Annotated in this window: 52 protein-coding genes, 1 tRNA gene and 1 pseudogene; 10 read left to right on the plus strand and 44 right to left on the minus strand. The window is 39.6% G+C overall.

Annotation, left to right across the window (positions count from 1 at the left end; genetic code table 11):
- The first annotated feature begins 1 nt into the window (after window position 1).
- Both BLP50_RS12450 and BLP50_RS14360 read left to right on the plus strand, forming a co-directional pair.
- Window positions 2-86 (plus strand) — tRNA-Leu (locus BLP50_RS12450).
- A gap of 251 nt (window positions 87-337) precedes the next feature.
- A complete protein-coding gene (locus BLP50_RS14360; RefSeq protein WP_176753777.1) occupies window positions 338-487 on the plus strand; it encodes a hypothetical protein in 150 nt (49 codons plus the stop codon).
- Window positions 488-527: 40 nt separating this feature from the next.
- Here BLP50_RS14360 and BLP50_RS12455 read toward each other — a convergent pair whose 3' ends face one another.
- The 3 genes from BLP50_RS12455 to BLP50_RS12465 form a co-directional block, all read right to left on the minus strand.
- Window positions 528-2,123: a sensor histidine kinase gene (locus BLP50_RS12455; protein WP_090155252.1), complete on the minus strand. Its 1,596-nt coding sequence runs from the start codon at window positions 2,121-2,123 to the stop codon at window positions 528-530.
- On the minus strand, window positions 2,116-2,805 hold the full coding sequence (locus BLP50_RS12460) for a response regulator transcription factor (protein WP_090155254.1): 690 nt from the start codon (window positions 2,803-2,805) through the stop codon (window positions 2,116-2,118). Before BLP50_RS12460 ends, BLP50_RS12455 begins: the two co-directional genes overlap by 8 nt.
- Before the next feature lie 76 nt (window positions 2,806-2,881).
- Window positions 2,882-3,232, minus strand: a complete 351-nt coding sequence (locus BLP50_RS12465; protein ID WP_090155258.1) for a hypothetical protein — start codon at window positions 3,230-3,232, stop codon at window positions 2,882-2,884.
- A gap of 198 nt (window positions 3,233-3,430) precedes the next feature.
- On the opposite strand from BLP50_RS12465, the gene BLP50_RS12470 reads away from it, so the two are divergent.
- A complete protein-coding gene (locus BLP50_RS12470; protein WP_090155260.1) occupies window positions 3,431-3,811 on the plus strand; it encodes a response regulator in 381 nt (126 codons plus the stop codon).
- 3 nt (window positions 3,812-3,814) lie between these two features.
- Complete coding sequence (locus tag BLP50_RS12475; RefSeq protein WP_090155262.1) at window positions 3,815-4,696, plus strand: cyclic di-GMP-binding domain-containing protein, MshE-related; 882 nt, start codon at window positions 3,815-3,817, stop codon at window positions 4,694-4,696.
- 32 nt (window positions 4,697-4,728) lie between these two features.
- On the opposite strand, the gene thrC is transcribed toward BLP50_RS12475, so the two are convergent.
- From thrC to BLP50_RS12500, 5 genes are all read right to left on the minus strand, one after another.
- On the minus strand, window positions 4,729-6,219 hold the full coding sequence (gene thrC, locus BLP50_RS12480; RefSeq protein WP_090155264.1) for a threonine synthase: 1,491 nt from the start codon (window positions 6,217-6,219) through the stop codon (window positions 4,729-4,731).
- Window positions 6,220-6,371: 152 nt separating this feature from the next.
- On the minus strand, window positions 6,372-7,856 hold the full coding sequence (locus BLP50_RS12485; protein WP_090155266.1) for a DUF1846 domain-containing protein: 1,485 nt from the start codon (window positions 7,854-7,856) through the stop codon (window positions 6,372-6,374).
- Between the two features lie 254 nt (window positions 7,857-8,110).
- Window positions 8,111-9,157: a helix-turn-helix domain-containing protein gene (locus BLP50_RS12490; RefSeq protein WP_176753778.1), complete on the minus strand. Its 1,047-nt coding sequence runs from the start codon at window positions 9,155-9,157 to the stop codon at window positions 8,111-8,113.
- Window positions 9,158-9,354: 197 nt separating this feature from the next.
- On the minus strand, window positions 9,355-9,570 hold the full coding sequence (locus BLP50_RS12495; protein ID WP_090155271.1) for a hypothetical protein: 216 nt from the start codon (window positions 9,568-9,570) through the stop codon (window positions 9,355-9,357).
- Between the two features lie 12 nt (window positions 9,571-9,582).
- A complete protein-coding gene (locus BLP50_RS12500; protein ID WP_090155273.1) occupies window positions 9,583-9,783 on the minus strand; it encodes a PspC domain-containing protein in 201 nt (66 codons plus the stop codon).
- A gap of 163 nt (window positions 9,784-9,946) precedes the next feature.
- On the opposite strand from BLP50_RS12500, the gene BLP50_RS12505 reads away from it, so the two are divergent.
- The gene (locus BLP50_RS12505; protein ID WP_090155275.1) at window positions 9,947-10,447 is read left to right on the plus strand and encodes a helix-turn-helix domain-containing protein; all 501 of its coding nucleotides are present in this window, start codon (window positions 9,947-9,949) and stop codon (window positions 10,445-10,447) included.
- On the opposite strand, the gene BLP50_RS12510 is transcribed toward BLP50_RS12505, so the two are convergent.
- Window positions 10,433-12,052 carry a hypothetical protein gene (locus BLP50_RS12510; protein ID WP_090155277.1) on the minus strand — a complete coding sequence of 540 codons (1,620 nt, stop codon included), beginning with the start codon at window positions 12,050-12,052 and terminating at the stop codon, window positions 10,433-10,435. The two genes, BLP50_RS12505 and BLP50_RS12510, sit on opposite strands and share 15 nt — an antisense overlap.
- Window positions 12,053-12,222: 170 nt before the next feature.
- Here BLP50_RS12510 and BLP50_RS12515 point away from each other — a divergent pair, with 170 nt between their 5' ends.
- Entirely contained in the window at window positions 12,223-13,803 is a 1,581-nt protein-coding gene (locus BLP50_RS12515) for a GGDEF domain-containing protein (protein ID WP_176753779.1), read from the plus strand.
- A gap of 62 nt (window positions 13,804-13,865) precedes the next feature.
- Here the strand turns inward: BLP50_RS12515 and BLP50_RS12520 are convergent, their stop codons facing one another.
- From BLP50_RS12520 to BLP50_RS12535, 4 genes are all read right to left on the minus strand, one after another.
- Window positions 13,866-15,914 (minus strand): ABC transporter permease, encoded by a 2,049-nt coding sequence (locus BLP50_RS12520; protein WP_090155281.1) that lies wholly within the window; start codon window positions 15,912-15,914, stop codon window positions 13,866-13,868.
- Entirely contained in the window at window positions 15,914-16,675 is a 762-nt protein-coding gene (locus tag BLP50_RS12525) for an ABC transporter ATP-binding protein (RefSeq protein WP_090155283.1), read from the minus strand. Before BLP50_RS12525 ends, BLP50_RS12520 begins: the two co-directional genes overlap by 1 nt.
- 116 nt (window positions 16,676-16,791) lie before the next feature.
- Entirely contained in the window at window positions 16,792-17,781 is a 990-nt protein-coding gene (locus BLP50_RS12530; protein WP_090155285.1) for a sensor histidine kinase, read from the minus strand.
- 3 nt (window positions 17,782-17,784) lie between these two features.
- A complete protein-coding gene (locus BLP50_RS12535) occupies window positions 17,785-18,459 on the minus strand; it encodes a response regulator transcription factor (RefSeq protein ID WP_090155287.1) in 675 nt (224 codons plus the stop codon).
- Window positions 18,460-18,551: 92 nt separating this feature from the next.
- On the opposite strand from BLP50_RS12535, the gene BLP50_RS12540 reads away from it, so the two are divergent.
- On the plus strand, window positions 18,552-19,403 hold the full coding sequence (locus BLP50_RS12540; RefSeq protein WP_242869273.1) for a Cof-type HAD-IIB family hydrolase: 852 nt from the start codon (window positions 18,552-18,554) through the stop codon (window positions 19,401-19,403).
- Here BLP50_RS12540 and BLP50_RS12545 read toward each other — a convergent pair.
- The 7 genes from BLP50_RS12545 to BLP50_RS12575 form a co-directional block, all read right to left on the minus strand.
- Entirely contained in the window at window positions 19,395-19,916 is a 522-nt protein-coding gene (locus BLP50_RS12545; RefSeq protein WP_090155291.1) for a 2'-5' RNA ligase family protein, read from the minus strand. The two genes, BLP50_RS12540 and BLP50_RS12545, sit on opposite strands and share 9 nt — an antisense overlap.
- Before the next feature lie 26 nt (window positions 19,917-19,942).
- Entirely contained in the window at window positions 19,943-20,533 is a 591-nt protein-coding gene (locus BLP50_RS12550) for an HD domain-containing protein (RefSeq protein ID WP_242869274.1), read from the minus strand.
- A gap of 111 nt (window positions 20,534-20,644) precedes the next feature.
- A complete protein-coding gene (locus tag BLP50_RS12555; protein WP_090155293.1) occupies window positions 20,645-21,442 on the minus strand; it encodes an alpha/beta fold hydrolase in 798 nt (265 codons plus the stop codon).
- Window positions 21,443-21,466: 24 nt separating this feature from the next.
- Window positions 21,467-21,907, minus strand: a complete 441-nt coding sequence (locus BLP50_RS12560; RefSeq protein WP_090155295.1) for an ASCH domain-containing protein — start codon at window positions 21,905-21,907, stop codon at window positions 21,467-21,469.
- Window positions 21,908-22,048: 141 nt separating this feature from the next.
- Complete coding sequence (locus BLP50_RS12565; RefSeq protein ID WP_090155297.1) at window positions 22,049-22,807, minus strand: carboxymuconolactone decarboxylase family protein; 759 nt, start codon at window positions 22,805-22,807, stop codon at window positions 22,049-22,051.
- An 11-nt stretch (window positions 22,808-22,818) separates the two neighbouring features.
- On the minus strand, window positions 22,819-23,820 hold the full coding sequence (locus BLP50_RS12570) for an alpha/beta hydrolase (protein WP_090155299.1): 1,002 nt from the start codon (window positions 23,818-23,820) through the stop codon (window positions 22,819-22,821).
- Window positions 23,821-23,838: 18 nt separating this feature from the next.
- On the minus strand, window positions 23,839-24,060 hold the full coding sequence (locus tag BLP50_RS12575) for a hypothetical protein (protein WP_090155301.1): 222 nt from the start codon (window positions 24,058-24,060) through the stop codon (window positions 23,839-23,841).
- A gap of 159 nt (window positions 24,061-24,219) precedes the next feature.
- On the opposite strand from BLP50_RS12575, the gene BLP50_RS12580 reads away from it, so the two are divergent.
- On the plus strand, window positions 24,220-25,095 hold the full coding sequence (locus BLP50_RS12580) for a LysR family transcriptional regulator (protein ID WP_090155304.1): 876 nt from the start codon (window positions 24,220-24,222) through the stop codon (window positions 25,093-25,095).
- A 9-nt stretch (window positions 25,096-25,104) separates the two neighbouring features.
- Here BLP50_RS12580 and BLP50_RS12585 read toward each other — a convergent pair whose 3' ends face one another.
- The 6 genes and pseudogenes from BLP50_RS12585 to BLP50_RS12610 form a co-directional block, all read right to left on the minus strand.
- Window positions 25,105-25,833 (minus strand): DUF554 domain-containing protein, encoded by a 729-nt coding sequence (locus tag BLP50_RS12585; RefSeq protein ID WP_090155306.1) that lies wholly within the window; start codon window positions 25,831-25,833, stop codon window positions 25,105-25,107.
- 75 nt (window positions 25,834-25,908) lie between these two features.
- The gene (locus tag BLP50_RS12590) at window positions 25,909-26,229 is read right to left on the minus strand and encodes a putative quinol monooxygenase (protein ID WP_090155308.1); all 321 of its coding nucleotides are present in this window, start codon (window positions 26,227-26,229) and stop codon (window positions 25,909-25,911) included.
- A 51-nt stretch (window positions 26,230-26,280) separates the two neighbouring features.
- Window positions 26,281-26,715 (minus strand): annotated as a pseudogene (locus BLP50_RS12595) (FKBP-type peptidyl-prolyl cis-trans isomerase); the annotation flags it as partial.
- Between the two features lie 49 nt (window positions 26,716-26,764).
- On the minus strand, window positions 26,765-27,298 hold the full coding sequence (locus tag BLP50_RS12600; protein WP_090155312.1) for a cysteine hydrolase family protein: 534 nt from the start codon (window positions 27,296-27,298) through the stop codon (window positions 26,765-26,767).
- A 95-nt stretch (window positions 27,299-27,393) separates the two neighbouring features.
- Window positions 27,394-27,684 carry a DUF4298 domain-containing protein gene (locus BLP50_RS12605; RefSeq protein WP_090155314.1) on the minus strand — a complete coding sequence of 97 codons (291 nt, stop codon included), beginning with the start codon at window positions 27,682-27,684 and terminating at the stop codon, window positions 27,394-27,396.
- A gap of 15 nt (window positions 27,685-27,699) precedes the next feature.
- Window positions 27,700-28,224, minus strand: a complete 525-nt coding sequence (locus tag BLP50_RS12610) for a GNAT family N-acetyltransferase (RefSeq protein ID WP_090155316.1) — start codon at window positions 28,222-28,224, stop codon at window positions 27,700-27,702.
- 361 nt (window positions 28,225-28,585) lie between these two features.
- Here BLP50_RS12610 and BLP50_RS12615 point away from each other — a divergent pair, with 361 nt between their 5' ends.
- Window positions 28,586-29,311 (plus strand): MerR family transcriptional regulator, encoded by a 726-nt coding sequence (locus BLP50_RS12615; protein ID WP_090155318.1) that lies wholly within the window; start codon window positions 28,586-28,588, stop codon window positions 29,309-29,311.
- A gap of 62 nt (window positions 29,312-29,373) precedes the next feature.
- On the opposite strand, the gene BLP50_RS12620 is transcribed toward BLP50_RS12615, so the two are convergent.
- From BLP50_RS12620 to BLP50_RS14365, 18 genes are all read right to left on the minus strand, one after another.
- Window positions 29,374-29,652 (minus strand): hypothetical protein, encoded by a 279-nt coding sequence (locus tag BLP50_RS12620; RefSeq protein ID WP_090155320.1) that lies wholly within the window; start codon window positions 29,650-29,652, stop codon window positions 29,374-29,376.
- A 32-nt stretch (window positions 29,653-29,684) separates the two neighbouring features.
- The gene (locus tag BLP50_RS12625; RefSeq protein ID WP_090155323.1) at window positions 29,685-30,050 is read right to left on the minus strand and encodes an ACT domain-containing protein; all 366 of its coding nucleotides are present in this window, start codon (window positions 30,048-30,050) and stop codon (window positions 29,685-29,687) included.
- A 109-nt stretch (window positions 30,051-30,159) separates the two neighbouring features.
- The gene (ppdK, locus tag BLP50_RS12630; protein WP_090155324.1) at window positions 30,160-32,796 is read right to left on the minus strand and encodes a pyruvate, phosphate dikinase; all 2,637 of its coding nucleotides are present in this window, start codon (window positions 32,794-32,796) and stop codon (window positions 30,160-30,162) included.
- Window positions 32,797-32,987: 191 nt separating this feature from the next.
- Window positions 32,988-34,331, minus strand: a complete 1,344-nt coding sequence (gene gtfB / locus BLP50_RS12635; RefSeq protein ID WP_242869275.1) for an accessory Sec system glycosylation chaperone GtfB — start codon at window positions 34,329-34,331, stop codon at window positions 32,988-32,990.
- Window positions 34,304-35,800: an accessory Sec system glycosyltransferase GtfA gene (gtfA, locus tag BLP50_RS12640; protein ID WP_090155326.1), complete on the minus strand. Its 1,497-nt coding sequence runs from the start codon at window positions 35,798-35,800 to the stop codon at window positions 34,304-34,306. The genes gtfB and gtfA overlap by 28 nt, the downstream gene beginning before the upstream one ends.
- Window positions 35,801-35,811: 11 nt before the next feature.
- Entirely contained in the window at window positions 35,812-38,160 is a 2,349-nt protein-coding gene (secA2, locus tag BLP50_RS12645; protein ID WP_090155328.1) for an accessory Sec system translocase SecA2, read from the minus strand.
- Between the two features lies 1 nt (window position 38,161).
- Entirely contained in the window at window positions 38,162-38,593 is a 432-nt protein-coding gene (asp3, locus tag BLP50_RS12650) for an accessory Sec system protein Asp3 (protein WP_090155330.1), read from the minus strand.
- The gene (asp1, locus tag BLP50_RS12655; protein ID WP_090155332.1) at window positions 38,594-40,198 is read right to left on the minus strand and encodes an accessory Sec system protein Asp1; all 1,605 of its coding nucleotides are present in this window, start codon (window positions 40,196-40,198) and stop codon (window positions 38,594-38,596) included.
- Window positions 40,199-40,273: 75 nt separating this feature from the next.
- Entirely contained in the window at window positions 40,274-41,479 is a 1,206-nt protein-coding gene (locus BLP50_RS12660; protein WP_090155335.1) for a hypothetical protein, read from the minus strand.
- A gap of 196 nt (window positions 41,480-41,675) precedes the next feature.
- The gene (gdhA, locus tag BLP50_RS12665) at window positions 41,676-43,037 is read right to left on the minus strand and encodes an NADP-specific glutamate dehydrogenase (RefSeq protein ID WP_090155337.1); all 1,362 of its coding nucleotides are present in this window, start codon (window positions 43,035-43,037) and stop codon (window positions 41,676-41,678) included.
- A gap of 155 nt (window positions 43,038-43,192) precedes the next feature.
- Window positions 43,193-44,104, minus strand: coding sequence for a YitT family protein (locus BLP50_RS12670; protein ID WP_242869276.1), 912 nt, complete (start codon window positions 44,102-44,104; stop codon window positions 43,193-43,195).
- Between the two features lie 45 nt (window positions 44,105-44,149).
- Entirely contained in the window at window positions 44,150-44,617 is a 468-nt protein-coding gene (locus BLP50_RS12675; protein WP_090155342.1) for a hypothetical protein, read from the minus strand.
- 11 nt (window positions 44,618-44,628) lie between these two features.
- Window positions 44,629-45,357 (minus strand): hypothetical protein, encoded by a 729-nt coding sequence (locus tag BLP50_RS12680; protein WP_090155344.1) that lies wholly within the window; start codon window positions 45,355-45,357, stop codon window positions 44,629-44,631.
- A gap of 18 nt (window positions 45,358-45,375) precedes the next feature.
- On the minus strand, window positions 45,376-45,810 hold the full coding sequence (locus BLP50_RS12685; RefSeq protein ID WP_090155346.1) for a hypothetical protein: 435 nt from the start codon (window positions 45,808-45,810) through the stop codon (window positions 45,376-45,378).
- A gap of 240 nt (window positions 45,811-46,050) precedes the next feature.
- Window positions 46,051-48,345 carry a hypothetical protein gene (locus tag BLP50_RS12690; protein WP_090155348.1) on the minus strand — a complete coding sequence of 765 codons (2,295 nt, stop codon included), beginning with the start codon at window positions 48,343-48,345 and terminating at the stop codon, window positions 46,051-46,053.
- A 164-nt stretch (window positions 48,346-48,509) separates the two neighbouring features.
- The gene (gene asp2 / locus BLP50_RS12695) at window positions 48,510-50,006 is read right to left on the minus strand and encodes an accessory Sec system protein Asp2 (RefSeq protein ID WP_090155350.1); all 1,497 of its coding nucleotides are present in this window, start codon (window positions 50,004-50,006) and stop codon (window positions 48,510-48,512) included.
- 53 nt (window positions 50,007-50,059) lie between these two features.
- Window positions 50,060-51,082 (minus strand): hypothetical protein, encoded by a 1,023-nt coding sequence (locus tag BLP50_RS12700; protein ID WP_090155352.1) that lies wholly within the window; start codon window positions 51,080-51,082, stop codon window positions 50,060-50,062.
- A gap of 96 nt (window positions 51,083-51,178) precedes the next feature.
- A complete protein-coding gene (locus BLP50_RS14365) occupies window positions 51,179-51,901 on the minus strand; it encodes a hypothetical protein (protein WP_176753780.1) in 723 nt (240 codons plus the stop codon).
- On the opposite strand from BLP50_RS14365, the gene BLP50_RS14370 reads away from it, so the two are divergent.
- Window positions 51,900-52,267: hypothetical protein (locus BLP50_RS14370; RefSeq protein WP_207645745.1), on the plus strand; the 368-nt coding region annotated here is incomplete at its 3' end. The two genes, BLP50_RS14365 and BLP50_RS14370, sit on opposite strands and share 2 nt — an antisense overlap.

Here is a 52,267-nt window from a genome sequence, read left to right on the forward strand (position 1 = left end):
CGCGGAAGTGTCGGAACTGGCAGACGAGCAAGACTAAGGATCTTGTGCTCATTGCGAGCGTGCGGGTTCAAGTCCCGCCTTCCGCATCCTTTAAAAGAGAGTAACCAAGTAATTGGTTGCTCTTTTTTGTTATACCACCTCACCCCGTCTTCCGCAGGAAGCAAACCTCATTCAGTTCCATCTACATAAAAAAATCACAAAGGCCTCCAAATTGCTTCATAATTTAGACACAGGGTTTGATGTATAGTTTTAATTACACACCACTTAAGTTACTAGTTTCATTTAGGGGGATTAATGTTTTCACAGTTTCATAGTCTTAAAAGAGGAGGTAACTGCTATGAATGAAGAAAACATTAAGCGAATGGAATCACGACTTGCAAGAGCTTACAAAGAGGGACACTATAAAGAGGACTTGGAAAAGATGCTTGAAAAGAAGCATGGTATTTTACATAATATTGCAGAAGCAATATCTTCTATTTTTAGCTAAGCAAAAGCGCTAACCCAGTTATATGGGCTAGCGCTTATTTTTAATCAACTTGTACTATTGGAAGCTCAAACCAGAATGTTGCTCCTTTACCTCTAATAGAAGAAACTCCATATTTGGCTCCGTGAAGCTCTAAGACATTTTTAACAATCGAAAGACCAAGACCTGTGCCCTGAAGCGCTCTCTTATGAGTGGTCTTGTCCTTGTAGTATCTATCCCAAACATAAGGGATATCCTCTTGCTTTACTCCATTTCCTGTATCAATAACTTCGATTCGAAGGATGCCATCCGTCACTTTCTGATGGACCGTTACTTTTTTGTCCTCACCGGTGTAGTTGATAGCGTTGTTTACCAGATTGTAAATAACCTGATACATCTTCTGCTCGTCAGCCTCCACATATATCTCATCATCATAGATGAAATCAATAGTGTAACCATCCACCTCTCTAAGCTTGTTATATCTCTCAAGAACATGTTTAATGCTTTCAGTAATATTGTAAACTGCAGGTTTGATGGTGATAGTGCCTGCCTTTAGCTTTGAAATATCAAGCATATCATTAACGAGATCTGTCAGACGCTCCGTCTCTTCTATTATAGCCTGAACATTTTCTGGAGTATTTTCTCCTGGGATATCTCTCATAACCTCTGCATATCCCTTAATCATAGTAAGAGGCGTTCTAAGGTCATGGGACACATTTGCAATCAACTCTTTTTGAAGAGCATCTGCTTTACCTAATTCCTTGGCAGCGTAATTAAGGGTGTCTGATAACTCGGCCACCTCCATATAGTCACCGGAATCAAATGTAACAGAGTAATCTCCCTGAGCAAGTTTTTTAGCTCCATCATTAAGACTGATGATAGACCTAGACACACTTTTTGAATTAACCACAGCAAGAACAAAAGCAAACACAACCATGATAATTGAAATCATCTTCAGCTGTGCTTCGAGAGTGGTAACAGTGGCATCAATAGGAGTAAGCACTGAATTAATCATAACCACAGTCTGTCCATGGTCGTTTTCAACTATGCTGACATAGATAACAGACTCAGCTCTATCATCACCTATATTTTGCCTAAACTCAGATATAGTTGTAGTCTCTCGTCCAGAAATGGTGTACCCAACTCTGCCTTCACCTTGATTAATCTCACCATTTTCCGACTCCGGTGTGGCACCAGAAATAATCTCAACGCTTTCTTGGTTACCAATCAACTGCTGAATAAGGAAGCCCTCTTGGCTATCTTTTTGCATCTCGCTTCCCTTGTACTCAACAACAGCTTTGCCCCCATTAGCCACGGCTGTATCATAAAAAAGTCCAAAAATATATCTAGGCATGCCCGCTATATGAGAATTTGGAATGTAATCTGCATTGTACAAAGTGTTTCCAAATCTATCGGTAATAAATATGCCCAGGTTGTGACTGGCAGCAATTTCTTCTATGGTGTCGCTATCATCCTCATTGTTGCGGACCAACTCTTCAATCTGGCTGAGAACAGTCTCCGTCTCTCTTCTTTTAATTATTTTGTAGAAATCATTTAGATATACTATCTGAAAAAGCCACAGCACTCCTAAAAGTACTATGGCAAAAATTAAGAATATACAAAATGTCTTCCATCTAATACTAAAGCGACTATTATTCAAAGGAATCCTCCAATGTCTCAAAACGATATCCAATACCCCTAAGTGTCACCAGCAATTTTCTATATTCCCCCAAACTATTTCGCAATAGCTTAATATGAGTGTCTAGAGTCCTATCGTCTCCATAATAATCGTAGCCCCAGACGTGAGTAATGATTTGGTTTCTTTGAAGAGCAATATTTTTATTCTTCGCAAGATAGAAAAGTAATTCATATTCCTTAGGTGACATCTCAACTCGCTTGCCGTCAATAGATACCGTCCTTGCAGTGAAATTAATCTCAAGTCCCTCGTATTTTAATATGTCAGCCTGCCCCTCAGTTGTTCTGACACGACTAGTAACTACCTTCACTCGCATCATAAGTTCCCTAGGTGAAAATGGCTTGATTACATAATCATCTACTCCTGCCTCAAAACCGTGGATTCTATCGTACTCCTCGCCTCTGGCAGAAAGCATAATAACAGGAATATCCTTTATCTTTTTTATCTCTGTGCAGGCAGAAAAACCATCCAGTTCAGGCATCATAACATCCATAATAATGACATCATAATTGCTATTTTCTTTAACCTTTTGGATGGCATCCATTCCATCAGTAGCTTCTTCAATTAAATAGCCTTCAAACTCACCGTATTTACGGATAATTGAACGAATCTTTTCCTCATCGTCAACTACCAATATTTTTTTCATATACGCCTCCTATATGCTATCACATCAAGCATTTTCGCTCCTCAATGTGAATTCTAGGTGATGTAAAATAAATTTTTTAGTGAATATATGTCTTTTTAGCTTTGCGAATTACATAGGAGAAAATAATCCAAACAACTACAAAGGCAAGTAAGAATGCAGCATTGACAGCCTTTGGAAATACCACCTTCTGTGAATCGCTTAATACGCCCTGAATACCAAACACAACGCAAAATGCACCAAAAATTGCTGACTTTGGCATGAGATATTTTGACAATCCCTGAATATCTGAAACTCTAGCTCTCTCCTCTGCTGTAATAAGCATATTATCCACATCGCCCTTCTTGTAATATCTGATTCCAGAAAAAACAAGATAAGCTCCAAGAGCTAAAACCACGATATCAATAATCAACATAAAATTCATTCCCATAACACATAAAACCTCTCAATTATTTTTTAGTTAATTATAGCTTTTTTCCTATGCTAATTCTATAAAAAACAACTATCTAAATGTCTTTTGTAAATTTCCATTCAATTCATTAATTATTCACAAGTTATCAGCAAATTCGTTTGAATTAAACCTATTGTTATTGTATTATTAATTTATACTTTGTAGGAGGGTAGGCTTATGGACATCACCAATAAGAAAATATTAATTTGCGACGATTCAGTTCTTGCTAGAAAACAGCTTATGGATGCCGTAAAGGAAATTGCAGACGGCGCTATTTTCCTGGAAGGCAGGAATGGTACAGAAGCCATCGAACTTTACAAGAAAGAGAAACCCGACATTGTTTTTATGGATATAGTTATGCCGGAGAAAGATGGCAACGAAGCACTTTCAGAAATTAAGGCATTTGATCAAGATGCGGTAATCATCATCGTATCTTCTGTAGGTACACAAGATCAGCTAAAAAAGGCTATTCAACTAGGCGCGAAGGATTTCATCCAGAAGCCTTTTGAAAAAAACCAAATTAGCGAAATTATTGAACTGCGTCTTGGAGGAAAATAATTTATGTTTACACAATTCTTAGGGAATTATTTGCTACAAAAGGGCATAGTCACACGAGACCAGCTCTTTAATGCAATGGCTCGTCTTTCACAGTCACACATCAAGCTTGGTACGATTGCAATCCACGAAGGTCTGATGACTGCTAATGAAGTTGACGAGTGTCTCTATATTCAAACTCGTGAAGATAAACGATTTGGAGAAATTGCTGTAGCACGTGGATATTTATCCGAAGAAAATGTCTCAGATTTGCTATCTAAGCAAACTCCAGACTATATTCTATTGGGCCAGAATCTCGTAGAAGATGGAATTATCAGCTATGAGGATTTGGAACGAATAATTTTCGACTATAAAGCTGACAATGAATTATATGATTTGGAGCTTGATGTAGAAAATAGCGGACTAGTTCAATCCATAATTGAAAAGTTTTTCCTCATGGCAGAAATGCCTGCTAACGATTTAAACATAATGTACTTGGAGCTTATGTTTAACAGTTTGATTCGCTTTATTGGCGAGGATTTCTCTCCTCTTACACCAATGATTGTAGACGAGTATCCAATTACATTTGGAGTATCGCAAGCTGTAATCGGAGACAGAGATTACATCACACATATTGACTGTGATAGAGAAACTGCCATCGCTTTCGCATCAAGATATGCAAAAGAAGATTTCAGCGAATTCAATGAATATGTAGTTGCAGCCCTTGAGGATTTCCTAAATCTACACAACGGTCTGTATATTGTAAATGTATCAAACCAGCAATCTAAAAATATAGAACTGGCACCACCAGAGATTACCGAAGAAGGTGTACTAATGGGAGTTAACAAATGTGTGGACTTCCCTGTAGCGTATCCATTTGGAATCGTTCATTTAATTGTTTCGTACTAAAAAAGAGCCCTAAGGGCTCTTTTTTAATATTATTAAATTCCGAGGAATCTCTTAACCTCTGAGCACATATCAGCAACTTCTACTACTGTATCGTGAAGTACTGCAGCGCTTCTGATTTCTTCGATTGCATTAGGAACATCTACCTTAGCAAGCTCAGAAAGCTTGTCAACAAGTACAAAATCCTCTTCCTTCTCGTATGCAGAATCGATAGCTCCCATTACCGCACGTGTGAACTTGAATGGGCTAGCTGTTGAAGCAATGACTGTTGTCTTGCCATCTGAAGCTTCACTCTCGTACTTATTGTAAACACATGAAGCAACTGCTGTATGTGTATCGATAACATATCCTGTCTTGTCGTAAAGATTCTTGATAGTCTTGCCTGTCTCCTGCTCTGATGCATAGTTGCCATAGAAAGAATCAAGCTTTGCCTTCATGTCTGCTGTAATCTCGTACTTGCCTGTTGTCTTGAGGCTCTCCATAAGCTGTGCATTCTTAGCAGCGTCATCTCCTGCAATATGATAGATAAGTCTCTCTAAGTTGCTAGAAATGAGAATATCCATTGATGGAGAATTAGTAAGGATAAAGTCACGGTTCTTATCATACTCACCTGTAGTGAAGAAATCGTAAAGAACCTTGTTCTCGTTAGATGCGCAGATAAGCTTTGCAATTGGAAGACCCATATTCTTAGCATAGTATGCAGCAAGAATATTACCAAAGTTTCCAGTAGGAACAACTACATTAATCTGCTCGCCGTTCTTGATCTTCTCCTCACCAAGAAGCTTAGCATACGCATATACATAGTAAGCAATCTGAGGAACAAGACGACCGATGTTGATTGAGTTAGCAGATGAGAACTGGAATCCAGCTCCATCAAGCTCCTTAGCAAGTTCCTTGTCATTGAACATCTGCTTAACACCAGTCTGAGCCTGATCGAAGTTACCCTTGATACCAACTACATGAGTATTAGCACCCTTCTGTGTAACCATCTGACGCTCCTGAATAGCAGAAACACCATTCTTTGGATAGAAAACTACAATACGTGTACCCTCAACATCTGCAAAACCTGCAAGTGCAGCCTTACCTGTATCACCAGATGTAGCTGTAAGGATAACGATATCATTTTTAATATTATTTTTACGAGCGGAAGTAATCATAAGATGTGGCAAAATTGAAAGTGCCATATCCTTGAATGCAATTGTTGCACCGTGGAAAAGCTCAAGATAGTATGCGCCATCAGCATAAACAAGTGGAGCAATCTCCTCTGTGTCAAACTTGCTGTCGTATGCGCTATTGATACAATGCTTTAACTCATCCTCTGTGAAATCGCTTAAGAAAAGCTTTAATACTTCGTATGCTACCTGCTGATATGACATCTCAGCAAGCTTATCTAAAGAAACATCAAGCTGAGGGATAGATGTAGGAACAAATAATCCGCCATCATCTGCAAGACCCTTTAAAATAGCCTGTGATGCTGTAATCTCCTGCTTATTTACATCTCTTGTACTAACATATTTAACTGCCATGATTCTTCCTCTCCATGATTATTAATTTTCTCACAATACTTTAACATACTAAAGAATTAAAATCTACATTTATTCTTTGCAGGCCTTGATTTTCGTCCTATTCAGCATTTTTAGGATTGGAATGCAAGTTTTTTTGTAACATTTAGTGAAAATTAATTGTGATAAAGCTTGTTTCCTTCGTAGCGAGGCTCACATGTAAGCTGTACGCCAAGCTGCTTAAATACACCTACATCCACTGAAGAAAGAATAACTGAAGAATGAACCTCAGCACCATCTAATGCAGGAAGGCAATCGTAAGCCTTTTTAGCATTCTCACTGCTGATAGCTTCCATTGAAAGTGCAATAAGGAGCTCATTCAAATGAAGGTGTGGGTTGTTATCGCCTAAATAATTAGTCTTAAGGTTCATAATAGGTGTAAGGACTTCTGGTGAAATAAGCTTTACCTCATCAGGAATCTCTGCCACGTATTTAAGAGCATTTAAAATCATAGCTGATGAAGCGCCAAGCATTTCAGATGTCTTACCTGTGATAATTTTGCCGTCTGAAAGCTCCATAGCAGCACATGGTACACCTGTCTGATCTGCTTTGATATTGGCTGCTGCAACTACCGGTCTATCAGACACAGAAATGCCTGCCTTTTCCATAAGAAGCTCAAGCTTCTGAATTGCAGAATCGCTTCCATCGCCCTTTCTTCTAGCAACAGTGGCCTCGTAATAGCGGCGGATAATCTCCTGCTTTGAAGCATTCTGACATGCCTCATCGTCAATAATTGCATTGCCTGCCATATTAACGCCCATATCTGTAGGTGACTTGTAAGGTGACTCGCCAGAAATCTTCTCAAACATAGCCTTGAGAACTGGGAATACCTCTACATCACGGTTGTAATTAACAACAGTCTCACCATAAGCTTCCAAATGGAATGGGTCAATCATATTTACATCATTTAAGTCAGCTGTGGCAGCCTCGTAAGCCAAATTTACTGGATGGTTAAGTGGTAAATTCCAAATAGGGAATGTCTCGAACTTAGCATATCCAGCCTTAACGCCACGCTTAGATTCATGATAAAGCTGAGAAAGGCATGTAGCCATCTTTCCTGAACCAGGTCCTGGAGCTGTAACTACTACAAGTGGTCTGGTTGTTTCAATATAATCATTTTTACCAAAGCCCTCATCAGATACAATAAATGGAATATTTGATGGGTAGCCTGGAATAATATAGTGTCTGAATACCTTTAAGCCCAAAGCCTTGAGCTTCTTCTCGTATGCTACTGCTGAAGGCTGTTCAGCAAATTGAGTAAGAACTACAGAACCCACATAGAGCCCATAGCTTGTAAATGCATCAATAAGTCTAAGAAGATCCATATCGTATGTAATACCGATATCTCCACGGACCTTGTTTTTCTCAATATCACCAGCCTTGATAGCAATTACAATCTCAGTCTTGTCAGCAAGTTCCTTAAGCATTGTAATCTTTGCATCAGGCTTGAATCCTGGAAGAACTCTAGAAGCGTGATAATCATCAAAAAGCTTACCTCCGAATTCAAGATAAAGCTTACCTCCAAATTGATCGATGCGCTCCCTGATTCTCTTTGATTGCATCTCAGTATACTTTTCGTTACTAAATCCTATGTTTCTCATACACTCTTCTTTCTCAACTATTATTTTATTTATGGGTCAAAATGCTCAAAATATCTCATTAAGCAATTGACTTTATAATCTTACCATATAACTTTTTCGAATCAACTGCCAATTGCTTAAATTTCACATTATAACTCTTATATTTTAACGTAACCTTTTATCGGAAAAAAGACCCCAATTAAGCTGACACAAAAAACGAGTCTCCAAATCAATATCGGGGACTCGTTTATCTTTTACAATATTTACTTTTCTTCCTATGCCGTCATCCATTTTTTCTCAAATGCCTCCCAGCCTTCTGATTCTCTTACAAACTTATAAGTATCATCCTCGCTGAAATGCTTAAGGGTATTAACACGCAAAGTCTGAATTATAGTAGGATTAACTTCCTGGAATGTCATATGCTCAAATAGCTTTGACTTTGTATAATCCATAACAGTATTAGTGGTTGATAAAAGGCAATCCAGTAGTCTTAATGTCTCTTTTGAATCTTTTAAAGCAACGGCTAACTCTAATTTTCCTGCATTTTTATGGTACTCACCCATTTCAAAAAGCTCTGCTAAAGCACTTTCTTTTTCAATAATCACCTGAGCTTTTTCAAAGTTTTCAGTTTTCACTGCTACCATGAATATCTCAAGAAGCATAACCGACATAGTCTGATAGTTAGCTAGCACCTCGGCTTCCAGTGTTTTATATGCCTCTTCATATTGGCCTTTGCCATAGTAAATAGTCGCTAACTTTCTCTTTCTATCAGGGTCCTTGGCTGAAAAATATCTCAAACATCTCTCAGCATCCTCATACATTTCCTTTCTAATATATAAAGCATAGAGACCATCAGCTGCTCCTACTCGTATTTCTTCATCATGGCTAAATAATAGATTCTGATAGCTTCCCTGAATCCACTTATCATATTCTTCATTTTTATCCACGCCTAGAATGACACACCTACTATTAAAAATACCAATAAGAGAAAGCAACAGCGACTCAGCATTAGGATATTCCTTGGTAACTTCTAAGATTCTCTGATACACAGTCTCAATTGGCTCGGTATCAAACATCTCGTATATCTCTTTTATAATACTTGATACCTCAATTTCCGACAGCTCCTCTTTGAATGAAAGAAGCTCATCCAATGAGACATTCAGCAATCTGGCAATGGGGGCTAGTAGGGAAATATCCGGCATTGAAGCACCGCTCTCCCATTTATTTACTGCTGGAGCAGTAACTCCCAGCCTATTTGCCATCTCTTCCTGAGTCATATTCTTTTCTTTCCTGTGTTTTCGAATTACTTCATTTATTTTCATAAATACCTCCATTCGACTCCTCGTAATTAACAGTTACATACACATTATAGCCGTATCTGTTGCTAAACTGTAGTGAATAGCTTTTAGCTTTTGTTTTATTTTTTTAACCAATAGTTATATTTTGTTACATTATATCAAAAATGGTAGCAGCAAAAAGGCAGCGGACCATAAAGTCCACTGCCTTTCTAACTATCATCTTATTTCACTGCACTAGCTATCAAAGATATAATTCCTACGATAATCAGTATTGGGAATGCGATGTAGAGGAGACCTCCAAATACCATAGCCACTAACATCAAAGGGAGAAATACGATAAAAAGCCCTATTTTTAGAATTCCCCATGTAGCTCTAAATGCAAATCCAATCATCTTGCCAAATATCATGAAAAACAGGATAAAAAATAGAATACCCATCTCTGTACCTCCTTAATTAACAACGTCTATTGGGCTATCATCCATAATAAGCGCTGCGATTATGTAAATTATGATACCGCTTCCTCCAGCAAGTGTAAATGCTGCCCAAATTAATCTTACTATCGTTGGATCAATATTAAAATACTCTGCTACACCTGCACATACACCACAGATTTTCTTGTTATTGCTCTTGTATAATTTTTTACCATTCATAATGCTTACCTCACCTTTCTTTATAAACGGTTGTTTACGTTTTTCTTATGTAAATAATACAATCCTATGAACTATTAAAAAATCACTATTTAGGTGAATAAATATAGTCTATTTTTCTTTTTTAGCAAAATAGATATAATAATTTTAATAGGAGGATTTTACCATGGGAAGAAAATCAATTAAAGATGATAAAAGTGTATATTTCAAAGCTCGCGAAGAGGCCGGTCTTACTAGGGCTCAAGCCAGCGAATTAATTGGCTCTATAACAGAAAGCCGCCTTGAAAAAATTGAAACTGGCAAGGTATCCATTTATCCTGAAGATGTAGTTGATTTGGCTAACGCTTATAAACGTCAAGATTTATGTAACTACTACTGCACCCATGAGTGCCGTATTGGTCAGGAGACCGTCCCAGAGGTAAAGACATCCTCTCTTCCTGAGATCGTACTCGGCATGCTTTCTGCCCTGAATTCTCTCAACAATCAGAAGGATAGACTAATTGATATCACAGCCGATGGCATCATTTCCGATGATGAAATCGAAGACTTCGTCGCAATACAAAAACAGCTTGAGCAAATCGACCGAACTGTCGAATCACTCAAGCTATGGGTTTCTAATATGATTTCAGAGGGCAAAATAGATAAGAATAAATTATTGTCCAACTGAATGTAATTTTTTGCGGATAGCAAAGATATATACAATCTGAATCACTAGCACCACGATAAGTGCGATAACAAATATAATAAGCAGATTGAGCTCTTTCTTCTCAGTCTTTTCTATCTCTGCTGCAGCTTCGCTATCGTACATTACTACATAGATAGAAAACTGTCCTGTAGAAACAGTAATTGTATTTGGATCATCATCATTGTCGCTGAATAAAGTAGTCTGTCCATCGTGCAGACGAAGCAAATAGTAATTATCTGACAAGCCTCTCATGCTCTCTGGCACAGTGACAACCAATTCTACTGGCTTGTTTGTGTTGCTTACATAACTCCAGTCCTCATCGTCCATCTGGAGATAAATAGATATATCTAAATAACCTGCAATATTAAGACCAGGCTTATCTTTTTTATATTCTTCTACACCCTTTTGGATGCTATCAGAATCCTCAGCTGACAAATCTGAAGCTTTAACAATATTTGCAGAAATCTTTAAATTAACAGTAGCACCTTCTGCTACTCTCTTTAACTGCTCATCTGTGAGAATGTTTTTCAAAAGAGTCTCATCATCAGTGATTGTGGCAGTTACTTCCGAAGAATTATCATTTTGAATATTGATAACGGCCTTACCCTTACCTACAGAAATCTCTGATTTTGTCTCTGTCTTGCTAGTTACAGCTACAGGGATGTCATCAGTAGACTCCTCCTTTTCCGGGGCTGGTGTCTGCTCTACTACGATAGATGCCTCAGTTGTCTGCTCCTCTACCTTTGGTGTAGCAGATGCACTATGACTACTGCTGCTACTGCTACTATGACCAGTATTGATGCTAGCTGTCTGCTGTGTAGAACTCTCAGCTGCTGGTGTAGTAGTCTGGACTGGAGTAGTACTTGTAGCTGGTGTCTCAGTAGCTGGGTTTGTACTATTTGAACTATTATTAGATGAACCGCTACTAGTGTTGTTTGAACCATTATTAGATGAACCAGATGGCTGTTCTGCTGCTGGTGCTGGAGTAGGCTTCTCCTGCTGCTCAGGAGTAGTCTCTACTGGCGCCTCCACAGGAGTCTCTTCTGGCTTCCCTTCTGGAGCTGGCTGCTCTGGTGTATTAACCTCAGGCTCTTCCACTGCTGGATTTTCTTTCTCCTCTGGTACCTCCACTGGAATTGGCTCATTCAACTGAACATTTATAGTTGGATAAATGCTGTTTTCAACAATATATTTAGTAGAATCTGTAGTCTGTGCTTTGAATGTATATACTCCAGGTTCCTCAGAATCAAAATTTGAACATACCCAAGTCACTGGAACAGATACATCTACGTTATATTCCATACTAGTTGCAGGACCTGTAGCTACTCCGCCAGAGCTACTAGCGCTCCCTTCCTCAACAGTATATCTGTCTGCTTTTGCTGCCAAAGCACTAGGCAATCGACTAGCAATCTCCCCATCTGATGTGCCAACGTCAAATTCTGTCTGTCCAACCTTAAAACCCAAAAAAGATGTGACTGTGTAGGTGACAACTGTCTCTGCTGACGCCGACAAATCCAAGGATAAGAATAAAAGCACTGATGCTAGCATTATTGAAAATAATCGACACAATTTGTTATTAGATTTCATTTATACGCCCTCAATAATCTGTGAATTTATATCTGATTCTCAAATCGATTGATGTTAGCATATATTTTCAGATTATGCAACCTAAAGTTGGAATAATTATCCATAAAGGATATAATATGCTTATGACAAAATCGACTATTCAAAAAATTTTAATAATAACATTTATTATAGTGACAGCATTAATCCTTGCTCAGTCTATATATTACGCCAAAAATTTCTTTGACAGACAGACTAATCATGAAAAAGTAACAGAGGTGCTTGCCAACAATAATCGCCTCTCTGGTGTTTCACTTGAGGACGAAGTCGAAAATATCAATGACATGATTACAAAGGGCGTATATGATGACACTGATTTAGGTCTGTTATATGAACAGGCTGGTCTCATCTACAATCAGATGGGAGAGGAAATGACCTATTACCGTTACTTAGGTTATGCCCTATACTACCTAGAGCAGTCTGATGAGAAGGATTACACGGTCAACATTTACCTGGATTTGGCAGCTCTTCATATTAGCAATCATGCTTATCCAGCTGCAGAGGAAATGCTCAGCCGCGCCAGAGACATTGAGCCTTTTGAGGAAATTTCCAATGTTTCCATAAAAAGCTATGCTTATCGAGTACTTGCTTTGCTAGACGCGGATAAAAAGAATTTTACTCAGGCCATTGAATACCTTAACAAATCTCAAGGATACGTGGATAGCATCATCGGCTCAGACCCAAACGTCGATGACTACACTAGAAATAATCAGATTACTCTTGCCAATATATATGTTCGCCAAGGGTTATTAGACGAATGTGCTGCTATATTAGATCAATATAGCGATTCGGATATTACAGCAGCCAAAAAAGAACCTATTTATCTTCGCAATTTTGTAATTCCTTATTATCAGACCCGCTGTCTTTTAGCGCTAGCACAGCATCCCGACTCAGCTTCAGTTGATACAAAAACATTGGTGGATGATTTTGTTAAACTATGTCAAAACAGTGGCTATGACAAGGTTGCTCTAGACACCCTTTTATTAATGCAGGAGTCCTGCCAACCTGATAATATTGAGATGCAGAAATTTCTCACTATTCGCATCCAAAATCTCAGTACGCTAATCATTGAAAACCAGAGTCAGACTTACTCTAATATTCTTAATAGTCAGGTAAATGATTCTCGACTTTCAATTGCCAAGGCCGCAGAGATTGCCCAAAATACAAAGAGCCGTACAGCGCTTACAGTTTTATCCATCATCATAACCTGCTTAATTATTTTGTTCTTTATTATTATCATTTTAAATAGTAGACGTGATGGATTGACTTTCCTCTATAACAGAAGGTCATTTAACTACGATATTGAGCGTATCAAGCGTTCCATGCTGCCATACTCTGTAATTATGCTTGATATTGATAACTTCAAAAATATCAACGACACCTATGGTCATCCAGAGGGAGACAAAGTACTACAAAAGGTGGGCCAATTCATCAACGCTGAGGTCAAGGCCAACTCTGATGTGCGAGGTTACCGTTACGGTGGTGAGGAGTTTGCTCTTATCATCAGCAAGAACTCCTACCCTCATACCATGGAGATAGCCGAAACTTTACGCCGCAACATGGCCGCCACAACCTGGTCTTTTGCTCCTGATCTAGTTATCACAGTCAGCCTAGGTGTGGCCTCCGGAAGCTTCTCAGAGGATGTTGTTAAAAAGGCTGACGACAATCTATACTTCTCTAAGCAGCACGGCAAAAATCAAATATACACAGATTAAAAAAGAGCTCCGAGTTTTATCCCGGAGCTCTTGATTTATGTCTTACATACAATCTCTATTTATTATTTAGCATCAGTTACTATGTTGTAGTATACATTTGATGTTACCTTGTAAACTACAGCGTAGAATATTGCAAATGCAATGAAACAAATTACAGTTGTCATCATAAATAATCCTGTATTAAAAAGTCCAAATAAATTCAAAATCTTTGAAATCATAGGGAAGGCAAATGCAAGGTGTAACCCCGCGAAAACCAATGGTATAAAGAACACCACAAGTAACTGTGAATTAATGCTTCTCTTGATTTCTTTTTTACTCATTCCCACCTTTTTCATAACCTCAAAGCGACCGGCATCCTCGTAACCTTCAGAAATCTGCTTGTAATAAATGATAAGTACAGCAGCTAAAATAAATACTATACTTAAAACTATTCCGATAAAGAACACGCTTCCATTTAATGCTACATATTCCAATGCCTCATACTCTCGCTCTTCATAATAATACCAGCAATTCTCACTAAGCTCAGACTTTTCCTCTAAAGCATTCGAAACTGCTTCCTTAAGACCTTTGGCATACTCCGCTGCAGTCATGGAAGAATCATTTAAATCAAAACTATACTTCCATGTAAACATATTATACCAACGGTCATTCGCTGATGCCTCAAAAAACTTCATAGTATCACTATAGTCACTGACAACAACACTAATCATAGGAATAATGTTTCCAAGGTAATAATCTGAAAAAATCTCTTCTGTTCCTGGGTTTACACACTTATAAGTTCTAGATTTTCCATCCACAGTCAAGTTAATTGTATCGTATTCTTTTGCTCCCTTAGATGAAAAAACAAGTGCCTCACCATCATCTAATGCTATATTCTGATTAGTCACTTCATTATATGTTTGCAGAGGGATAAAACAAACCTCTCGCATACTGCTCACATTAAAAGCATCAATATCAGACTTATCAAAATTTATAGTATTATTATCCTCTTCTGAGCCTGACATTTCCATATAAGGAAGATCTATAACAGTTGTAGTTGTTGAATCGTTCTCAGCACGATAGTCTTCAAAAGCCTGTCTTAAGTAAGCCATATTTTCTTCAGTCATTAACTCACTTTTATCAAATCTGAAAACAAAATTAATATCAGCTGGATATCTATCATCAATCATATCCTGACTTCCAAACCACATGCATGATGCAGTAGAAATCATAACAAGCACCATAGTCGCTATGATTGCTATAGACGCAAGACCCGCACCATTTCTCTTCATTCTATATACAAGAGAAGATACAGATACAAAATGCTTTGGATTGTAATAGTATTTTTTATTTTTCTGAAGTATGCGGCACAGCAAAACGCTTCCAGCAATCATTAATAGATATGTAGCTATGATAACCATAATAACAGCTACAAAAAATACCATAATAGCATCAAGAGGACTGACAATTGATACCGCCTTATAGTATGCAATCGCAAGAATTACTGCTCCACCTAGGCCTAAAAGCCAGTTAGCTTTAGGGGCCTTTTCACCAGCTTTTTCACTCTTTAAAAGTGATACCGCACTGCTGACACCAACTCTAATTATAGATGAAAACCAAATGACAGCAAAAATCACTAGATAAAATAATACTGTGATATACACGCTCTTCCATTCAATACGAATATCGTAGCTTATTTGACCTCCAAGCATTTTCACTAGGCCAAGCTCCGCCAGCTTTGAAATAACTATACCTACAAAAATACCTACAACTATAGAAATTCCAGATGTAATCAGTGTCTCAAAGGTAATAATCTTAGCAAGATTTCTCTTGCCCATTCCAAGTACATTATATAATCCAAACTCTCCCGCTCTTCTTCGAATCAAAAAAGAGTTAGTATAATAAAGAAAGATTACTGAAAATACCGCAATTACAAAACTTCCAAGAATCATAACCTGCATGGCTGTGGTTCCGCCTCGTGGTAACAGCTCTCCTGTTGAAGGAGATCCAAGGAACAGGAGAATATAAAACATAGATATCATGCAAATGCATGTCAGCATATAAGGAAATACTAGTCTCCTGTTTTTCCTTATGCCATCCCATGCAAGCTTAGGATAAAATAAGGTTTTCATTATTGGTTACCTCCTTGTGTAAGAAGTGTAAGAGTCTCTGTGATTTTCTGATAGAAACTCTGATTTGTGCTGTCACCTCTGTAAATCTGGTGGAACACCTCACCATCCTTAATGAAAAGAACTCTTCCTGCGCAGCTAGCTGCTTTCGCAGAATGGGTAACCATAAGAATTGTTTGACCTAATTCATTTACCTCTCCAAAAAGTCTAAGTAGCTCATCTGAAGCCTTGGAATCAAGAGCACCTGTAGGTTCATCTGCAAGGATAATCTTTGGATCAGTGATAAGAGCTCTGGCAACTGCTGCTCTTTGCTTCTGACCACCTGACACCTCGTAAGGATATTTCTTTAAAATCTCGGAAATACCTAACCTTGCTGCTATAGGCTTTAGCTTTTCGCTCATTTGACTATATTTTTTTCCCGAAAGAACTAATGGAAGGAAAATGTTGTCTTCGATGGAAAATGTATCTAGAAGATTAAACTCCTGAAATACAAATCCTAAATTGTCGCGTCGGAAGTTGGCAATTTTCTTTTCAGCTAATCCTGAAAGCTCCATGCCCTGCAAAACAACACGTCCCGCTGTGGCCTTGTCAAGAGCAGCAAGAATATTAAGAAGTGTAGTCTTGCCTGAACCGGATTCACCCATGATGGCAACATACTCACCTTCCTCAACTGCGAAATTCACATCACGAAGGGCCTCTACTTCCTGACCACCAAAACGTGTTTTATAAACTTTTTTCAAATTATTAACTTCAAGTAAACTCATAATTTTCAAACCTCCATTTCGTTTTCGGTTTGATTATAAATAAAAAAAGCCGATCCTCTCCATTGAATCGGCTTACAATCCGGCCCGAAAAACTTACAAATCTGTCACAATCGAATTTATTCTATAATAGTCCGCTTAGTTTCCAGGTTAATTTTGATTTTGGTACCACGTCCAACCTGTGACTCAGCACTTATTTCATGATTGAGATTCTTGCAAATCCTACTACATAAATATAATCCTAATCCACTAGCTTTTTTGTCAGCACGTCCTCTTACGCCAGTATAGTTTCTCTCGAATATACGAGGCAAATCCTCAGGAGAAATGCCCATGCCAGTATCCTCTATACAAAGGGTAAGTGGTTCCTCCACATATATGGAAATCTCTCCCTGCTTTGTATATTTAAGCGCATTGGACATGACCTGATCAATTACAAATGAAAGCCATTTCTCATCGGTAAGCACCTTTTTTTCTACTGGACTATAACGAAGCTTTATCTTTCGTAGAATGAAATCACCGGCAAACTTTTTAACAACACCGCCAATGATTGAATCCAAATCATATTCCTTGAAAATATAATCGCTGCCAGCTCCCTCTAATCTTAGATATGTAAGGACCATTTCTACATAACGCTCAATACGCCCCAAATCTGAAAGGAGACTCCTAGATAGCTCACTATCCTCTTTCTGAAGTCTAAGTCTCATGGAAGCGATTGGCGTCTTAATCTGATGAACCCAAAGAGTGTAATAATCCATCAGTTTGTCAGTCTCATCCTTAATAAGCTCCATGTCTTTTCGCTTTTGAGCCAACAGATTTTCTATTACCTCACAATAGTCCTCATCAAGTATCCTGTAGGAATTAGGAAGAAATTCTATAAGCTCTGCAGCTGATTTCTTAAGTTCAGATATTTCTTTGTAACGCTTGTAAGTGACATAATATCTGTAAATCAGATACAGCAATCCTATAAGTGCGCACAGCAACATAGGATAAACCACCGCCATTAACGGAAGCTCGTAAAGGGCAAATGATAAAACAAGCAACCCGAAGAATCCTAAAAAGAGGCAAACACCGCCGATTATGCTTTTAATGTAAGAATAAAACAGCTTCATTATCTACCCCACTTTGTATCCCACACCAGATTTGGTGGTAATGAAATTCTTAAGTCCTGCATTTTCCAGCTTCTTTCTAAGCCTTCCTACATTTACAGTAAGAGTGTTCTCGTCGATAAAATCTCCACTCTCCCAGAGGGCTTCCATAAGCTTTTCTCGGCTTACAATTTTTCCTTTATTCTGCATAAGTGTAAGAAGCAGGCGATATTCATTTTTAGTTAAATCGATTTTAGCGTCCTGATAGGTAAGGGTGTTATCTCCTGTATTCAACAATGCACCCTCGTGCTCGATAATTGGAGATGACACGCCAAAGTCGTAGGTGCGTCTCAAAAGAGCCTGTACCTTTGCTGTAAGCACATTTTGATCAAATGGCTTTGCAATAAAATCATCAGCACCCATGTTTACCGCCATTACGATATTCATATTGTCCGAAGCAGAAGAAACAAAAATGACAGGGACCGAGGAAACCTTCCTAATCTCGCTGCACCAGTGATAGCCACTCATAAAAGGAAGTGAAATGTCCATAAGAACAAGATGGGGCTGATATTCTGCGAATTCTCCCATCACATTGTGAAAGTCTAATACGGGCTTTGCCTCTAGACCCCATTGCTCCATCTGCTCAGTAATGCCCTCAGCAATACCTCTGTCATCTTCTACTATAAATATTCTATAATCCATACCAATATACCATTTTTGTCCATAAATTACCGTTTCATTATAGCATTACAGGTTTTGCATATAAAGGATTATCTACAGTTATAAAGTTTAAATTGACGAATAGTAAAGCCCTTGCTAAGATATCACTTATGAAATACAGAGCTATAGCATTAGATTTAGATGGAACTCTTTTAAATAGTAATAAAGAGATTAGTAAGAAAAACAAAGAAATAATAATGAAAGCCGCAAAGGCTGGAGTAAAAATAATACTTGCATCAGGAAGACCCGTTCCTGGAATCAAGAAAATTGCAAAGCAGCTTCATTTAGAAGAAGTTGGTGGATATATTCTGGCATACAACGGAGGTATGATTATCGACTGCAAAACAGGAGAAGTCATTCGCAGAGAAGTCATCCCTACTGAATACTATGCCGATATTGTTCACTGTGCCAATAAGCTAGAAGTTACCACCTTGACATATGATTCAGAGGGTATCATCACTAACGACGAAAATGATGAGTACGTGCACTTCGAATCCCGCATTAACAATATACCTATTCGACAGGTATTTCATCTAGAGGAGGAGGCTCAGCTAGACCCTCCTGTTAAATTTCTCTGTGTTGGCGACCACAAGATTCTTCAGCAACTTCAATCTAAGCTTGATGACAAGCTAAAGGGCGCGGTAAACATATTCTTTTCAGAACCATTCTTTTTGGAGATTACCCCACAGGGAATTGAGAAAGCATCCTCGCTGGAGATATTGTTAGAAAAGCTAGACATTGATAGGAAATCTCTGATTGCCTGCGGCGATGGCTACAATGATATCCCTATGATGCGATACGCAGGACTTGCCGTAGCTATGGAAAACGCTCAACCAGAGACAAAAGAATGGGCAGATTTCATTGCCCCATCCAATGACGCAGATGGCGTAGCTGCTGCAATCGAAAAATTCATTCTTCTAGCATAAAGTTATCTCACTGACATCCTCATGCGGATTGACCTTTGCCAAACCGATTTTCACAATCTTGGCCTTGATGCTCTTAAAATCCTGCATGACCTTTACAGCGTCTAGCATCTGTTCCCTAGACAATGTCTTTGCAAGTGTTATATGTGGTAGCCAGGAAAAAGGCTTATAGTAATTGCTCACTGTAGTCTCAGGAATACCTGCTAGATAATCAAAAACTCTCTGCTCTAAAGTTGACAGATAATCATTTAAATAGGGAGCCACATAAATCACCTGAGGCATCAACTGGCCCACTGTGATTATGGATATTTCTCCCTGCTTGATTTCTCCTGCCAGAGAATCAAATGCTGGCAGCAACACATCCACACCTCGGGCTTCTATAGCTGACAATGTCAAATGTGGTGGCACATTATTCTTAACCATAAAATCATTGCCTGTAGCCGCCGCTATTTTATTAATATACCCCTGCAGTATTTTATTTGTTTCATTGTCAAAATATGCTGAAACCAAGTACATAGTCTACCTCGATTGTAAATCCTTTCTTATTTGGTGCTTTCGTCATGATACTCTTTTAAAAAGTTTTCCATGTATTCATGCCGCATTACGGCAATCTTAATTGCAGCCCCAGTATTCATCTCATCTTTTAACAGAAGCAACTTATCATAAAAATGCTGTATTGAATCATCAAGAGATCTACCGGATCTTCCTCCATAGGCAAAAGTTCTGGCAATACCTATAGCTCCAATAGCATCAAGTCTGTCCGCATCCTGAACAATTTGACCTTCAAGTGTTCTAGGTGTCTTCCCCTTATTCTTACTAAAAGAAACAGAATTTATTACCTCACAAATTTCATCTATTAATTCTCTTGATAATCCATTCTCTTTCAAAAAGGTTCTTGCATTAAAATTATTCTCAGTTTTAAAAAGTTTATGATCATCCACATCATGTAATAATGCAGACAATAATGAAATAAAAGAGTCGGCTTCAGGATATGATTTTAATAATAACTGGACATTCTTGTATACACGAAGAGTATGCTGCACATCATGTCCATCTGAATTACCCTTAAATAACGTGCTAACATATTCTATAGCTCTATCAATTATTTCATCTTGAATTGATACACCCATCATATTCCATACCTCTCTATAAACTATTTCCTAAATCATACTGAATATAATTACTACAGCACGGAAACTAGTCTTCTAGTTTTGCCTCAGCCAGCTTTTTATAGTCTTAAGGATTTATCTATTGCAGAATTCTAATACTTTATTATAAAAATCCTTGTCTTCCTCAAAAAGGCCATGTCCAAGTCCTTTAAAAATCTGCATTTCACTGCCGGCAATTGCATCATGTAGCTCATAGGGAGCGTCATTTCCCACTGTGTTATCGCAGTCACCAGATAAAATATATGTTGGACATTTTATTTGAGATAGTACACCTCTCGCATCAAAATCCAATATCGCATATGCGTTTTTACAGAATCTATCATAATTTTTAGGCTTAGTAAATCGGGCTACAAGAGGAAGAAAACTCTTATTCTTTTCATTGAATTCTTTTGTGTAAACCTTCTCAGCAGTATCTAGCATTAATTCTGTATGAGAAGCTGTGGTTGTCATATCTATCCATTTTGAAACAACAGTTTTTATTGTTTCATTTGCATAGGGTGCTGTCACAACAAGAATTAGTTTTTCAACAAGCTCAGGGTGATTTGCAGCCAGAAATTGTGCTATCATTCCGCCCTGAGATACTCCCATCACCATAGCTTTATCAATTCCTATGTTTCTCATTGCCTGTGCCTGGTCATCTGCCATATCTTCAATAGAATAGCCTTCTGGAATACAATTTTTCCTGCTAAACATGTAAACCGTATAGTCGGTAAAAAACTTTTTATATGAGCCCGCTAAAAGCCATGCTTTTCCCCTTACAGTCCACAAGCCATCTGATAATCCCGGTAAAACTACCAGTTTCTTTTTTCCTTCCCCAAAAGCTACATAATACATATCTGTATTACCAACTTTTACGCATCCATTCTTATGCATTAATATCCCCCATATTATCTTATATTAAATAACTACTCCGTTTTCTTTATAGACTACCTCAAATTCCTCACAAACTAGCTCCATATTTTCATCAAACTCTTGATTTAACGACTTTAGCTCTTCTGTAAAAAATTCCTTATGCACTTTTCTCCAATATTCCAAAGAACGGTCACCTTCGCCCTCTTTATATGCATGTTCTTCTGAAACAGCATTGAACCTAGTGACATATACATTTATTGTTTTAATAATACAAACTGCATTTTCATTAGAATCAAGAATAATATTATAATCTCCCTTTTGGGGTAAATCTTCATCTTCTATTTCATAAAATACATGGGCAGAGCAGGTAGCAGTCTTTATCCCATTTTTTACTAATTTTGCAAGTGTATCAGCATCATCACCGAATCCCCATGCTATATATTCACCATCAATGCCAGATGCTCTCCACATTTCTCCAGCTGTCATAATTACTATATATCCTTTACACAATCTATTTTTATAATTATACCGAAAATGCGAATTGCAAAAAAGTAAATTCTATCCCCCACTTATTCCGCCGAAAAAATAACGCCTAATCTACTTGATTAGACGCTATTGTATGTACATCTATTTTAACTTGTTATAATCTTCAGCAGAAACTGCCTCAAGCCATTCATTGCTTGTATTCTCTCCATCTATTTCAATAGCCAGATGTGAGAACCATGAATCCTTGGCTGCACCATGCCAATGCTTTACATTAGCAGGTATATTTACTACATCTCCTGGATGGAGCTCTCTTGCCTCTTTTCCTTCTTCCTGATAATAGCCTCTTCCGCCGACACATATAAGCATCTGTCCGCCACCGCTGGTCGCATGATGAACATGCCAGTGATTTCTACAGCCAGGTTCAAATGTCACATTAAATATAGATATCTGCTCCTTAGAAACTGGTGCCAAATAACTCTGACCATCAAAATACTGAGCATAGGCATCATTTGGCGCACCTATTGGGAAGAAAATTGTATTCTGATAACGGTCTTTGTCGGTCATTTCCGGGATTGGCTCATTATATACTTCCTTAGCTAGATTAAACACAGCCCATGCTTTTGGCCATCCAGCATAAAATGCCACATGAGTAATTACCGCCGCCATTTCTTTTTGAGTAACTCCATGATTTTTAGCATTTGCGATATGATATTTAAGACTGCTGTCTGTGATTCCTTGAGACATAAGGGCAACTACAGTGATAATACTTCTAGTCTTTACATCGATATCCTGATTATTCCAGTTTTCTCCAAAAAGAATATCATCATTGAAATGTGCAAACTCTGGAGCAAATTCTCCTAGCTGTTGACGCCCTGCAGTCTGTACTATTTTCTCACTCATTTTCTCTCTCCTTATTTTAAATACTCGTTAAAAAAGCTCTCCAACTTGTCAAATGGGATATAATCCTTTTCTCCGCCATCATAAAGATCAGTATGTACTGCATCTGGAATTATCATAATTTCCTTATTTTCTACATACTTGCTGTCCTTAATCATGTCCGCATATGCATCCTTTGAAAAGTAGCAAGAATGAGCCTTCTCTCCATGCACAAGAAGAACTGCACTTCTAATCTCATTACTGTATTGGAGAATAGGCTGATTTACAAAAGACTCACAGCCAATCATATTCCATCCATCATTGGAATTAAGGGAACGATTATGATATCCTCGACTAGTTTTGTAATAATCAAAATAATCCTTTACAAAAAATGGTGCATCCTCTGGAAGCGGGTCCACAACACCGCCTGCTCTTAAATATTCTCCAGCCTTTAGATCCTCAAGACGTCTAGCACACAAAGCTTTCTTGGCTTCGTATCGCTTTTCTTCACTATCTTCAGAATCAAAATACCCCTTAGCATTAACTCTTGTCATGTCATACATAGTCATGGCAGCTGTTGCTTTGATTCTTGTATCAAGTGCAGCAGTGTTTATAGCCATGCCGCCCCAGCCGCATATTCCTATAATTCCAATTCTATTAGAATCTACTTTATCATTTAGCGAAAGAAAATCAACGGCAGCCATAAAATCTTCTGTATTAATATCAGGCGACGCCATATATCTTACATTTCCCCCACTTTCACCTGTAAATGATGGGTCAAATGCTATTGTGAGAAATCCTCTCTCCGCCATTGTCTGCGCGTATAGTCCTGAGCATTGTTCTTTGACTGCTCCAAAAGGTCCAGACACTGCAATAGCAGCAAGCTTGCCTTCTGCATTTTTAGGCACATACATATCTGCAGCAAGCGTAATCCCATAGCGATTCACAAATGTCACCTTGCTATGTTCTACTTTTTCACTTTTTGGAAAAGTCTTATCCCACTCTGTCACTAAATTAAGTTCTTCTTTTCTAATCATCACTTGAACCCTCCTAAATTATTGATTAATTTCTTTTTCAATTTTTCTAATCATGAAATCCATGCAATCTACTTTCCTTACACTTTCATGATATTCATCCATGACGTGGCATCTCTCTTTTTTCAGCAGATTTAGAAGCTCTTTCACATTGCCCGAATTTAATCGATTCAATATTTTTTCCATAACCTCATCATCACATCCCACATCAATAAGCATCTGTTTTAAACATTCTTTATCCATGAGTTTTCCTCATTAACTAATTGTTCTCTTGTTTACAGTTAAATTGTATTTGCTTGTGGACTTTTTCGCTAATGGTTATAATGAATAATATGATATTCCTTTTGCGCATATCATATAGCGATAAGTTTTTTATCCAGGATATACTATAGGAGAAATCACATGGAAATCAGAACCTTACGATATTTCCTTGCTGTAGCAAGAGAAGAAAATATGAGTAGAGCTGCTGAGCTTTTACATGTAACTCAGCCCACTTTATCAAAACAACTGAAATCACTTGAGGAGGAGCTTGGGAAAAAGCTTTTTACTAGACACAGCTTTAGTATAAAACTGACAGAGGAAGGAATCCTTCTTCGCAATCGAGCCGAAGATCTCGTCCGCATGGCCGACAAAATTGAGCAGGAATTCGTATCTCTTGACGACATAAATGGCGGCGAACTGTATCTTGGGCTTGCAGAATCATATCAGCTAAGATATCTTGCAAAATCCATCAAAGCATTTAAAGAAAGCTATCCAAATCTCCACTACCACATCACAAGCGGTGATACAGAACAGCTTTCTGAAAAAGTAGATAAGGGACTGTTGGATTTTGTAGTTTTTGTTGAACAGCCTGATGTTCGTAAATACGAATATATAGAATTTCCCCGAGCAGATATTTGGGGTCTTATTATTCCTGAGAATGATCCCCTTGCAAAGAAAAAAGCCATCCGTTTGGATGACCTTATTGGCTTGCCACTGTTCTGTTCAGACCAAGCATGGAATGGAGATATAAAGAACTGGGCTGGAAGCAGATTTTCAGAGCTTCAACTGGAGGGTTCCTTCCGCCTTTCTTATAATGGCTCCATTTTCACTATGGAAGGTCTTGGGTACCTTTTAACATATAAACATCTTATTAATACATCAAAAGACAGCGGCCTTGTATTTAGACCACTGTCTCCAAAGCTTGAAAACAAAATATATATAGCATGGAATCGCTATCAAACATTTACACCTATAGCCGAAAGATTCCTTTCTCACATAAAAGAATCCTTTAGCTAGCTATAGTCTTTAAAATATTCCGCCTGGAATATATACAGCTACAACAGCAAATATTAATCCAGGAAGCATGTTTGCAACTCGCACTGTTTTTCCCCATACGAGATTTACACCAACGCAAAAAATTAGTATAGATCCAATAAGTGACAGATAAGCTATTGCCATATCAGTCATAATTGGTGAAATCAGTTTGGCAAGCAAAGTTATGGACCCCTCAAACAAGAAAATAGGGATTGCCGAAAAAGCACTGCCCTTTCCTAATGATGAAGTCATAACTGCAACTACGATAAAATCAAGCACGGATTTTACAGCCAATGTAGAATAGTCTCCCAAGATTCCATCCTGAATAGCACCAACTATCGCCATAGCTCCAATACAAACTGTTAGGGACGCTGTTACAAACGCATTTACGAATTCCTTATCACCACTATTTCCCGATTTTACCTTAAGCCATTCTCCAAAGCGCTCAAAACCATTTTCTATTCCAATTAATTCGCCAATTATAGTTCCAAATACAATGCAAAGGACAACAAGCATTGATTTTCCACTGACAAGATTTTTACCATCAATAGCCATCATTCCCTGCATAGCACCAGCTATAGCAATAAACAAAACGCTGATTCCGCAAGCCTTAGTTATTGCATGTTGCTGATCTTCTTTAAACAATTTACCAGTAAAATTGCCAATTAATCCTCCAAAAATAATAGCTACTGTGTTAATTAAAGTCCCTAATCCTATCATTCTATTACACCTACATTTTCATTATTCTCTTTATCAAATATTGGGCCGCGGAAAATCTATTCCAAGTCTTCAACTCTAACTTCTAATAAACTTTTTATCTGCCTCATATTCGTCGCTTACAAATCTCTCAACAGTCATGTGAAGATTATACTTTTCTCGTAATTCAGCAAGCTGCTTCATCATAGGCGATGCATGATGGGCATCTATAGCAGCCTGGTCTGCCCATGAATCAATGAGCAAAACTGTTTCCGGGTCATTGATAGGCTGAAAATATTCGTAGCGAAGATTTCCTGCCTCTGCTCTAATTGCATCTGCAATACCGGATGCTTCCATTTCATCAGCGAATGCGCGAGCGCTTCCATTTGTCCCCTTATAATATAAATTTACCGTTATCATAGTCCCCTCCTTAAAAATAAAAACCTAATCCTCAGATCAGGTTTTTATAAATTACAATACTTCTACAAGCTCAATTGCGAAATTGAGCTCTTTGCCGGCCATCTCGTGATTTGCATCGAGAGTGATATTATTCTCGTCCTTGGCAACAACTTTTACAGGGAATGGTCTTCCGTATGGATCCTGTAAATATACCTGCTGGCCTACCTCTAGCTCCTCAGAGCCTGGAAGCTGTGCTATCTCTACTGTAAAAATAGCGTCCTCATCAGGCTGTCCGTATGCTTCCTCTGGCATAAGATGAATATCTACCTTTTCGCCAACTTCCATATTTGCAACAGCTTTATCAAATCCCTTGATCATCATACCGGCTCCACAAACGAATTCAAGTGGCTCGCCTCTATCATATGATGAATCAAACTGTGTTCCATCGTTAAATGTACCTCTGTAATGTGTGCGGCATGTCTTGCCAACATTCTTACCTGTGATTTCTGTACTCATTCTATACTCCTTATTTTCGAAACTTTTCTTATTATAGCTTCTATAAGTTTTTTAGGCAAATCATCTTTATTGCCTCATCAACAGAAATGCAACTTGCAAATCTTTTTGGCCACATCATCTCGTTGTAATATCTATAAGTAGTTTCACCGTCCATGTAATCATTATCAAAAGTAGAATTTGTTCCCTGAGGAACTATCACATTGAAACCTCTTTCAAAAGCCGATTTAACAGTCGCATCAATGCAAAAATTTGTCTGCAATCCAACTATCATCAAATCTTTTTCTCCGGAGCTCTTAAGATAATCTACGAAATCAGAATTGCCAAAGCAACTGTTTATGGTCTTAAAGTATATTTTCTCATTTTCTTTTGGCGTCATCTGATCTGCAATCTCAAAATCTCTATCGCCAATAGAAAAACCTGAGCCCGGTCCATCATCATGCTGCACATAAATAACCTCAACGTTATTTTTTCTCGCCGCATCAATGATATTTGTCACATTCTTTATAAAGCCCTCAAAATCATATAATCTTTCGTCGGTTATTCCTTTTTGTATGTCTACAACTATAAGCTTCATAAATATTCTCCATTTCCATTTTCTACTGTAAACTCTAGCCAATCGTTTTATATGCTTTTTCCAATGAAGCGGTTGCGTTTCCACTTTAGCAATCATTAGTCTTTGTAATTGCTAACTGTAGCCAACAATTCCTTGTTTCGCTCAAGCAAATCATAGATAGCATCTTCTGATAAAACGCCACGCTTTAGCTCCTTTGGAAGCTTCCCCTTCTCATCCAAGGCAAAGTCACGCTTCCATTCCTCACTGGAATAGTAGGCTTCTAACTTTTTAATGTCGTCCTGCATCTTGTAAAGATTATCTATTTTCTGCTCCAACTCATCCATTGCAGCTGTTGCCTGTTCCAAAATGGCTTCCATCTTGGTAATACGTTCTATGCTAGTCATCATATCGTCCCCTTTAACTCATTTACATTGCATTGCTTCCCATTCTGAACGAGTAATAGCGTAGGCATAAGAAATAGTATTTTTAGGATCAGGATATTCTTTTACTTTCTTCATACCATTGGCTACAGCCGTGGAATATGAACCTACATTTGTATACTTCATGTACGAATAGATTGTATCATACTGTGTATTTTGAAAAACCCAGTCACGCACAGCCCTTGCAGCTTCTTTTGCGAATCCACGTCTCCAATATTTCTTATGAATGTGATACCCAATCTCCGGGAGCATTTCCCCATCGATATTTTGTATGGTAATTCCACAGTCTCCGATAAACTCACCTGTTTCCTTTAGCACAACAGCCCAAAGTCCAAACCCATACTTCTCATAATTGTCCAAATTCCATGTAATCCAGCCCTTTGTCCGATCCTCATCAAAAGGCGACGGATAATGCTGCATCGTCTCAGCATCAGACATTATTTCGTAAAGGGCATCAAAATCATCCATCCTATACTCTCTCAGCAATAAACGCTCTGTTTCAATCATATTATCCCCCAAAATGAACCACTAACCCCGTCCCCCAGGGCCATTTCACCAAACCTACGGGTTTATTTTCATTCTTCAAAATTATACCGTAAAATTTTCGAAAAATCTCGCCTAGTGTGTATTATCTCGGCTTTATTAGAGGACAGATTATGAATCATGGGTTGCAACTGTCAATCATATCGACCGAGCACTATCAAAAGCAGCATTTTCCTACGGGTGAAAACGCATTTTTTAAAATATACCCGTAGGTTTTGAAATCCGGCACTGAAGTTATGCCACACAGCAAGAATTTTTTTAGAAAAGATATTGACCCTGACGTTACGTCGTAGTTTATTGTATAATTACCACGGAGGGAAAAGCTATGATGACAGTAAATGAAGTAAGCAAATTAGCAGGGGTGAGTATACGCACACTGCAATACTATGATTCGATTGGACTACTGAAGCCGGCTGAGTACACCGAGTCAGGGTATAGGCTGTATGACGATGCAGCAATGGAACGCTTACAACAGATACTATTATTTAGGGAGCTTGAATTCCCATTAAAGGAAATTAAGGAAATAGTTACGCGGCCAAACTTTGACAAGCAAAAGGCCGTGGAACAACAGATAGAGCTTCTTACTATGAAAAAAGAACATCTGGAAAACCTTATAGAATTTGCCCGTGGAATACAAAACGGAGGTAATAATTTTATGGATTTTACAGCATTTGATACTAGTAAGTTAGATGAATATACAAAAAAAGCAAAGGAGCACTGGGGTGAAACCAATGCATTTGCTGAATATGAAACAAAAGCTTCTTCTCGCACAAAGGATGATGAGAAAAAACTATGGCATGAATTCATGAAGCTATTCGAGAAATGTGGGGCGATTAAGGATTCTGAGCCTAAATCTGCTGAAACTCAAGCTATGGTAAAGGAAATCCAAGACTACATCACACAGAACTTCTACGAATGCACCGATGAAATTCTTGCGGGCCTTGGCAAGATGTATGTAGCCAATGCAGAATTCCAGGCGAATATTGATAACGCCGGCGGAACTGGTACTGCTGAATTTGTTAGCCGTGCAATTGAAGAATATGTAAAATAAAACATAGCAGGAGGCACTGAAGTGTCTCCTGCTATTATCATATAGATTACTGTAATCGGCTCCTATGATCCCAATGCAATAAAAACAAGCACATACATGATGATAATTGCTACTGTCGCTAGTATATCCAATATGCCTAGTACTCTAACTATTTTTTCTTCCTTTGCAATCCTTCTACCGATAAAAGAAAATACAAATCCAAAGAAGCCAAGCAACGTAAATACACCTATAAGGCTTCTGATTACTTGCGAATCTACACTTGAATAAATAAATATAATTGCAAGCGGAGCTGATATTATTGGGATTAGCTCCAATGCTACAGCTAATGCTTTTTTATTCATCTTAAAAACATCCTCCTATAATAAAATGAAAGTTATAAAATAATGTATTCTTCTGCAGACAGTACACTTAAAGCTCTGTCGAAATTTTCTGCCTTTACAAGAATATAATCTGTATTGAAAGTTGATACGGCAAAAATTCCAATACTATTATCTGCAAGAATACCTGATATTTTTGATAAGATTCCTATCAGCGAAAAATCAAGAACACCTTGAATGCGGAACCCTTTCCACCCATCATCGCGTTCTATTGTTTCTCTCGGTGTATCGGCCGTCTTACAAACCAAAGATATTTCTTCATCTGTTTTACCTATGAAGAAAAAATCAGATGTCATATCAATTTCCTCAATCAATTCAACCTTGCATACGGTCAAATCATATTCCAATGCCTTTAGTTCCATGTACTCCTCCAACAATTCTAGATTAGTTTAAAAATGAACCACTAACCCCGTCCCCCTGGACCAAAAAAGAGAGAGTCGACTGACTCTCTCTAAAAAAGATTGCTCTTTATTATTTGTTAGCGATAGCAGCCTGTGCTGCAGCAAGTCTAGCGATTGGTACTCTGAATGGAGAGCATGATACATAGTCAAGACCAATCTTGTGGCAGAACTCTACTGAAGATGGGTCACCACCGTGCTCACCGCAGATACCTACGTGAAGGTTTGGATTTACTGGCTTACCGAGCTTGATAGCTGTCTCCATAAGCTTACCAACACCTGTCTGATCAAGCTTAGCAAATGGATCGTTCTCGAAGATCTTTGTGTCATAGTAAGCATTTAAGAACTTACCAGCATCATCACGAGAGAATCCAAATGTCATCTGTGTAAGGTCGTTTGTACCGAAGCAGAAGAAGTCTGCCTCTGCTGCAATCTCATCAGCTGTAAGAGCAGCTCTTGGGATCTCGATCATTGTACCAACCTCGTACTCAAGCTTAGCACCAGCAGCAGCGATTTCAGCGTCAGCTGTCTCTACAACTACCTGCTTAACGTACTTAAGCTCCTTAACCTCACATACAAGTGGGATCATGATTTCAGGCTTAACATTCCAATCTGGATGAGCCTTCTGTACTTCAAGTGCTGCACGGATAACAGCCTTTGTCTGCATCTTAGCAATTGAAGGATATGTAACTGCAAGACGGCATCCTCTGTGACCCATCATTGGGTTGAACTCGTGGAGTGACTCGCAGATATTCTTGATTTCTTCTATTGACTTATTCTTAGCCTTTGCAAGCTTCTCGATATCAGCATCCTCTGTAGGAACGAACTCGTGAAGTGGTGGATCAAGGAATCTGATTGTAACTGGGCATCCCTCAAGAGCCTCATAAAGAGCCTTGAAGTCTCCCTGCTGGTAAGGAAGAATCTTATCAAGAGCAACTTCTCTCTCTTCCTCTGTATCTGAGCAAATCATCTCACGGAATGCTGCAATTCTGTCAGCCTCGAAGAACATGTGCTCTGTACGGCAAAGACCGATACCTTCTGCACCAAGCTCTCTAGCCTTCTTAGCATCAGCTGGAGTATCTGCGTTTGTACGAACCTTAAGTCTTCTGAACTCATCAGCCCAAGCCATAACACGACCGAACTCGCCAGCGATTACAGCGTCAACTGTTGGGATGATACCAGCGTAGATGTTACCTGTTGTACCATCGATTGAGATTTCAGAACCCTCTGTAAATGTTGTGCCTGCAAGAGTGAACTTCTTGTTCTCCTCATCCATGTTGATGTCGCCGCAACCAGATACACAGCATGTACCCATACCACGAGCAACAACGGCAGCGTGTGATGTCATACCACCACGAACTGTAAGGATACCCTGAGCAGCCTTCATACCTGTGATATCTTCTGGAGATGTCTCAAGACGTACAAGAACTACCTTCTCTCCTCTAGCAGCCCAAGCCTCTGCGTCATCAGCTGTAAATACAACCTTACCGCAAGCAGCACCTGGAGATGCACCAAGACCCTTACCAAGTGGAGTTGCAGCCTTAAGAGCAGCAGCCTCGAACTGTGGGTGAAGAAGTGTATCAAGGTTACGTGGGTCGATCATTGCTACAGCCTCTTCTGGAGTCTTGTGTCCCTCATCAACGAGGTCGCAAGCAATCTTAAGAGCAGCTGGAGCTGTTCTCTTACCGTTACGGCACTGGAGCATGTAAAGCTTCTTGTTCTCTACTGTGAACTCCATATCCTGCATATCATGGTAGTGATTCTCAAGAGTCTCACATACCTTGATGAACTCTGCGTATGCCTCTGGGAACTCCTTCTCCATCTGAGCGATTGGCATTGGTGTACGAACACCAGCAACTACGTCCTCGCCCTGTGCGTTGATAAGGAACTCACCCATAAGCTTGTTCTCGCCTGTAGCTGGATCACGAGTAAATGCAACACCAGTACCAGACTCATTATTTAAGTTACCGAATACCATAGGCATTACGTTAACTGCTGTACCCCATGAATAAGGGATATCATTGTCTCTTCTGTAAACGTTTGCACGAGGGTTATCCCATGAACGGAATACAGCCTCGATAGCGAGCTTTAACTGCTCTACTGGATCTGAAGGGAAGTCAGAACCAAGCTGATTCTTGTACTCAGCCTTGAACTGCTCAGCAAGCTCCTTAAGATCTGCTGCTGTAAGGTCTACGTCAAACTTAACACCCTTCTTTTCCTTCATCTCATCGATGAGCTGCTCGAAGTACTTCTTACCTACTTCCATAACTACATCTGAGAACATCTGAATAAATCTTCTGTATGAATCGTATACGAAACGCTCGAAAGCTGGATCTGGATTACCAGCGATCATAGCTGCTACTACTTCATCATTAAGACCAAGGTTAAGGATTGTATCCATCATACCTGGCATAGATGCACGTGCACCTGAACGAACTGAAACGAGAAGTGGATTCTTAAGGTCACCGAACTTCTTGCCGTTAATCTCCTCCATCTTCTTAACGCCGTCCATAGCCTGAGCCATGATCTCGTCGTTAATCTTTCGGCCATCCTCGTAGTACTGTGTACAAGCCTCTGTTGTGATTGTGAAACCCTGTGGAACTGGTAACCCAATACTTGTCATCTCTGCAAGGTTAGCACCCTTACCACCGAGAAGATTACGCATTGTCATGTCACCTTCGCTAAACATATAAACCCATTTGTTAGCCATTACAAAATCCTCCTAAAAATATAAATAACGATACTGAAACCGCCTGTTTTTAAACGGGGTCGCAGACGGTCCTTTTCTATTGAAACACAAATTGTACCCCACTTCAAACAATTTTGTCTGTAAAAATAGCAGAAAAACAGCAGCGATTTTTGTGCAATATTTTCACACTATTCGCTGCTGTTTACTGTCATTTAAAAAATATAGTCGCTTTTTTCTGCCGCAAGCCCCTGTTCATGCTGTTTTCTGACTGCTTTATCCAATGCTTCTTTGCTGTCTAGTAAGCTTTTGATGTGCCCCGCTAATTGTTTATAATCGTTAGACAAATAAACGTTTTCGTCGGCTATGTATTCGGCAGAATGAATTGTCTCTTTAAAGGCAAAAATAATCTGATTGTTAAAAAACGCTCTTCTTGTGGCCTCAACTATTTCCCCTTCATGATTGATATCTAGGAAAAAGTCGCATTCGGTAAATAATCTATCTAGTGTAACCATCTTAACATTTGGATACATGATTACATTTTCATATTGCTCATGAGAAAGAAGCTTTGCCGACATCTCTGTCAGGGCTGTCACATGGAATTTGACCATTGGAAGCTCTTCAAGAAGCTCCCTCAGCTTCTCAACATTTTCTGTATTAGTGCAGATAAGTGCCGATGGTCTACCAAGGTTTTCTCTCTTAAAACTATAGATAAATCCCATTTCTGAGATCATATCCTTCGGAGCCTTTAGGTCTTTCAACCGCTTGAAGGCTTGCCTATTCTGAACTATTACCCTCTGGCATCGGCTTGTTTTTTTATCAAATATAACCTGCATATTTCCAGGAATCTCAGCTCCCACATTTTCCTGCCAAAACAGAATGTCTCCCCTGTCGCCAGTTACATCCTCCAGTGCATTTGAAACAAAGAAAGGTACAGACAAGGAGTTAAAGAAAATCCTATTGCCCTGCCAATTCTGGCTGCAAATAAAATATTTTACAAACTCTGTTCTATTTTTAAATATCAAAATCTTTCCATCGATGTTTAGCACTATGTCGTTTGTCACGTAGTTTTCCGTGATTACCTCTCGGCCCTCAACATCGAAATAAGATTTATTAACCTTCTGGGATTTCTTGTTGAAAGTGGTCAGGGCATACTTGCACCCATATTTGTTGTAATGCTCAGAGAGACGCACATTGCCAGCTCCATCAAGCCAATCCACCACCTTCACAAAGCGCTTGTTCTTAGGCTCTGCATAAAAAATACGCCCACGCTCTCTGCTCTTGTCATGGATGGAGCCGCTGGTATTATTGCCGCTTACCTCCCAAAAATCAGGCACCTCGATTTGATTAAAATAACGTGGCTTTTGACTTTTCCCAGAAAAATCTCCCAGGTAAAACTCGAAGACATTTATAACATCATCTGGCAAAAATCCCTCATCGTTAATAACTACTGCCTGAAAATCAAGTCCTGCATTCTTGAAGGAATCCACCAAATCCTGGCTGCCCTTATTAAAATAATCCATGAGAAGTATTATTTTTTGTTCACTACTTCTTTCCACTTAGACTCCACCTCACTAGTCAAATATGCCTTAGCCTTCTCGTATGAATGCTCAGAAAATGCCTCCATATCGCTGTCTATAAATAGCTTTTTAATAGCCTCCACAAGCTTCTTCTGACGTCTGGTGCTCTCCATACCAATAGAATATGGAATGCGAAAACCATTTTTCCCATCATCTATAAATGCTTTATTACCATATCGCACATCGAATCCTATTATTGGAAGTCCAGAGCCAACTGCCTCCATAAGAGTTAGGCCAAAGCCCTCGCTGGTAGATGCAGAAAAATATGCCTGATACTTGATGTACACATCATCCAAATTGTGCTGGCCCATAAGATGTATGTAATCCTGGGCGCCAAGCTTCTTAATCTGAGCCTCCAAGTCTGTCGATGCGGCACCTTTTCCGTATATATCAAGGGAAATATCCGGAATATCTTTTCTTGCCTCAGCCACTGCTGAAACCAGCCAATCCACATGCTTTTCTGTGGCAAGTCGAGATGCTGTAATAGCAGAATGACTCTTTCTAGGTGCAGAAGGCTTTTTAAGCTCATCCAAACTGCCCACAGGAATAGTGTAAACCGTAGGCTTCACCCCTACATATTTTTCGAACTGCTGAATCAGAAGCTTCCTCTGATTCTCTGTGGCAGTCACATAAAAGTCAATGTGCCTGTTCATGGAGAATGTATACTCGTAATAATTGTTCCAGAGAATATTGTCCTCGTCTGTGGCCCCCTCGCTAAAATGATCAGCATGGATAACCACGCCAACCTTCGCCTGGCCCTTGTTCTCAAGGATGGCCTGAGCCTGTCCTGTGGCTCTGTCTATTATGACAATGTCCTCAGAAGAAAGCTGCAAGCGAGAAGTCATATAGCCAATCAGCTCCTCCTTTGAGCAAATAATCCTATCTGGAAACTTGTACATCACTACATCATCATCGATGACTTCCTCGTAAGCTACCGAGCCATCTCGATTAAAATATCTCCTGTGGTAAAGATGAGCCTTGCCATCTAAAGGTCCGTAGTATTCGCTAAAAATACGACCTGATGTAAAATAATCCTTTCGAATCAAGCAACCTGCAGAGACCATCTCCACTCTATGAACAAGTTCCTGCTTTTCATCTGTAAAATAGACTCTGTAGAAATTACCCTGGCCTTCAAAAATCAATCTACCAATATTGCCTTCCCGCTCATAGGTATAGCTTCTTCCATCTAGTGTAGCCTTCAAATCATCTAGGGTAAATGTCACCGGCTCTGGCACATAGTCAGAAAAAAATGTATAAAGCCAAATGATTTCCTCGTCAAGAAAACCGATATTCCTAGTCATATCGATTAGATTATCCCGTGAAAACATGTCGGTAAATATGAACTTTGCCTCAGCGCCGATTTTCCTAAAAATCTTCGCTCTGTAGGCCTGAGCATACTCAACACCTGATGAAGCCCAACCTATTCCTAAGTTGAAATTGTAAATCATGTAAGCCTCCGTTATGGCAATAATATGTGTAGCTTATTTTTCTTATCTAGACGCACTTCTGATAAAAGTACATTTCGAATAATATTTTTCTTGACTGTGGCCTCCATCTTTCTGAAGGACTCCAGTGCCTCAGCGTGATATTCATACATGAGATTTCTCTGGGCAGAGCTTCGTCCGGAAACCGCCGCCTGCAACTGCTGCAAATAGTCAACCTGCTCAATCCATGCATCGTCAATAGCAGAAAGTGCAGAGATACGTACAAAATCATCCATGGCATTCTTAGAGTTGAGGGTAGCTACCTTTTCCTGGAAAGATTTCTCCACCCTAGCCATAATGTAGGCTCTAACTCTGGTCTTGTTTTTGTAGTCCATCACATTAACTTCCCTATCCATGCTGTAGGAAATGTTATCAAGCAAAAATCTTTTTAGGGTAGGCCCATCTAAATTAGGATTGTCCTTGAGGAATGCATCAACATTGTCCTCCGCTATGGCAATGAGCCTATCCTTTTCAAGAGTGCCGCCATCCAAAAGCATATCTCTGGTATCATACATAAGCTTTCGCTCAAGCTGCAGAACAATATCGTAATCCTTGGCTGTCTTTCTATTGTTACTGCCCACCTCTTCATTTATGCGCTGGGCATTGTTAACTATTCTCTTTACTCTTCTGTCGCTGATTTTTCGCTTGCCGTCTATATATTTTTTCAACTTTTCAGGGTCTGTACCCTTTTCAACAATGTCATCCTCCAATGACACGATAAATCGGCTATAGCCAGGGTCACCCTGTCTACCTGCTCGACCTCTGGCCTGACGCTCATCTCGAATGTTAAGCATACGACCTACACCGATAACAGCAAGACCACCAAGTTCCTTAACACCAGCCCCCAGCTTAATATCTGTACCACGACCTGCCATAGATGTAGCTACTGTCATAGCTCCCATCTGTCCTGCCTCCTTAATAATCTCAGCCTCCCAGAATGCATTGTTGGCATTGAGTACAGAATGAGGAATGCCCTTTTCAACCAAAAGATGGGAAATGATTTCTGTATCGGAAATCATAGTGGTCACTATAAGCACAGGCTGCCCTGTGTCATGCTTTTTTAGAGCGAGCCTAATTGCTGCCTCAAATTGCTTTTTAGAATCACTAAAATACCAGTCTGGACAATCCACTCGCTGTATTGGATTGTTAGTAGGGATAACCACTACCTTTTTACCGTACACATCATATAGCTCGTCCTTGGCATCGTAGATAGTACCACTCATGCCTGACATCTTAGGAAACATTGAGAAGAAATTCTGATATGTGATGGAGGCCATAGAACGGTTCTCCTGAGTAATCTCCACCTGCTCCTTGCACTCGATAGCCTGGTGCTGGCCGCCTCTTAGCTTAACACCCTTAAGCATACGACCGGAGCTGGCATCGATAAGAGCCACTTCGCCTGACTCTGAAATCATGTACTCAGTACCCTTTTCAATAATCATATGGGCTCTAAGAGCAAGCACCAGATGACGATAAATTTCAAAGTACTCTGGCGCAAAAATATTATCTATTCCAAAATAACTCTCTGCATATTCCAGTCCCTTTTCAGTGAACCAAACATTTTTCTCCTCCACCTCATAGTCCTCATCCTCCTTAAGGGTACGGATGAAGAAATCGGCAGTCTCGTATAGGTTAGACTGAACACGAGGAGCACCTGAAATAACAAGTGGTGTGCTGGCACTATCAAGAAGTACCGAATCCGCCTCATCGATAATTATGTAATTGAACTCACGCAAAAATCTCTCTTTTGAAGACTTCACCAAATTGTTAATCAGATAATCAAATCCCAATGCTGAGTGAGTGGTATATACGATATCGCAGGCATAGATTTCTTTTTTCTCATCGTTTTCGAATTTCTCCGACTCATCACGCTTAACACCTGCTGCAATTGTAAGTCCCATAAACTCATAGGCAGGTCCCATTTCCTCAGCATCACGAAGAGCCAAGTACTCATTATTGGTAACAAGTATTGCCCCCTTGCCCTCTAAACCGTTTAGGTACATAGGAAGAGTGGCTGTAAGAGTCTTACCCTCGCCTGTGTTCATCTCAGCCAGATATCCCTTGTGAAGAGCAATGCCAGCCATAATCTGAACATCAAACGGGTACATTTTAAGAACACGAAAGTCAGCTTCGCACATAGCAGCAAAAGCCTCCGGCATAATGTCATCAAGAGTCTTGCCATCCGCAAGTTTCTGCTTAAACTCCTTAGTCTTTGCCTGAAGCTGCTCATCAGTAAGAGCTGCCATCTGTTCCTTGTAGCTTTTAACCTTTTTCAGTTCTCTTTGAAGTTTTTTTACTATTGACCTCGTCTTTTTAATTTTCATCTTATATTTCTTCTATGGTTACTGAATGGTAAACAAATTCTTTCATACCTGCATTTATCAACTGCATTTTGTAGCTGTAGGTTTTAAGAGGACAAGAAAACTCCGCCTCCGTACCTCTAATAGTAAAATCTCCTGCCTCGCGCTCATATCTGTCCAGAAATACCAGTCTTACCAGGCAGCCTTTGCCATCCTTGGTGTCTATATTTATCTTAATTCTATAGCGGCTCTCACCATCTATAATAGGCAGCGATGGCTCAATTCTTTGAGCCTGATAATTGGTCAGAGAATACCATTGCTTGATAACTGTGCCTGGTGGCATCAGCTCATTTTTAAACCTGACACAATTTCTCGCCTCATAATCAATTTTCGAGCCATAGAGATATGTATCAGAACTATATTCATTCCAATAAATTGTCCAAATCGCTTTTTCCATTTATTTCTCCAATGAATCCATTACATCTTTCCATTTGCCTAGAAGCTTTTTAGTGGTAAATCTCTGGGCAATATCATAGGAATAAACCTTGGCCTGATTCCAGTTGTAAAGAGAATCTAAGAAATACTCAAGTGCTGCTGGAATCTGTTCAAAATCAGTAACTACAAATCCGTTGTACATATTTTGCATGTACTGAGTCTCTCGCCTAATAATCTGCGGGATAGCACTACTGATACAGTTTATCTGCAAAAAGAGATCCGGATTATGGCGCATATCTACCATAATACGCTGCTCTCTGATGCATCTACTAACAGAAAGCTCATCCACACACTGCTCCACAAAAAATCTCACAGGCACCTGCTCTTCCTCAATCTCCTGCTCGTTTTCAGCAGTGTCATCCTCAACCTGATCTGGAATAACCATCCGCCTGTCAAAACCAGAAGCCTCTAATATTTCTGCAATTCTGGCTAAAAGTCTGTCTGGTAAATCATATTCTGCATTTCTAGTGAAAATATGAACCATGGCATTTTCATTTGTCATGATGTAGTTAGCAAGCTGAACCATCAATGTGATAAATCTATCCTCAGACAGATTGTCTACTGGAACGAGAATCTTCTGTACCGTAAGCTGCTGACTGATACCAAAATCCATTCGTGAATCATAAGGCGAAATGTCGATGACTTTTGTCAATTCCTCATCCATATCCCTAAGTAGGTATCTGGTAGTAGCCTCAGAATCCGTAACTACGTATCCCGCCTTTTTCACCATATCCTTATTATCTAGATGATCCCTCATTCGATAACGATCACCGTAAAATGACAATATCAGCTTTCTTTTTTCTACAAACTCTTTCATTACCTGCACATTTAATTCGTGCATGGCCACGCAAAAAACATCGTCCTCATCTCTGGCTTCTAGATTGGCAGTCATAACTTCCATTATGACATCTTTCAGGCTGTCATAGGTGAGTTGTTTGAATTCTCTGTGCTCTGAGCCACCATCTTTTGAGAGAAGGAAAGTATTTGACTTTTCATTTATCTCAACTCGACCAGTGGCTGCATATTCTCTAAGCTTTATGTTGCCTTTTTCTGTGAGGTAATCCGTATATGCGATAATACCGTTATCGTAAACTTCTGTAGAAGAAACAAATCCTCTGTCGTCATAAATATTTCTACGGCTCAATGAGCCAGCATTATACATACTAACTTCGATAGGGTTACCAGCTTCACCAAAATTAATCTCTGCGTATTTAACATTTTCAAGATATGCAACCACCACAAATGGTGTATAGACAAACTCTATATTGTCCGGCCAGCTTAAGTTATGGAAAGAAAATACCGCTGCCTTTCTTCTCTCCACCTCCTGAATGGCATCAAAACAAGACCAGTATGGAGCATGGAAAACTCCCTGGCGATGGAGGAAATGACGGAAATTCGGAGTGTGACTCAACAGCAAAATCTTGAAATCACGCATACCGTTACGGTAGAACATCTGCACCTGCTTTACTGTATCGTCAAACTCAGTGTGCATTCTACGGGTATGCCAACTCTGCTCAGACTCTCGCCATTTATTCTGTTGATACCAAGCTGGAATAAAATAAAGCATAATGTCTCCTATATCTACTGGAAAGCACAGCATTGATAATTGCCTTTGCAAAGGCTGTGCTGCAAAAACTATTTTTTAAATAAACGGTACATAAGCATCGTAGTCACGAACCGCTCTAAACTCTCTATAAAGATTACAGTTGATACTAGCCATAGCGATGATAATAGATGGCAAACTGATAAGGGATGCATCTATAAATCCTCTAATATGAAGCCCCAGTGGAAGCCCTAGGAAAATACTCATGAAAAATGCTGAAAAAATAGCTATCGAGAATACTCTATTGCTAATAAATCTGCGAGTCTTCTTACCTGCCTTAAGTCCAGTGATACTATCTCCAGATTTTTGTAAATTCTCAGCTAGATTCTTTGGACTGATGAAAATAAATGAAAAAACCACCGTAATGAAATAAAGTACAGCAATATAAACACCTAGACCTAGCGGATGAGTTGTATCCATATTGTCACTAACCCACGCTATGGTAGCATTGTCAGGAAATACCATCGCTAAAAACTGGCATGAATAAACTGGCAGCATAAAAAATGCTGATGAAAACATAACCGGCATCATACCTATTGGATTTAATTTAATTGGAATATAGTTTTTGTCTGAATAAATACTGTGAATAGAAATACGCTGCATAGGAATGCGGTACTCACTGTTTTCGAAAATAATAGTGATTAGTAGAGCTACTACACAGATGGCTCCTACCACATGAAGCTCCTTAATAGGCGCTCCTTTAACAGTATTTACCACGCTATCCAAAATATTCACATAGATAAGTACAGTCTGACCGCCGATTCCGTATTTACCATTTCTAGTAGCCAGCCACAGAATTACAAATGAACCTGTAATCATCTGCACTGCAGCCACTATTTTGGCAGCAATCAGCTGTAGTCCTCCTTCGTATATAAAAAGAGTGGATTGAACTGTGAGCACAGCCTGAATTAATGCCCAAATAAGCATTAAAATAAGAGTCGCCCTGGTGGTTTTCCTTGGTGAGGTGTGAGCCTTGCTATCTGCTTTCTTAAACGAAACAACCACCTGCACAAAAAGCATTGAAAACATAAAAGGCGATATACCTAGAGCAAAAATACTAGTTCTGTATCTATCACCACCGATAGTCTGCATAATCAAATCTTCTGCATCGTTTCTAAATGCAGCATAGGCCTCCAAGTCCACACCATATAGTGGAAGCTCACGGCCTATCAAATATACAGTCATGATAATCAGGGTGAATATTAACTTTTGAATAAGTGTTTTTGGAAAAAATCGTTTTTTCAATTTCCCCGCCCCATAGTGTATTGTATATGTTCTATTATAATTCACTGCGCAGGCATATTCTATATTTTAACAGAAAAATGCCAATTAATACTAGAAACAAAAAACTCCGGCACCCCTCAATCTCTAGCTCCCCCTCAAGTGAAGGGGGCCTTTAGATTGAGTGCGTAACCGGAGTATCTCAGTCTATTTTATTGAATTAGTATGCAATACCCTGAGCCATCATAGCCTCTGCAACCTTCTCGAAGCCTGCGATGTTAGCACCAGCAACATAGTTGCCTTCCATGCCGTACTTCTTAGAAGCGTCATCACATGCGTGGAAGATACCTTCCATGATGCCCTTAAGCTTAGAATCAACTTCCTCGAATGTCCAGTGAAGTCTCTCAGAGTTCTGTGACATCTCAAGAGCTGATGTAGCAACACCACCTGCGTTAGCAGCCTTAGCTGGTCCAAAGAGAACGCCAGCCTTTAAGAATGCCTCTACAGCCTCTGGAGTTGAAGGCATGTTAGCACCCTCAGATACAGCAAGAACGCCGTTGTCGATAAGCATCTTAGCATCGTTCTCATCGAGCTCGTTCTGTGTAGCACATGGAAGAGCGATGTCTACCTTGTACTGCCATACACCGTGCTCACCATTCTTCTTCTCATGGTACTCAGCAGAAGGTCTAGCTGCAGCGTACTCAGAAAGACGTGCTCTCTTAACCTCCTTAACTTCCTTAAGAAGATCTACATCGATTCCCTCTGGATCATAAATCCAACCTGTAGAATCTGAACATGTAACAGGCTTAGCACCAAGCTGATAAGCCTTCTGGATAGCATAGATAGCTACGTTACCAGCACCTGAAACAGCTACTGTCTTGCCCTCGAATGATGTGTTCTTAGCAGACTTAAGCATCTCCTGTGTGAAGTAGCAAACACCATAACCTGTAGCCTCTGTACGAGCAAGTGAACCACCGTATGTAAGTCCCTTACCTGTAAGAACGCCTGTGAACTCGTTACGAAGTCTCTTGTACTGACCGTACATGAAACCGATCTCACGTCCGCCTACACCGATATCACCAGCTGGAACGTCAGTATCAGCACCGATGTGCTTAGCAAGCTCTGTCATGAATGACTGACAGAATCTCATGATTTCCATGTCTGACTTACCCTTAGGATCGAAATCAGAACCACCCTTACCACCACCGATTGGAAGTGTTGTAAGTGAGTTCTTAAAGATCTGCTCGAAACCTAAGAACTTGATAACTGAAAGATTTACTGAAGGGTGAAGTCTAAGGCCTCCCTTGTATGGTCCAATTGCTGAATTGAACTGAACTCTGTAACCGCGATTTACCTGAACCTTACCCTGGTCATCAACCCAAGAAACTCTAAACTGGATAATACGCTCTGGCTCAACGATACGCTCGATAACGCCAAGTTCCTCAAGTTTTGGATTTGCAGCAACAACTGGCTCTAATGACTCAAGAACCTCTCTAACTGCCTGTAAGAATTCTTTCTGCTCTGCGTTTCTTGACTCAAGACCGTCGTAAACGCGCTGTAAATAACTGCTCTTAAAATTCATGTTTTTATATTCTCCTTCCATGATAAACGTTCAGTGGGCGCGGACATTTGTCTTTCCTGCGCAACCTAGAGACGATTGTACATCATTTAACACTTTAGTGCAATAAATTTTTTTAAAAAATCCACCTATTATTTCAATAGGTGGATAAATATCCTCTATAAATACTTCTTTTGTTCCGTAAAACCACGACCTTTTACCTCCGAAACACGGCTGATAATAATGAATGCTTCTGGGTCAATATCGTGGACAATTCGCTCTGTTCTAGCAAGCTCTCTGGTAGAAACTATAGAAAGTGTAATCTCTGTATCCTTGGCAAGATAACCTGTACGTCCATACATAACCGTAACACCACGGTCTATATCCTGAAGGATTGCTCTTCTAATTTCATCATGTTTTTTGCTGACGATTTTAATCTGCCTCTTTGATTTACCAAGAATAAGTGTCTTGTCTAATGTAAGAGTGTATATAATCACAAGCATTATTCCGTAAAGAACTTTGGTCTTGTCGGTAAAGAGAGCCTGAACTCCTAATATACATAAATCACATGCCCACATAACTCCAGAAATAGGAAGACCTAAGTACTTATTTAATAGAATAGGCGGAATATCCATACCACCTGTTGACGCGCCAGTTCTAATAACGATTCCAAGGCTAGCGCCTATCATGAGACCGCCAAAGACAGTGCAAAGCACAATATCATCTATAGGCGAATAATTGGCTGCAATCATCTCTGCTATATGAATTTCAACTGGTAAACAAAATGTGGAAAGTAATGTATTGGCTGCAAATCGATGTCCCATCAATCTCCAGCCAATCAGAAATAGAATAGTATTAATGATAAATACTACATAAGATGTACGAAATCCAAAAGTGTGATGAAAGAACAAAGCAAGACCGGTACCACCACCAGTAATGAGCCCAGATGGCTCAATGAAGAATGCTACCGCTAAAGCATAAACAAAATTTCCCAATACTACAATCAATGCTGTTTTTATTATCTGCCTCATCACAACACCGCTTTCATTAATTATTTCAAACAGCTGTGATTGTACACCAATTGCGGACATTTGTCAGCACAGCACGGTAACGCGTTAGCAGACTAAAGTAAAAACCTATAGACCGAGAAAATGCATACGACCGTCATCCCTCTTCTTAGGGGCATTCTTTGGCTTCTCTCCCACATCAGGATTGAAATATATACCCTTAAGGCTATTTGTACGGTTGCGAATGCAGTCAGGGCAAAAGCGACCATAGCGGATACTGCATCCACATTTTTCACATTCTATGTAAACTACGCTTCCCTCAGGGATTTCAAGTCTCCCCTCTTTGAGCATAGCGTTAATCATATCTACAGGTACACCTGTGTTCTCAGAAATAACTATAGCAGGACTGGCCCCATTTTCGTCAATGTAATCCTTAACCTTACCAAAGTCATCTACTTCCTGATGACCGCAATCATAGCACTCATAATGACCGCCGCCTATGTATTTGATGCGTCCTTTACACTCAGAGCATCTAGTAGGCTTGCGCTCCATGAATTCTTTAACAAATTTCTCTTTTTCAGGGTCTTTACCTGCCATAAAAATCCTCACTATAAATCAAATTCATCTGTAATACTCTCGTCGAGAGGAGGCATCTCACTTGCATCGCCCTCTAATCCCTCGCGAATTAATTTCCAGTTCTTAAGGAACCAGACAGTCTGAGCTGGATGCTTGTAAAGTGAAAGCATCTGCGCTCCCTCATATTTATGTGGATACACAAGAGGAATATTAGTCGAACGTGATGTGGTAAAGTAAATCACGTGAGTAAAGTCATTGTTCTCTAAATACTCCGGTGTAACACAATAGTATATATACTCGCCGTAGTCAGTCATATAATAGAAAGTCATCTCAGTCTGCTCGACCTCCATAGGCTCCATCTCAGTGACCTTGAACTCATCTACGCGAATAGATTTTACCTCTTCATCCTCAGCATCATCCGAGGTAGACTTCTCTACTGACTTTTTCCATCGCTTGGCCTCCATTGGATCCATCAGACCTGCAAAGAAACGGTCTTCCTGTTCAACAGTCTCAGAATCCTCCTCATTTTCAGAAGGGTCCTTGCCTGTCTTAAGCCAAAAATTAATGATGTTAAGGTTTTTATTAAGCTGTCTTGTGTGTTGGGCGTATAGCTTGTCATCTTTTTCCATTTTAGAAATATATGACTCATACTCGGCCTCTACTGCTCGTCTTGTATTTTTCTGTTTGAAATAGACAGGCATCAGAAACAAAAGCATCACGCCTATTGCACAGATAAATATATTAATTGTCAGCCAATCCATAGTATAAACTCCAATAATCTAGAAAAAGATTGAATAACTCAATAATCCTATCAAACACAATAGTAACAATGTATTAATTGCTGTAAACGCAGAAAAAATCCTAATGTCTCTCTGCTGTTTTTTTACTCCGTCGTGGTTGTAGACTGATTCTAAATTAAGCTCAAATTCCTTAATCAGATTGTCCATCTGTGCCTTGACTGGCTTGGTGTAGTCAAGAGCATCCTGCAGATTTTGGACCTTGGTCTCTACACTTCTACAGAGCTTTTCATTGGTGGTCTGAGACTCATAGATTTTCTGTTTTATTTCTCCATTTTCAATAGCATAGAGCTGTAAAAGCTGCTGCAATTCAAACACTTCGCCTTGAAGTCTATCTATTTCTTGACGAATATCATCCTCAGCCATGCCTATGTATCTATGCTTAAAAATAGATTTTCCAGAAAATTCTCCCTTCATAAGCATCCTCCCGTCAAAAAATTCATAGAATATAGCATCCTATACCTACTTAGATATTATCACTTTTCACTATTATTTGTATAGTGGATTTGTAAATTATACAAAATATAGTGCTTCCGCACAGGGAAAGAAATCTGAAAGACTTCCATTATGAATGCGGGTGGAGTCACTGTGAATAGTAACAATCCATAAACATGAAGAAGCCAGGCCTCAAATGGGCCTGGCTTAAAAAACTATTAATTAACTTTCTTCAGTCTCTTTTCCTTTTCTGCGCTTTGCTGCTACAAATAATCCTGTGAGACCTCCAATTATTGGAAGTGATGCTCCAGCCCATCCATTAGGGCCAAGTTCACCATATCTAGCTACTTGATCATCATCGATGCCTGTGATTACATCTACATTTGCAGGTGCATCTACAATGTCATCATCAAGAATCTCCTGATCAAGTACTGCAAGTGGAACTCTTGCATCATTATCTATAGGTGTAATTACTGCTGCCTGTCTATATGTGTTGCCTGCTGCTACATTTGTATCAACACGGCCTGCAGCATCGCTGATATACTCTGTTGCCGCATTAGAAATTGTAATGCTCTCTGAGCCCTCAATTGCTTCTGATGCGCTAACTGATGCACTTGCAGATGCTGATTCTGAAGCGCTTGTTGATGCTGATGTAGAGCCACTCTGTGATGAAGCTACAGATGCTGACTCTGAAGCACTTACAGATGAGCTTGTGCTAGTTGATGTGCTTATTGAAGTGCTCTCTGAAGTACTTGTGCTTGTTGACTCGCTTGAAGCAACTGATGCTGATTCAGATGCGCTTATTGAAGCTGCTTCTGAAGCTGATGTAGATAATGAAGCTGCGCTTTCTGAAGCAGCTATTAAGCTCTCACTCTTGTATGTGCTAAGACTCTGAGAATTAGCCTTTACCTGACTTGCCAAATCTGCAATCGTCTGAGATAACTGTACAAATCCTGATGTACTACCAGTTACACTTGTTGAGAATGCATTTGCATCCTCACTGAACTGCTCAGCTGCACTGGCAAGAGAGTTCATGTTTTTAATCATTTCGCTGCGCTCTGATGCCTGTGAATGGTATGTTCCTTCGGTATACCAATCGCCACCTTTGAGCATTTTGCCTTCATCATCTAATGTATAGTCAAACTCATATCTTGTGCTTACTATTTTAGCAATAACTGAGCCATCCGGCATCACTACGTTCTTAAATGTTTCTTTTTTAGGACTTACAGTATCTGTAACTGCATAAGCCTTTTGTACTACATTGATACCATATACTCCAGGAGCATAGTCTTCATGTGGAATTCCATTGATATCAGTCTGGTGAGTCTCATCTTTATAAAGAGAATTACCAAATTCATCTACAGTAACGTAGTCAAAGTATTCTTCATTATAATTTCCATCTAAATCAATCCACTTAACAACGTATCTCTTGTCATAATAGGTATTTCCATACCATCCAGTATGTAAGTTACCATTTTGAATATTAGCGTATAAAATCTTGCCCTCAACAAGCAATTTATACTCAATCATAGCCTCTGCTAAAGGACGACCATAAGGTATATAATACTCATTCAAAGATAGAGCAGGCTTTCTCTGTAAAGCAATTGCCTCTCTTTGAGCTTTCTCTTCAATTTCTAATTGAGCAATTTTCTGCTGAGTTTCTGCTACGCCAGCATTATCATATCCGTTTGTAATAAATGTCTCTGATGTTGCTATATATTCGCTAGCTGCCTCGCTTTCAGCTACAGACATGCTATCAATAGCCTCTGACTGGCTTGCAGAAGTAGACTCTGATGTAAATAAGAGTTCAGATTCTGCATCAGATACAGATGCACTTTCAGAACTAATTGTTTCCTCAAGCTCTTCTATGCTGCTTGTAGTTGCAGCTGGTGCTGCCTGTGCTGCTGATTCTGGAGTTGCCTGAGGTGCTGGCGCTGCCATGAGAGTTGGAGCTGCCTGAGGTGCTGGTGCCGCCATGAGCTTCGGAGCCGCCTTACGTGTTACTGCAACTGGTGCTTCTGGTGCTACCTGTGCCTCTGGCGCTTCCTGTGTTTCTGGCGCTGCTGCTGATGCCTCTGGTGCTGCTACCTGTGCCTCTGGTGCTGCTGCCTGTGCCTCTGGCGCTGCTGCCTGTACTTCTGGTGCTGCTGCCTGTGCCTCTGGCGCTGCTGCCTGTGCCTCTGGCGCTGCTGCCTGTGCCTCTGGCACTGCTGATGCCTCCGGTGTTACCTGTGCCTCTGGCGCTGCTGCTGGTGCCTCTGGCGCTGCTTCCTGTACTTCTGGCGCTGCTGCTGGTGCCTCCGGTGCTACCTCTGCTGTAACTGTTGGCTCTTGTGAAGCTGTCTCAGCAGGTGCCTCTTGTGCTGCTTCAGGTGCAGAATCATATACTACTTCTTCGCCTGTAGTTTCTATTTCATGCGCATAAGCTAAGCCCATATTAGAAAAAACGCTGGCGCCCCCAACTGCTGTGCCAGTGATTACGATTCCTTTTACGAGATCTTGTACTTTCTTACCCATACTACTATCTCCTTTACTCGCCCTATCTTGTTCTCTTATAAGGTATATCGGTCGACTATTATCTTTTCTGTAAAGGTATTATAGAAATTAAGTATGAAAAAACAATGTACAAATTGTATACATTCTGCCAAATTTAAAGCGTTCTTGCCATAAGCCACAGAGCACTATTCTCGGTAAAAATCTTCCTTCAAAACCCTTTCGTATTGGCCCTTAAACCACGCACCAATACCAGCAGTATTATCATTATGACGGCCATGAAGACCTTTTCCATATACTTGAACACCGGCGGAATTTAACTCTGACAATAAAGTCTCATAAGCGGTGTCATCATAATCATCTTCAAACATGTATGAGACAATGAACTTGGTATGACTGAAATCAGTGTTTCGAATTTTACTCCACACTCTCTCATTTAATAACTCCACACCTGCCATTGACATGTCCCCAGAAAACTTCTGGAGCAAATCAAGTGATGTAGGAAAGCCACCAGGTCTTTTAAGTCTCTCATTCTGCGCTATATTTCCAAGGCTAGCTAGAGGCTTACCCAGTATAAGCGCATGTGGCTTCAAATCACATCCGTAGTACATAGAACCGATGGTTCCCATGGAGATTCCTGATAGAATCAAATCACTTGGGTAAAATCCTAGCTTACTTAAATATTTATCTATAATCTTAACCATTGTGCGCTCAAATTCTGGCGAACCCATATAAAATCCGCCACCCTCAAAACGCTGCTCAGCTAATAATAAGAAAGGACATCCCATTTTTCTCATCATGTAATATCCCTCAAAACCCTCCATGGTTTTGTAACCAGAAAAATAGACCGCCAAAGGTGGTTTCAAATCGCCTGGATCAAAATATGCAAATATTTCTTCTCTCTCAGAGGTAACATACCTCTCTCCACCTACCATGAATTCTCCTATATCCCATCTGGAGATTCTATCGTGGAGTCCAACTATCTCAAGATGCCCACTACCTCTGGCTCTTAGAGAGACAAAAATAGTTCCAGCACCATTTCTTCCTTCTATACGCACTTCATTTTGTAAATCCTCTTCGGAGAACTCCCAGGAATCCAACACATCTGAAAGGCTTCCTGAAACAAATTGTTTGATTGAAAGGGAAATCTCTACTCCCTCATCCTTTTTATATTCCAGCCAAAAGTCGATAGCCTGACCTTCTTCCATAGGAATATTTCCCCTCCAAAAAGCTATCTGCTTCATATCATAACCGTAATCGCCATCTAGACTGACGCTATACTGGCCATTCCATTTTACCTGCCCCTTGAAACCATTAGCTATTCCTACAGAACCAGGATTAAACTTTTCTCCATAAGGCTTGCTAAAATATTTTTTTGCTTCATTATTAATAAAATCCTGAATGTTATATGATGGCAAAAGTTTTCCCATTCTCTGTTCAAATAGGACACCATTGTTCTCATCTAGTTCAAAGCTATCCACAGCAAAAAGACAGTAGGAATATGACATATCCTTCACTGCCTTTATCTCCTCTGGCTCTAGATTTCTCTCTAGAACAACTATTTCATAGATTTCCTTTTTATATTTCACTTCGCCATCAGCAAAGATGTGCTTTATATATGAAGGGAAACTATACTTATTTTTCCAATCTTCAGTTCCAATTTGTAGTATTCGTATTTTCTCCATAATGCACTATTAGCCTAGCCAGCATATGCCAGCTAGGCCCCTTTTTGTTGTTTTTAATATTCTCTTTCCTCTACTTTTAGTCCCAGTGCCTTGTCAATAAGTGAGAATACGCCAGCAATTGGGACTATATATACAGCCTTTGAAAGCTGTAAGAATGTGCTTAAGTTGTCGCCCTGAATTGCAATTACAACAAATGTCAAAATTGTAAATCCAATCCATAAACAATATGTAAGGAATTTTTCTCCCAGGAATACTTTTACAATTGTAACTACAACAAGTACTGCCAAAAGAATAATCCATGGACTTCCACAAATAATCTTCATGCCCTCAGCAAATCCTCCAATGTTGTTCATGTTGTAAACCACAACATGCTGGAAGAATTCTTTTGCATTCTTAAAATACAGCAGATAAAGTACCATAGGCACTCCAACTGTAATTAATCCTTCAAATACTGATACATAATAAGCTCTGTATTCTTTGCCCTTCAGCCCGTCTGCTTTGAATTTGATAGCAAAGAAAATAAGCAATACTACCCAAATAAAAATGTAGCCCGGCTGCAAGAAAAATACTAATCCTAAATCAATTGTAAGTAAGTATGTGTGATATGACAAGAATCCCTGCTGAAGCTGTCTTGCAACGTGATAGCATGTTAATGTAAGGATGAAGAACATCATTTCTTCTGCACCTGCATGAGTAAGGGCACCCCACTCAAAAACAGTTAAAAGACCAGCAGAAATCATAGCGAAAACTTCAGATGTAAATAGCTTCGCTGTTTTGTACTGGAATAACACAAGGAAAAAGATTCCAACTGTTTCCATTATAAATTGAACAATATGAGTGTCTGTTGGCAGATATCCCAGGCCATAGAACTCATAAAGCACTGGGCCATAATTTCCATCTACCTCCACGTAAGCTAAAAATCCATCTCGAATCTGATGGGCAATATCAAGAATCCCCTCCTGCATTGATGTAAATGCATTATTCATCCATGGATTTAGTGGGCTGGATAACGAAATAACAAATGTAATCGCTAGAACCCCCAAAAATTCTAAACATCTTTTAAGCTTTTTATTCATCCCAATATCCTCCATAAAATAATTTAGAGAGTGACAAATTATATCACTCTCTAATTATAATTCACTTTTAACTACATTCTGTAAAGAAACTGTGAATTATTTCTCATTTTCTGCCCTTACGGCCTCAGTCTTAGCTTCCTTCTTATCTTTTGCTCTCTTTCCAGCTAATGCACTGATGATGATGAGAATCCAATACCACCATACTCTTCCAGCAAGACCACTCTTTGAAATAGCAAGAGGTGTCTCTTCGTCTTCGATTGTAGTAAGGTCTTCATCTCCAACATTTGCTGCTGTGTGATCATCATCAAGAACTACGGCAAGTGGTACCTGCTCGTCTGCAATTCCCTGAAGCTCATCACCTTCAAGCTCATTGAAGTTAGAAACTCTTGAAACTGTATTATTTGTAACCTCATTAAATGAAGTTGTAATTGTGTTATCTGTTGTGCTTCCTGCCACACCATTGTTCTCAGATGCAGAACCATTTGAACCAGCACCACTGCCTGAATTGTCATTTGCTGTGCTTGCTGCAGCAGAGTTGCTTGCACTAGTTGAAGCAGACTCTGAAGCTGAAGTACTTGCAGCTGTGCTTTCTGATGTAGATGCACTCTCACTTGTTGATGTGCTAGTTGAAGCGCTTTCAGAAGCTGATGTACTCATGCTTGTTGAAGCACTTGTTGATGCGCTCTCTGATGCTGATGCGCTCTCGCTTGCACTTACTGATGCTGACTCAGACTGGCTAAGTGAAGCTGATGTGCTAGCTGACTCTGATGCACTAAGGCTAGCTGAAGCTGACTGTCTCTCAGAGTTACTAATACTCATGCTCTCTGAAAGGCTTAAGCTTACAGAAAGTGACATACTCTGGGAAATAGAAGTACTTGTGCTCTCAGAAAGTGAAGCGCTTGTTGATTCAGACTCACTTAATGAAGCAGATGTACTTGCGCTAAGTGATGCACTTGTGCTTTCTGATTCTGACAAGCTTGCCGATGTTGATGCACTCAATGAAGCTGATTCACTCTCGCTTAGTGAAGCACTAGTAGATGCTGACTGGCTTTCTGATGCTGAAGTACTTGCACTTGTTGAAGCGCTTTCACTTGCGCTAGCTGATTCAGATAAGCTTATGCTCATTGAAACACTCTGGCTCTCAAGTTCACTTATTCTTGCAGAGGCACTTGCTGACTCTGACTC

The organism is Pseudobutyrivibrio sp. AR14, assembly GCF_900101325.1.
In the GTDB taxonomy this organism is placed as follows: Bacteria; Bacillota; Clostridia; order Lachnospirales; family Lachnospiraceae; genus Pseudobutyrivibrio.

Bases quoted from the DNA above. Each gene is read 5' to 3' on its own strand.
- BLP50_RS12680 (WP_090155344.1), bottom strand. From the start codon at position 45,357: ATGGATTGGCTGACAATTAATATATTTATCTGTGCAATAGGCGTGATG.
- BLP50_RS12620 (WP_090155320.1), bottom strand. From the start codon at position 29,652: ATGAATAAAAAAGCATTAGCTGTAGCATTGGAGCTAATCCCAATAATA.
- BLP50_RS12605 (WP_090155314.1), bottom strand. From the start codon at position 27,684: ATGATGACTAGCATAGAACGTATTACCAAGATGGAAGCCATTTTGGAA.
- BLP50_RS12510 (WP_090155277.1), bottom strand. From the start codon at position 12,052: ATGAAATCTAATAACAAATTGTGTCGATTATTTTCAATAATGCTAGCA.
- BLP50_RS12490 (WP_176753778.1), bottom strand. From the start codon at position 9,157: ATGAAAATAAATGAAGTAATTCGAAAACACAGGAAAGAAAAGAATATG.
- ppdK (WP_090155324.1), bottom strand. From the start codon at position 32,796: ATGGCTAACAAATGGGTTTATATGTTTAGCGAAGGTGACATGACAATG.
- BLP50_RS14365 (WP_176753780.1), bottom strand. From the start codon at position 51,901: ATGAGTATTAGTAACTCTGAGAGACAGTCAGCTTCAGCTAGCCTTAGT.
- BLP50_RS14360 (WP_176753777.1), top strand. From the start codon at position 338: ATGAATGAAGAAAACATTAAGCGAATGGAATCACGACTTGCAAGAGCT.
- BLP50_RS12700 (WP_090155352.1), bottom strand. From the start codon at position 51,082: ATGAATAAAAAGCTTAAAAGATGTTTAGAATTTTTGGGGGTTCTAGCG.
- gtfA (WP_090155326.1), bottom strand. From the start codon at position 35,800: ATGATTTACAATTTCAACTTAGGAATAGGTTGGGCTTCATCAGGTGTT.
- BLP50_RS12590 (WP_090155308.1), bottom strand. From the start codon at position 26,229: ATGATAACGGTAAATTTATATTATAAGGGGACAAATGGAAGCGCTCGC.
- BLP50_RS12560 (WP_090155295.1), bottom strand. From the start codon at position 21,907: ATGACAGCTGGAGAAATGTGGAGAGCATCTGGCATTGATGGTGAATAT.
- BLP50_RS12600 (WP_090155312.1), bottom strand. From the start codon at position 27,298: ATGAAGCTTATAGTTGTAGACATACAAAAAGGAATAACCGACGAAAGA.
- BLP50_RS12575 (WP_090155301.1), bottom strand. From the start codon at position 24,060: ATGGATAAAGAATGTTTAAAACAGATGCTTATTGATGTGGGATGTGAT.
- BLP50_RS12475 (WP_090155262.1), top strand. From the start codon at position 3,815: ATGTTTACACAATTCTTAGGGAATTATTTGCTACAAAAGGGCATAGTC.
- gdhA (WP_090155337.1), bottom strand. From the start codon at position 43,037: ATGAATTTTAAGAGCAGTTATTTACAGCGCGTTTACGACGGTCTTGAG.
- BLP50_RS12545 (WP_090155291.1), bottom strand. From the start codon at position 19,916: ATGTACTTGGTTTCAGCATATTTTGACAATGAAACAAATAAAATACTG.
- BLP50_RS12675 (WP_090155342.1), bottom strand. From the start codon at position 44,617: ATGGCAGGTAAAGACCCTGAAAAAGAGAAATTTGTTAAAGAATTCATG.
- BLP50_RS12685 (WP_090155346.1), bottom strand. From the start codon at position 45,810: ATGAAGGGAGAATTTTCTGGAAAATCTATTTTTAAGCATAGATACATA.
- BLP50_RS12570 (WP_090155299.1), bottom strand. From the start codon at position 23,820: ATGATTAGAAAAGAAGAACTTAATTTAGTGACAGAGTGGGATAAGACT.
- BLP50_RS12690 (WP_090155348.1), bottom strand. From the start codon at position 48,345: ATGGGTAAGAAAGTACAAGATCTCGTAAAAGGAATCGTAATCACTGGC.
- BLP50_RS12615 (WP_090155318.1), top strand. From the start codon at position 28,586: ATGATGACAGTAAATGAAGTAAGCAAATTAGCAGGGGTGAGTATACGC.
- BLP50_RS12550 (WP_242869274.1), bottom strand. From the start codon at position 20,533: ATGATGGGTGTATCAATTCAAGATGAAATAATTGATAGAGCTATAGAA.
- secA2 (WP_090155328.1), bottom strand. From the start codon at position 38,160: ATGAAAATTAAAAAGACGAGGTCAATAGTAAAAAAACTTCAAAGAGAA.
- BLP50_RS12470 (WP_090155260.1), top strand. From the start codon at position 3,431: ATGGACATCACCAATAAGAAAATATTAATTTGCGACGATTCAGTTCTT.
- BLP50_RS12485 (WP_090155266.1), bottom strand. From the start codon at position 7,856: ATGAGAAACATAGGATTTAGTAACGAAAAGTATACTGAGATGCAATCA.
- BLP50_RS12610 (WP_090155316.1), bottom strand. From the start codon at position 28,224: ATGATTGAAACAGAGCGTTTATTGCTGAGAGAGTATAGGATGGATGAT.
- thrC (WP_090155264.1), bottom strand. From the start codon at position 6,219: ATGGCAGTTAAATATGTTAGTACAAGAGATGTAAATAAGCAGGAGATT.
- BLP50_RS12625 (WP_090155323.1), bottom strand. From the start codon at position 30,050: ATGGAACTAAAGGCATTGGAATATGATTTGACCGTATGCAAGGTTGAA.
- asp3 (WP_090155330.1), bottom strand. From the start codon at position 38,593: ATGGAAAAAGCGATTTGGACAATTTATTGGAATGAATATAGTTCTGAT.
- BLP50_RS12555 (WP_090155293.1), bottom strand. From the start codon at position 21,442: ATGCATAAGAATGGATGCGTAAAAGTTGGTAATACAGATATGTATTAT.
- BLP50_RS12530 (WP_090155285.1), bottom strand. From the start codon at position 17,781: ATGAAGCTGTTTTATTCTTACATTAAAAGCATAATCGGCGGTGTTTGC.
- BLP50_RS12495 (WP_090155271.1), bottom strand. From the start codon at position 9,570: ATGGGTATTCTATTTTTTATCCTGTTTTTCATGATATTTGGCAAGATG.
- BLP50_RS12520 (WP_090155281.1), bottom strand. From the start codon at position 15,914: ATGAAAACCTTATTTTATCCTAAGCTTGCATGGGATGGCATAAGGAAA.
- BLP50_RS12565 (WP_090155297.1), bottom strand. From the start codon at position 22,807: ATGAGTGAGAAAATAGTACAGACTGCAGGGCGTCAACAGCTAGGAGAA.
- BLP50_RS12525 (WP_090155283.1), bottom strand. From the start codon at position 16,675: ATGAGTTTACTTGAAGTTAATAATTTGAAAAAAGTTTATAAAACACGT.
- BLP50_RS12580 (WP_090155304.1), top strand. From the start codon at position 24,220: ATGGAAATCAGAACCTTACGATATTTCCTTGCTGTAGCAAGAGAAGAA.
- asp1 (WP_090155332.1), bottom strand. From the start codon at position 40,198: ATGCTTTATTTTATTCCAGCTTGGTATCAACAGAATAAATGGCGAGAG.
- BLP50_RS12670 (WP_242869276.1), bottom strand. From the start codon at position 44,104: ATGTCCGCAATTGGTGTACAATCACAGCTGTTTGAAATAATTAATGAA.
- BLP50_RS12500 (WP_090155273.1), bottom strand. From the start codon at position 9,783: ATGAATGGTAAAAAATTATACAAGAGCAATAACAAGAAAATCTGTGGT.
- BLP50_RS12460 (WP_090155254.1), bottom strand. From the start codon at position 2,805: ATGAAAAAAATATTGGTAGTTGACGATGAGGAAAAGATTCGTTCAATT.
- asp2 (WP_090155350.1), bottom strand. From the start codon at position 50,006: ATGGAGAAAATACGAATACTACAAATTGGAACTGAAGATTGGAAAAAT.
- BLP50_RS12505 (WP_090155275.1), top strand. From the start codon at position 9,947: ATGGGAAGAAAATCAATTAAAGATGATAAAAGTGTATATTTCAAAGCT.
- BLP50_RS12465 (WP_090155258.1), bottom strand. From the start codon at position 3,232: ATGGGAATGAATTTTATGTTGATTATTGATATCGTGGTTTTAGCTCTT.
- BLP50_RS12535 (WP_090155287.1), bottom strand. From the start codon at position 18,459: ATGGATTATAGAATATTTATAGTAGAAGATGACAGAGGTATTGCTGAG.
- BLP50_RS12585 (WP_090155306.1), bottom strand. From the start codon at position 25,833: ATGATAGGATTAGGGACTTTAATTAACACAGTAGCTATTATTTTTGGA.